Source organism: Anaerobacillus sp. QJM3NY_17 (assembly GCF_056173665.1).
In genome coordinates, this window is record NZ_CM149685.1 from 1955880 (window position 1) to 2011931 (window position 56052).

General features: G+C 40.3%; 67 protein-coding genes, 1 tRNA gene and 2 pseudogenes (2 of these 70 running past the window's edge). 54 read left to right on the top strand and 16 right to left on the bottom strand.

Annotated features, from left to right (window positions below):
- The 9 genes from AC0VYV_RS10390 to AC0VYV_RS10430 form a co-directional block, all read left to right on the top strand.
- On the top strand, window positions 1-86 hold the end of the coding sequence (locus AC0VYV_RS10390; RefSeq protein ID WP_475367315.1) for a YneB family resolvase-like protein. Its footprint begins 565 nt before the window's first position; 86 of the gene's 651 nt are visible here — the last part of the coding sequence; the start codon falls outside the window, past its left edge; the stop codon is at window positions 84-86.
- Window positions 87-152: 66 nt separating this feature from the next.
- On the top strand, window positions 153-389 hold the full coding sequence (locus AC0VYV_RS10395) for a DUF896 domain-containing protein (RefSeq protein WP_194221499.1): 237 nt from the start codon (window positions 153-155) through the stop codon (window positions 387-389).
- 117 nt (window positions 390-506) lie between these two features.
- Entirely contained in the window at window positions 507-794 is a 288-nt protein-coding gene (locus AC0VYV_RS10400) for a HesB/YadR/YfhF family protein (RefSeq protein WP_194221500.1), read from the top strand.
- Window positions 795-954: 160 nt separating this feature from the next.
- Window positions 955-1398, top strand: coding sequence for a sporulation inhibitor of replication protein SirA (gene sirA / locus AC0VYV_RS10405; RefSeq protein WP_475367316.1), 444 nt, complete (start codon window positions 955-957; stop codon window positions 1396-1398).
- 92 nt (window positions 1399-1490) lie between these two features.
- Window positions 1491-1718 (top strand): YneF family protein, encoded by a 228-nt coding sequence (locus AC0VYV_RS10410; RefSeq protein WP_098443499.1) that lies wholly within the window; start codon window positions 1491-1493, stop codon window positions 1716-1718.
- Between the two features lie 114 nt (window positions 1719-1832).
- Window positions 1833-2717 (top strand): M15 family metallopeptidase, encoded by an 885-nt coding sequence (locus tag AC0VYV_RS10415; protein WP_430242514.1) that lies wholly within the window; start codon window positions 1833-1835, stop codon window positions 2715-2717.
- 105 nt (window positions 2718-2822) lie between these two features.
- Window positions 2823-3533 carry a cytochrome c biogenesis protein CcdA gene (locus AC0VYV_RS10420; RefSeq protein ID WP_475374801.1) on the top strand — a complete coding sequence of 237 codons (711 nt, stop codon included), beginning with the start codon at window positions 2823-2825 and terminating at the stop codon, window positions 3531-3533.
- Window positions 3534-3553: 20 nt separating this feature from the next.
- On the top strand, window positions 3554-4009 hold the full coding sequence (locus AC0VYV_RS10425; protein ID WP_475374802.1) for a Na(+)/H(+) antiporter subunit B: 456 nt from the start codon (window positions 3554-3556) through the stop codon (window positions 4007-4009).
- Window positions 4010-4119: 110 nt separating this feature from the next.
- Complete coding sequence (locus tag AC0VYV_RS10430; protein WP_194221505.1) at window positions 4120-4608, top strand: CcdC family protein; 489 nt, start codon at window positions 4120-4122, stop codon at window positions 4606-4608.
- A gap of 34 nt (window positions 4609-4642) precedes the next feature.
- Here AC0VYV_RS10430 and AC0VYV_RS10435 read toward each other — a convergent pair whose 3' ends face one another.
- Both AC0VYV_RS10435 and AC0VYV_RS10440 read right to left on the bottom strand, forming a co-directional pair.
- On the bottom strand, window positions 4643-5068 hold the full coding sequence (locus tag AC0VYV_RS10435; protein ID WP_404682171.1) for a DUF2621 domain-containing protein: 426 nt from the start codon (window positions 5066-5068) through the stop codon (window positions 4643-4645).
- A 90-nt stretch (window positions 5069-5158) separates the two neighbouring features.
- Window positions 5159-5539: a DUF4183 domain-containing protein gene (locus AC0VYV_RS10440; protein ID WP_475374803.1), complete on the bottom strand. Its 381-nt coding sequence runs from the start codon at window positions 5537-5539 to the stop codon at window positions 5159-5161.
- Window positions 5540-5659: 120 nt separating this feature from the next.
- Between AC0VYV_RS10440 and AC0VYV_RS10445 the strand changes: the two genes are divergently transcribed.
- Window positions 5660-6001 (top strand): DUF4183 domain-containing protein, encoded by a 342-nt coding sequence (locus AC0VYV_RS10445; protein WP_475374804.1) that lies wholly within the window; start codon window positions 5660-5662, stop codon window positions 5999-6001.
- A 4-nt stretch (window positions 6002-6005) separates the two neighbouring features.
- Here the strand turns inward: AC0VYV_RS10445 and AC0VYV_RS10450 are convergent.
- A tRNA-Sec gene (locus AC0VYV_RS10450) sits at window positions 6006-6102 on the bottom strand.
- A 499-nt stretch (window positions 6103-6601) separates the two neighbouring features.
- On the opposite strand from AC0VYV_RS10450, the gene selB reads away from it, so the two are divergent.
- Genes selB through phnC form a run of 4 tightly spaced genes read left to right on the top strand, consistent with a single transcriptional unit; the run spans window position 6602 to window position 10917 of the window.
- Window positions 6602-8488, top strand: coding sequence for a selenocysteine-specific translation elongation factor (gene selB, locus AC0VYV_RS10455; protein ID WP_475374887.1), 1887 nt, complete (start codon window positions 6602-6604; stop codon window positions 8486-8488).
- Between the two features lie 24 nt (window positions 8489-8512).
- Complete coding sequence (gene phnD, locus AC0VYV_RS10460; protein WP_475374805.1) at window positions 8513-9418, top strand: phosphate/phosphite/phosphonate ABC transporter substrate-binding protein; 906 nt, start codon at window positions 8513-8515, stop codon at window positions 9416-9418.
- Between the two features lie 58 nt (window positions 9419-9476).
- Window positions 9477-10172: a phosphonate ABC transporter, permease protein PhnE gene (gene phnE, locus AC0VYV_RS10465; protein ID WP_322098510.1), complete on the top strand. Its 696-nt coding sequence runs from the start codon at window positions 9477-9479 to the stop codon at window positions 10170-10172.
- Window positions 10162-10917, top strand: a complete 756-nt coding sequence (phnC, locus tag AC0VYV_RS10470; RefSeq protein WP_430242499.1) for a phosphonate ABC transporter ATP-binding protein — start codon at window positions 10162-10164, stop codon at window positions 10915-10917. The genes phnE and phnC overlap by 11 nt, the downstream gene beginning before the upstream one ends.
- Before the next feature lie 35 nt (window positions 10918-10952).
- Here phnC and selD read toward each other — a convergent pair whose 3' ends face one another.
- The gene (gene selD, locus AC0VYV_RS10475; RefSeq protein ID WP_430242498.1) at window positions 10953-12002 is read right to left on the bottom strand and encodes a selenide, water dikinase SelD; all 1050 of its coding nucleotides are present in this window, start codon (window positions 12000-12002) and stop codon (window positions 10953-10955) included.
- Window positions 12003-12149: 147 nt separating this feature from the next.
- Between selD and AC0VYV_RS10480 the strand changes: the two are divergent.
- Both AC0VYV_RS10480 and selA read left to right on the top strand, forming a co-directional pair.
- Window positions 12150-12341, top strand: a pseudogene (locus AC0VYV_RS10480) (Rdx family protein); the annotation flags it as partial.
- Window positions 12342-12380: 39 nt separating this feature from the next.
- Window positions 12381-13781, top strand: coding sequence for an L-seryl-tRNA(Sec) selenium transferase (gene selA / locus AC0VYV_RS10485; RefSeq protein ID WP_475374806.1), 1401 nt, complete (start codon window positions 12381-12383; stop codon window positions 13779-13781).
- A gap of 36 nt (window positions 13782-13817) precedes the next feature.
- On the opposite strand, the gene AC0VYV_RS10490 is transcribed toward selA, so the two are convergent.
- Entirely contained in the window at window positions 13818-13955 is a 138-nt protein-coding gene (locus AC0VYV_RS10490; protein WP_098443510.1) for a small acid-soluble spore protein P, read from the bottom strand.
- Between the two features lie 115 nt (window positions 13956-14070).
- On the opposite strand from AC0VYV_RS10490, the gene AC0VYV_RS10495 reads away from it, so the two are divergent.
- The gene (locus tag AC0VYV_RS10495; RefSeq protein WP_194221513.1) at window positions 14071-14328 is read left to right on the top strand and encodes a hypothetical protein; all 258 of its coding nucleotides are present in this window, start codon (window positions 14071-14073) and stop codon (window positions 14326-14328) included.
- A gap of 39 nt (window positions 14329-14367) precedes the next feature.
- On the opposite strand, the gene sspO is transcribed toward AC0VYV_RS10495, so the two are convergent.
- A complete protein-coding gene (gene sspO / locus AC0VYV_RS10500) occupies window positions 14368-14517 on the bottom strand; it encodes a small acid-soluble spore protein O (RefSeq protein ID WP_194221514.1) in 150 nt (49 codons plus the stop codon).
- A gap of 190 nt (window positions 14518-14707) precedes the next feature.
- On the opposite strand from sspO, the gene acnA reads away from it, so the two are divergent.
- The 8 genes from acnA (at window position 14708) to AC0VYV_RS10540 (ending at window position 20310) form a co-directional block, all read left to right on the top strand.
- Window positions 14708-17419, top strand: a complete 2712-nt coding sequence (acnA, locus tag AC0VYV_RS10505) for an aconitate hydratase AcnA (protein WP_194221515.1) — start codon at window positions 14708-14710, stop codon at window positions 17417-17419.
- 216 nt (window positions 17420-17635) lie between these two features.
- Window positions 17636-17764 (top strand): FbpB family small basic protein, encoded by a 129-nt coding sequence (locus AC0VYV_RS10510; RefSeq protein WP_194221516.1) that lies wholly within the window; start codon window positions 17636-17638, stop codon window positions 17762-17764.
- A 57-nt stretch (window positions 17765-17821) separates the two neighbouring features.
- Complete coding sequence (gene sspN, locus AC0VYV_RS10515; protein WP_475374807.1) at window positions 17822-17965, top strand: small acid-soluble spore protein N; 144 nt, start codon at window positions 17822-17824, stop codon at window positions 17963-17965.
- 137 nt (window positions 17966-18102) lie between these two features.
- Window positions 18103-18627 carry a hypothetical protein gene (locus AC0VYV_RS10520; RefSeq protein ID WP_430242489.1) on the top strand — a complete coding sequence of 175 codons (525 nt, stop codon included), beginning with the start codon at window positions 18103-18105 and terminating at the stop codon, window positions 18625-18627.
- Between the two features lie 52 nt (window positions 18628-18679).
- Complete coding sequence (locus AC0VYV_RS10525; protein WP_430242487.1) at window positions 18680-19168, top strand: polysaccharide deacetylase family protein; 489 nt, start codon at window positions 18680-18682, stop codon at window positions 19166-19168.
- Between the two features lie 70 nt (window positions 19169-19238).
- Window positions 19239-19445, top strand: a complete 207-nt coding sequence (locus AC0VYV_RS10530; protein ID WP_430242485.1) for a small acid-soluble spore protein Tlp — start codon at window positions 19239-19241, stop codon at window positions 19443-19445.
- A 116-nt stretch (window positions 19446-19561) separates the two neighbouring features.
- On the top strand, window positions 19562-20002 hold the full coding sequence (locus tag AC0VYV_RS10535) for an acyl-CoA thioesterase (protein WP_283152181.1): 441 nt from the start codon (window positions 19562-19564) through the stop codon (window positions 20000-20002).
- Complete coding sequence (locus tag AC0VYV_RS10540) at window positions 20002-20310, top strand: hypothetical protein (protein ID WP_430242484.1); 309 nt, start codon at window positions 20002-20004, stop codon at window positions 20308-20310. Before AC0VYV_RS10535 ends, AC0VYV_RS10540 begins: the two co-directional genes overlap by 1 nt.
- Before the next feature lie 42 nt (window positions 20311-20352).
- On the opposite strand, the gene AC0VYV_RS10545 is transcribed toward AC0VYV_RS10540, so the two are convergent.
- On the bottom strand, window positions 20353-20643 hold the full coding sequence (locus AC0VYV_RS10545; protein ID WP_303531430.1) for a HesB/YadR/YfhF family protein: 291 nt from the start codon (window positions 20641-20643) through the stop codon (window positions 20353-20355).
- 193 nt (window positions 20644-20836) lie between these two features.
- On the opposite strand from AC0VYV_RS10545, the gene AC0VYV_RS10550 reads away from it, so the two are divergent.
- The 5 genes from AC0VYV_RS10550 (at window position 20837) to AC0VYV_RS10570 (ending at window position 23794) form a co-directional block, all read left to right on the top strand.
- A complete protein-coding gene (locus AC0VYV_RS10550) occupies window positions 20837-21763 on the top strand; it encodes an SGNH/GDSL hydrolase family protein (RefSeq protein ID WP_475373740.1) in 927 nt (308 codons plus the stop codon).
- A 68-nt stretch (window positions 21764-21831) separates the two neighbouring features.
- Window positions 21832-22659, top strand: coding sequence for an SGNH/GDSL hydrolase family protein (locus tag AC0VYV_RS10555; RefSeq protein ID WP_430242480.1), 828 nt, complete (start codon window positions 21832-21834; stop codon window positions 22657-22659).
- A gap of 16 nt (window positions 22660-22675) precedes the next feature.
- Window positions 22676-23329 (top strand): uracil-DNA glycosylase family protein, encoded by a 654-nt coding sequence (locus AC0VYV_RS10560; RefSeq protein WP_475374808.1) that lies wholly within the window; start codon window positions 22676-22678, stop codon window positions 23327-23329.
- 138 nt (window positions 23330-23467) lie between these two features.
- Entirely contained in the window at window positions 23468-23605 is a 138-nt protein-coding gene (locus AC0VYV_RS10565; RefSeq protein WP_194221526.1) for a hypothetical protein, read from the top strand.
- 93 nt (window positions 23606-23698) lie between these two features.
- Window positions 23699-23794, top strand: a complete 96-nt coding sequence (locus AC0VYV_RS10570) for a putative holin-like toxin (protein ID WP_425589651.1) — start codon at window positions 23699-23701, stop codon at window positions 23792-23794.
- Here the strand turns inward: AC0VYV_RS10570 and AC0VYV_RS10575 are convergent, their stop codons facing one another.
- Window positions 23795-24682: a helix-turn-helix domain-containing protein gene (locus AC0VYV_RS10575; protein ID WP_430242476.1), complete on the bottom strand. Its 888-nt coding sequence runs from the start codon at window positions 24680-24682 to the stop codon at window positions 23795-23797.
- A 132-nt stretch (window positions 24683-24814) separates the two neighbouring features.
- Between AC0VYV_RS10575 and AC0VYV_RS10580 the strand changes: the two are divergent.
- Window positions 24815-25009, top strand: a pseudogene (locus tag AC0VYV_RS10580) (SDR family oxidoreductase); the annotation flags it as partial.
- A gap of 93 nt (window positions 25010-25102) precedes the next feature.
- On the opposite strand, the gene AC0VYV_RS10585 reads toward AC0VYV_RS10580, so the two are convergent.
- A complete protein-coding gene (locus AC0VYV_RS10585) occupies window positions 25103-25654 on the bottom strand; it encodes a hypothetical protein (RefSeq protein WP_475373741.1) in 552 nt (183 codons plus the stop codon).
- A gap of 196 nt (window positions 25655-25850) precedes the next feature.
- On the opposite strand from AC0VYV_RS10585, the gene dat reads away from it, so the two are divergent.
- The 4 genes from dat (at window position 25851) to AC0VYV_RS10605 (ending at window position 33028) form a co-directional block, all read left to right on the top strand.
- Window positions 25851-26672 carry a D-amino-acid transaminase gene (gene dat, locus AC0VYV_RS10590; protein WP_408962610.1) on the top strand — a complete coding sequence of 274 codons (822 nt, stop codon included), beginning with the start codon at window positions 25851-25853 and terminating at the stop codon, window positions 26670-26672.
- Window positions 26673-26884: 212 nt separating this feature from the next.
- Window positions 26885-28372, top strand: coding sequence for a degradosome RNA helicase CshA (gene cshA, locus AC0VYV_RS10595; RefSeq protein WP_242057383.1), 1488 nt, complete (start codon window positions 26885-26887; stop codon window positions 28370-28372).
- 192 nt (window positions 28373-28564) lie between these two features.
- Complete coding sequence (locus AC0VYV_RS10600) at window positions 28565-32209, top strand: dynamin family protein (RefSeq protein WP_475374809.1); 3645 nt, start codon at window positions 28565-28567, stop codon at window positions 32207-32209.
- Window positions 32210-32212: 3 nt separating this feature from the next.
- Entirely contained in the window at window positions 32213-33028 is an 816-nt protein-coding gene (locus AC0VYV_RS10605; RefSeq protein WP_475374810.1) for a sulfurtransferase, read from the top strand.
- Window positions 33029-33134: 106 nt separating this feature from the next.
- Here the strand turns inward: AC0VYV_RS10605 and AC0VYV_RS10610 are convergent, their stop codons facing one another.
- The 3 genes from AC0VYV_RS10610 to AC0VYV_RS10620 all read right to left on the bottom strand — a co-directional run bounded on the left by AC0VYV_RS10610 (window position 33135) and on the right by AC0VYV_RS10620 (window position 37843).
- Window positions 33135-34709, bottom strand: coding sequence for an IS1182 family transposase (locus AC0VYV_RS10610; RefSeq protein WP_475366497.1), 1575 nt, complete (start codon window positions 34707-34709; stop codon window positions 33135-33137).
- 174 nt (window positions 34710-34883) lie between these two features.
- Window positions 34884-36041, bottom strand: a complete 1158-nt coding sequence (locus AC0VYV_RS10615) for an aminotransferase A (RefSeq protein ID WP_475374811.1) — start codon at window positions 36039-36041, stop codon at window positions 34884-34886.
- Window positions 36042-36391: 350 nt separating this feature from the next.
- Window positions 36392-37843, bottom strand: a complete 1452-nt coding sequence (locus AC0VYV_RS10620; RefSeq protein WP_475374812.1) for a PucR family transcriptional regulator — start codon at window positions 37841-37843, stop codon at window positions 36392-36394.
- A 132-nt stretch (window positions 37844-37975) separates the two neighbouring features.
- On the opposite strand from AC0VYV_RS10620, the gene AC0VYV_RS10625 reads away from it, so the two are divergent.
- From AC0VYV_RS10625 to AC0VYV_RS10675, 11 genes are all read left to right on the top strand, one after another.
- Entirely contained in the window at window positions 37976-39349 is a 1374-nt protein-coding gene (locus tag AC0VYV_RS10625) for an aspartate aminotransferase family protein (protein ID WP_475374813.1), read from the top strand.
- An 18-nt stretch (window positions 39350-39367) separates the two neighbouring features.
- Window positions 39368-40060: a CoA transferase subunit A gene (locus AC0VYV_RS10630; protein ID WP_475374814.1), complete on the top strand. Its 693-nt coding sequence runs from the start codon at window positions 39368-39370 to the stop codon at window positions 40058-40060.
- On the top strand, window positions 40030-40692 hold the full coding sequence (locus AC0VYV_RS10635; RefSeq protein WP_475368966.1) for a 3-oxoacid CoA-transferase subunit B: 663 nt from the start codon (window positions 40030-40032) through the stop codon (window positions 40690-40692). Before AC0VYV_RS10630 ends, AC0VYV_RS10635 begins: the two co-directional genes overlap by 31 nt.
- A complete protein-coding gene (locus AC0VYV_RS10640) occupies window positions 40689-41939 on the top strand; it encodes a peptidase (RefSeq protein ID WP_475374815.1) in 1251 nt (416 codons plus the stop codon). The genes AC0VYV_RS10635 and AC0VYV_RS10640 overlap by 4 nt, the downstream gene beginning before the upstream one ends.
- A gap of 127 nt (window positions 41940-42066) precedes the next feature.
- Entirely contained in the window at window positions 42067-42951 is an 885-nt protein-coding gene (ablB, locus tag AC0VYV_RS10645) for a putative beta-lysine N-acetyltransferase (protein WP_475374816.1), read from the top strand.
- Window positions 42952-42963: 12 nt separating this feature from the next.
- Entirely contained in the window at window positions 42964-44349 is a 1386-nt protein-coding gene (locus AC0VYV_RS10650; RefSeq protein WP_475374817.1) for a sigma-54 interaction domain-containing protein, read from the top strand.
- 196 nt (window positions 44350-44545) lie between these two features.
- Window positions 44546-45955 carry a lysine 2,3-aminomutase gene (kamA, locus tag AC0VYV_RS10655; RefSeq protein ID WP_475374818.1) on the top strand — a complete coding sequence of 470 codons (1410 nt, stop codon included), beginning with the start codon at window positions 44546-44548 and terminating at the stop codon, window positions 45953-45955.
- The gene (locus AC0VYV_RS10660) at window positions 45952-46239 is read left to right on the top strand and encodes a YokU family protein (protein ID WP_404682137.1); all 288 of its coding nucleotides are present in this window, start codon (window positions 45952-45954) and stop codon (window positions 46237-46239) included. Before kamA ends, AC0VYV_RS10660 begins: the two co-directional genes overlap by 4 nt.
- Window positions 46240-46375: 136 nt before the next feature.
- Window positions 46376-46633, top strand: coding sequence for an IDEAL domain-containing protein (locus AC0VYV_RS10665; RefSeq protein ID WP_430246248.1), 258 nt, complete (start codon window positions 46376-46378; stop codon window positions 46631-46633).
- 59 nt (window positions 46634-46692) lie between these two features.
- Window positions 46693-46818 (top strand): hypothetical protein, encoded by a 126-nt coding sequence (locus AC0VYV_RS10670; RefSeq protein ID WP_475374819.1) that lies wholly within the window; start codon window positions 46693-46695, stop codon window positions 46816-46818.
- 114 nt (window positions 46819-46932) lie between these two features.
- Window positions 46933-47811: a 5'-3' exonuclease gene (locus AC0VYV_RS10675; protein WP_430246250.1), complete on the top strand. Its 879-nt coding sequence runs from the start codon at window positions 46933-46935 to the stop codon at window positions 47809-47811.
- A 99-nt stretch (window positions 47812-47910) separates the two neighbouring features.
- Here AC0VYV_RS10675 and AC0VYV_RS10680 read toward each other — a convergent pair whose 3' ends face one another.
- The gene (locus AC0VYV_RS10680; protein ID WP_194221543.1) at window positions 47911-48300 is read right to left on the bottom strand and encodes a reverse transcriptase-like protein; all 390 of its coding nucleotides are present in this window, start codon (window positions 48298-48300) and stop codon (window positions 47911-47913) included.
- A 127-nt stretch (window positions 48301-48427) separates the two neighbouring features.
- On the opposite strand from AC0VYV_RS10680, the gene AC0VYV_RS10685 reads away from it, so the two are divergent.
- Together AC0VYV_RS10685 and AC0VYV_RS10690 are read left to right on the top strand one after the other, a co-directional pair.
- A complete protein-coding gene (locus tag AC0VYV_RS10685; protein WP_430246252.1) occupies window positions 48428-48604 on the top strand; it encodes a zinc-finger domain-containing protein in 177 nt (58 codons plus the stop codon).
- Window positions 48605-48617: 13 nt separating this feature from the next.
- Window positions 48618-49280, top strand: a complete 663-nt coding sequence (locus AC0VYV_RS10690; protein ID WP_194221545.1) for a DUF771 domain-containing protein — start codon at window positions 48618-48620, stop codon at window positions 49278-49280.
- Between the two features lie 25 nt (window positions 49281-49305).
- Here AC0VYV_RS10690 and AC0VYV_RS10695 read toward each other — a convergent pair whose 3' ends face one another.
- Together AC0VYV_RS10695 and cspD are read right to left on the bottom strand one after the other, a co-directional pair.
- On the bottom strand, window positions 49306-49554 hold the full coding sequence (locus tag AC0VYV_RS10695) for a DUF2564 family protein (RefSeq protein WP_194221546.1): 249 nt from the start codon (window positions 49552-49554) through the stop codon (window positions 49306-49308).
- Window positions 49555-49707: 153 nt separating this feature from the next.
- Window positions 49708-49908, bottom strand: a complete 201-nt coding sequence (cspD, locus tag AC0VYV_RS10700) for a cold-shock protein CspD (RefSeq protein ID WP_194221547.1) — start codon at window positions 49906-49908, stop codon at window positions 49708-49710.
- A 286-nt stretch (window positions 49909-50194) separates the two neighbouring features.
- On the opposite strand from cspD, the gene AC0VYV_RS10705 reads away from it, so the two are divergent.
- Window positions 50195-51883 (top strand): formate--tetrahydrofolate ligase, encoded by a 1689-nt coding sequence (locus tag AC0VYV_RS10705; protein ID WP_475374820.1) that lies wholly within the window; start codon window positions 50195-50197, stop codon window positions 51881-51883.
- A gap of 16 nt (window positions 51884-51899) precedes the next feature.
- Entirely contained in the window at window positions 51900-52418 is a 519-nt protein-coding gene (locus AC0VYV_RS10710; RefSeq protein ID WP_194221549.1) for an acyl-CoA thioesterase, read from the top strand.
- 125 nt (window positions 52419-52543) lie between these two features.
- Here AC0VYV_RS10710 and AC0VYV_RS10715 read toward each other — a convergent pair whose 3' ends face one another.
- Window positions 52544-52813, bottom strand: a complete 270-nt coding sequence (locus tag AC0VYV_RS10715; RefSeq protein ID WP_404682131.1) for a DUF2524 family protein — start codon at window positions 52811-52813, stop codon at window positions 52544-52546.
- Between the two features lie 131 nt (window positions 52814-52944).
- On the opposite strand from AC0VYV_RS10715, the gene AC0VYV_RS10720 reads away from it, so the two are divergent.
- The 4 genes from AC0VYV_RS10720 to glgB form a co-directional block, all read left to right on the top strand.
- Window positions 52945-53805 (top strand): CvfB family protein, encoded by an 861-nt coding sequence (locus AC0VYV_RS10720; RefSeq protein WP_475367335.1) that lies wholly within the window; start codon window positions 52945-52947, stop codon window positions 53803-53805.
- Between the two features lie 77 nt (window positions 53806-53882).
- The gene (locus AC0VYV_RS10725; protein WP_194221551.1) at window positions 53883-54140 is read left to right on the top strand and encodes a YhdB family protein; all 258 of its coding nucleotides are present in this window, start codon (window positions 53883-53885) and stop codon (window positions 54138-54140) included.
- Between the two features lie 99 nt (window positions 54141-54239).
- The gene (locus AC0VYV_RS10730) at window positions 54240-55250 is read left to right on the top strand and encodes a glycoside hydrolase family 15 protein (RefSeq protein ID WP_430246260.1); all 1011 of its coding nucleotides are present in this window, start codon (window positions 54240-54242) and stop codon (window positions 55248-55250) included.
- Between the two features lie 297 nt (window positions 55251-55547).
- Window positions 55548-56052 carry the 5' end (the start) of a 1,4-alpha-glucan branching protein GlgB gene (gene glgB, locus AC0VYV_RS10735; RefSeq protein ID WP_430246262.1) on the top strand. The gene runs 1403 nt beyond the window's last position, so 505 of the gene's 1908 nt are visible here — the first part of the coding sequence; its start codon is at window positions 55548-55550; its stop codon lies beyond the right edge, outside the window.

The window sequence follows — 56052 nt, forward strand, 5'->3', positions numbered from 1 at the left end:
TTAAAGGATTTGGACATCACGCTTCGAAAGCAACGGTACATAGACGTTATCAGGAATATGTTGACGAGCAGAACGAGAAGCACTAAACTTGTCTATGTTCAAAACATGCGTTAGCATGTGAGATACAAGTTTCAGTAAAGGAGCTATTTTACATGCCTTTTGAAGATAAACTCCAAAGAATTAACGAGCTATCTCGTAAAGCAAAAGAGTCATCATTAACAGAAGATGAGAAAAAAGAACAGAAAAAGCTACGTAAGGAATATTTAGCAAATTTCCGTTCTTCTTTCAAAAACCAACTTCATTCTATAAAAGTTGTGGATGAAGAAGGCACAGATGTAACACCTGAAAAGCTTAAGGAAAGCAAGAAAAACCGTCGCTTTCTTCAGTAGAAAATAGCCTAATTTTGCGAAAAGCAAAATTAGGCTATTTTTATGGTTGCAATTTTTCAAATATTCGTTATACTGTACTATAACAAGATGTACTAATACAAAACGGAGAGGGCGGATATGATGTTTGTTGTAACTGATTCTGCAGCTGAGTTTTACAAAAATGAAATGGAACTTGGTAACGGTGATTGCCTGAGGTTATTCGTACGCTACGCAGGGAGTGGAGACAGCGGAGGTTTTTCTCTTGGGGTCATGTCTGATAAGCCTTCATATGATGATTATAAGCAAGAAATTGGAGGAGTTACGTACTTCGTTCGACCGGACGATCAATGGTTTGTTGATCGAATGAAGCTTGATTATGATGAGAGATCCGGCGGTGTTCTTTGTGACTTGCCGAGTATGGCATAGCATTCTAAAGACCTGTACTATAACATATATGTTATAGTACAGGTCTTTTTGATTTCGACAAAACTAGTGAAGGCTAGCCTCCATGTATAGACAATCATTTTATGAGAACTCATTTATACTTTCTTTTATATGAGTGGATTCTTGGGCAGGGGGGAGTTATATGAGGCATTACGAAATGTACTTCGTTAAGCAGCACATTGCAGAACAATATGCTGGTAAGGAGCATCTGTTGTATCAACTTTTCCTCGAAAGGAAGCGGGCCATACAGGCTGATCAGAAAGAGCTTCTAGAAAAACAGGTAGCCTTTATTACAGAGCCTGTGGAAGAAGAAGAACTAAATACCTGTTTGGTCAATGAATTGGGTGGCTTTCGCACGTATGAATATAAAAATGAAGGGCATCGATTGTGTATTAAACAATCTAAAAGTGATGCATCTTTATTTGTAAGAAGCGAGAAGATAAATATATATGCTAGCGGATCAAACGAGGCTGAAACAGTCTTTTTTGAAGTGATACGAAAATTAACTCCTTCGTTCTTTGCGATTGACTTCCAATCCGGTCGATACGGGTGGCTTAACCCGATTAAACAACAGAAACTAGTTTGAATAAACTCCTACTATTTTAATAGACGTTATTGTATAATCATTAAGGGTTGTAGTACACTATTGGAAGAGAAAGAATAAGGAGGAAATCTAGAATGTGGTGGATGTACACGCTTGTGGGCGTGCTAGCGTTGATTGCTGGAGTAGCACTTGGCTTTTTTATTGCCCGCAAATATATGATGGACTATTTAAAGAAGAATCCCCCTATTAATGAAAATATGCTTCGTGTAATGATGATGCAAATGGGGCAAAAACCTTCTCAGAAGAAGATTAATCAGATGATGAAGGCTATGAATAGTCAAATGACAAACAACGATAAATAGCTTATTGAGCACTCTGGTAACAGAGTGCTTTTTGTATGGAGTAATTTTGGTTGACGGGTCTAATTGGTGTGATGGTATGATAGATTAGACTATAAAAAATCAGGAAGTGTTCACATGACAATGAAAAATTTAGTAGTAGCAACAGGTCTTTCGTTCGCGCTTTTAGCCGGATGCCAGGCGGGAGATGACGAGCAAACGTCTAACCAGACAGAGAATCAGTCACAGAATGATGGACAGACGAATAACGGCTCCTCGAATAGTATTGAAAATAATGATGGAAACCAAAACAATAACAAGCAAAATGATAGCAGCAAGAAAGAAGATGAAGAAAGCGATCAAAGCGATGAGGCCAAAAAGGATAAATCAGCAGCGTATCCAACGATGGCTGAAACAGTTGAGAAAAATGGAGAGAATTTAACTGTAACGAATCCAGACAGTATTTATGTTGTGGCAAATAAAGAGCGAAATCTACCTTCAGACTTTGTGCCCCAAAATCTTGTGGAACCGGATGTTTCTTCATACGCACCAAAAGATGATCCTAAAAGGTTAATGGTCAAGGAAGCGGCTACAGCGCTTGAAAAAATGTTTGCCGGTGCAAAGAAAGATGGATTTGAATTAAAAGCTGTCTCTGGCTACCGCTCCTATGAGCGACAGGAAGCTATTTTTGCTTATAATGCTGAACAGCGTGGCGAAGAAGTAGCGAACCAGGTTAGCGCTCAGGCGGGGCAGAGTGAACATCAGACGGGATTAACGATGGATATTAGCACGCCTTCTCTAGGAAGCTCTCTTACCGAAGAATTTGGCAATACGCCAGAAGGTAAGTGGGTAGCAGAGCATGCGCATGAATATGGCTTTGTTGTTCGTTACTTAAAAGGAAAAGAAGATATCACTGGCTATCAGTATGAGCCATGGCACGTTCGGTATGTGGGCAAGGAAGCGGCTTCTGATGTTCATGAAGCGGGCGTTACGCTTGAAGAATTTTTCTCTGAAGAAAAATAGTTATGGAATGTTCATAGTTTGAATAAGATAAATCGTTTACAATAGAGGTTGAAATGGTAACGACATGCACATGATAAGATCATGCATTAGACAGGGAGTAATTTAATGGCAGATTTGAACTTGTTTTTAGCGTTCGGAGCCGGCTTTTTATCGTTCATCTCACCGTGTGTGCTACCGCTTTATCCAGCGTTTATTTCTTATATCACTGGGGTATCCGTTGACGACTTGAAAGAAGAACGAGGAATGATGCAGAAAAGGGCAATTCTTCATACGATCTTCTTTTTAATAGGGTTTTCAATTATTTTCCTCGTATTAGGGATGTCAACATCGCTCGTTGGAAATTTATTTATTCAGTACAAAGAGCTGCTTCGTCAAGTTGGAGCCATTTTGATTGTGGTATTTGGACTTGTAGTAGTAGGTTTTTGGACACCGGACTTTCTAATGAAAGATCGCAGGTTAAAAATTCGAAACCGCCCATCTGGCTTTGTTGGATCGATTTTAATTGGGATGGGTTTTGCGGCAGGTTGGACACCTTGTACAGGGCCGATTTTAGCTGCGGTTATTGCGTTGGGTGTTTCAAACCCTGGAGCTGGCTTCATGTACATGGTAGCTTATACGCTTGGTTTTTCTGTTCCATTTTTCATTCTGTCCTTTTTTATCGGTCGAATGCACTGGATTAAGAAAAATAGCCGGTTCATCATGAAGGCTGGCGGGTACTTAATGATTGTAATGGGAATCTTGCTTTACTTTAACTTTATGACAATGTTTACATCGTTCCTTGTAAATAACCTGTTTGGTGGATTTCAAGGATTTTAATAAAGAAAGGGTGTAGAAGTGTGAAGGGGACAAATGACCTTATACTTAAAACGACGACTACGATTATCGTCTTTATTATTCTAGGATTTTCAATATACTTATTCTTCGCTGGTCATAATGCACCTGGTGGAGGTTTCATCGGAGGACTTATGTCGGCGGGTGCTCTGGTGCTTCTTTATATCGCTTATGGCTTTAAAACCATGAATAAGGTCATCCGCATTGATTTTAAGAACTTTATTCCGATCGGTCTTCTGATTGCTGTTCTCACTGGCGTCGGTTCCTTTCTTTTTGGACAGCCGTTCTTGAGTCAGACAGACGCGTACTTTGAGCTTCCGATTCTCGGTCATTCTCACCTCGCGACAGCAATGTTATTTGACCTAGGCGTTTATTTTACGGTTGTCGGTGTTACGATGACGATTATCCTAAGCATTGCGGCAGATGAAGGCGAAGAAGAACTTTCAAAAGTAAATGGTTAATGTGAAAAGAACGGTTGTGCACCGTTCTTTTTTTCATGCGCTTGTATTTTTTGTCTCTTCCACATACAATGGAAATGATGGGTAGTACGGTATAGGTGAGGGATGAGTATATGCTGATTTTAAGTACAGTTGTTGGAGCTATGATGGCTCTTGCGATGGTAGTAATCAGGTTGAAAGCTTCAAAGAAACCTGCAACAATAAGGAAAATAATACTTCCGCCCTTTTTTATGGCAACTGGTTTTTTGATGTTCGTTGTTCCGGATGCAAGGGTTCCGTGGTACGAAGCGATTGAAGCGCTATCAGTTGGAGCGGCTTTTTCGTTGTTATTGATTCGGACGTCTAAGTTTGAAATTAAAGATGATCAAATTTATTTAACACGTTCAAAAGCTTTTGCGTTTATTTTGATCGGCTTACTTCTAGTAAGAATCGTTTTTAAACTAATCATTGGCGAGTCAATCCCTGTGCTTCAAACAAGCTCGCTTTTCTTCGTATTAGCATTTGGTATGATCGTTCCATGGAGAATTTCGATGTATTATCAATTTAAGAAAACGGAACGAAGCCGAGGACACAGTGGTCGACTTCATCAAACATTACTTTAAAAAAACTCGTTTAGCATCTGCTAAACGAGTTTTTTTATTGAAGCAAATGATGATAGGGGCTCATATCAATTCGCTTTTCATTTAATTTTTTCACGAGCCATTTGTGATCTCGTTTTGGAGTAGCGATAATATACCCTCGAATTATTAAGTCTTGAGACATATCTTTCGCTTTTTCTTTTAACGCAAGCTCGCCAATTGTTCCTGCAATCTTATACTTAGCAATATCTCGAAACAATTCAGGCACAGGTGCGACTAGTTCGTCTAATAACTTTTTTTGATCACTGCTCCACATATGCTTCGTTTGTTCAATGTAGTGCTCTTGCCAGTCAAGAGTTGACTTGCCATCTTCTTTTGGAAGGCGCTTGAGAAACTTCCGAAACATAAAGAATCCACCAATTGCAATTAGTGAAATTAAGATCACTGTCCATCCAACGATAAACCATTGAAACCATCCTGCCAACGCACTCACCTCATGGCATCATAATATAAACTGTATGAATACGGTCACATTATACGCCGAAAGCGCTTTTTAATCAAGAGGGTAGGGGAGTTACGTTTCTATCGTAGACGATGATGAAGGTGTGAAGTTGACTACTTCGACGACGATAGGGGTGTTTAATAATAGGGACGTAGCGGCAGGAACGTTAAATGCTAACTCTCCGACACCTGTAGCTCCTGGTGTATAAGTTGAGAGGTCCTGCATTTGTAAGACACCATTTACATATACGTTAAAGTAGCTATTGTCTGTATTTAGTGTAGGTAAAGTTGTTACCGCGGCTCCTGTATCATCAAAGAAATCTGCCGCATCAATTGTTAGAGTGGTTGCGCCGATAATTAAGCTAGTTGTGTTATAGAAAAAACGTTGGGTATCAGGAGTGGTCGCAACAGTAGTCGTCACGTTAGCTACAATTTTCATGATTTGTAAGGCCATTCGTTCACCTCCTGTCGTTTTATAATATGCTCTTAACAATATTATGTAAGGGGACAAACATTAGTTTTAATTCGTTAGTAAAAAATTGTGCGTTGTGTAAAGAGAGGAGGGGGTCTAGTAATGAATAAGAGGAGCACCGATCGCTATAACAATCCAAAAATTATGCTACCTATTATAAATTCGAAACCATTCAGAGCGAAGCTTCCGGCGAAAGTGCGAGTTTACGAATACTTTGCTATTGCAAATGGATATCAAAAAACCTTTACAGACAAAGACGCCGTAAAAGGATATGGTAATCATCAAATTTTATCGTGTAAGGACGTTTCCTTCATGAATCTATTTATAAATGCAGTACTGCAACCTGAAATGAATTATAAAGTAGATGAGGGGATCTTAATACTTTTGACCGAAGATGCGCCGATTGAAGGAACGGCCATTATCTTGCAAATGATCAAAGTTTAAAGAATGGCGGGACTGTGTGGGAATCGAACCCACCGAAGACGGCACGCGCCTCCCAGGCGGTTTTGAAGACCGTGGCACTCACCAGACGTACAACCAGCCCCATATAAAAAGTATTACGCTAATATAGTAACGGAAAAAATTGATTAATTCAACACATGTGCTCAATAAGATTATTCTAAGAAAACTTTAAGTAAAACACCAAGTAAAGTTTTACTTAAATGTGTTTGTGCAGATTTTCATCAAAGACATTTGTCGAAAAAGGTCTAAACAATTTCGAAAGTATACATTAATACGGAAAAATCAGATGAATCGACAAAAAGCGTATCTTTTCCCATTATTCGTGATTTCGACAAATTGTTCAAATGAAACAGTTTTCTATAACGAACTATAACAGATGCTTGGGTGGTACAGTGGTGAAAAGCCGGTGTAACAGTTTTGTCTGTGGATAGCTGTGCATAACTTTTTAGCTATACATAGGTGAATATATATACATAAGTGAATGGAAAATGAAACGGTGATTTTAAGAAAGCAATGGTTTAAATTTGCATCCTGTTACGACATTTATTAAGGTTAATAAATGATGACAGTTGATTGGCGGGTGTGAAAGTGAACTATTATACAATTGGTCTAGCTGGACACATTGACCATGGAAAAACAACGTTGACTGGAGCGTTAACAGGAATCGATACAGATCGTTTGAAGGAGGAAAAAGAACGAAACATTTCAATTGAACCAGGTTTTGCTCCTTTTCATTTATCTGATGACATGAAAGTATCAATTATTGATGTTCCGGGCCATGAACGGTTCATTCGTCAAATGATTGCGGGTGTTGCAGGAATAGACCTTGTTGTTCCAGTCGTAGCGGCGGATGAAGGGGTTATGCCTCAGACGAGAGAGCATTTGGAAATTTTATCGTTGCTTGGGATTGAACGATCGATTATTGCGATTACTAAAGCAGACATGGTTGACGATGAGATGCTTCATCTTGTTAAGGAGGATATCCTTGAATACATAAAGGGCACTGGATTTGAAGGATCACCGCTTCATTTCGTCGATGGCAAGAGTGGGCGAGGTATTGAGGAGTTGAAAGAGAGTATTCGTGCCTTTTTAAAAGATGTTCCTTCGAGAAATAAAGGAGGAGCGCTAAGGTTACCGATTGATCAGATTTTCACGCTACAAGGTCACGGAACCATTGCGAGAGGCACGATCTTTGATGGGGAAATTCAAGAAGGAGAACTCGTTACACTGTTGCCAGACCGTGTAGCTGCTAGAGTAAGACAAGTCCAGACACACAGTCAGAAAGTGGAAAGGGCTTTTGCTGGCCAGAGGGTAGCAGTTAATCTAGCAGGACCTAATAAGCAAGAATTGACGAGAGGACAGGTGATTGTTAATTCTAATCACTATGCTGTTTCAACTACCATCGACCTTTCATTCACCAAAGCGCTCACGATGTCGTATGACTTGAAACAGCGATCAGAAGTAACGGTTCATATTGGTACTGCTGAAGTACGTGGGACGATTGTGTTTTTTGATCGAAACACTCTTGAGCCTGGAGACCGAGAAGATCTATTTTGTCAGCTCCGTTTACATGATCCCGTTACAGCAAAGAAAGGAGACCGCGTCATCCTTAGACGCCCTTCCCCGGTTGAGACGATTGGTGGAGGAAGCATCTTAAATGTTGCGGGAGAAAAATACAAATTTGGCTCAGAGACAATTGCGAAATTTGAGCAGATGGTGAAAGGAACGCCAGTCGAACAACTTGTTCAGATTCTTGAACAAGAGCACCTATTATCAAAAGAACAGGTGATGCAGCAAATTGGTTTAAATGAAAAATCCTTTCAACAGCTTATTGATGATTCGGAAATTGTAAGTATCGACAATGGCGTTACATCTAAAGACGTTTTAACTCGGATCGTTGAAGCCATTCACAACTTTGTACAGGGCTATCATGATCACTTTCCGATGCGAAAAGGACCACGCAAGGCGGAGGTCGTTCAAGATTTGAAAAAAACTTATCCTAAAAAAGTAATTGAAGTTGTCCTTCAAGCAGAGCTGAAAGAAGATATGTTGCAAACAGGGCCATTCTTATCAATGACTGGTTTTGAACCCACGATGCCTGATGCCTGGAAAACACGTATGACCCAAGTGTTCAAGAAGTTACTTGAACAGGGTGTGAATGTTTCACCGATCGATCGCTTGATCGAGGATCAACAAATCCCAAATTCCCATCAAGCTGAATTGAAGAAATTCTTATTAGAAGAGGAAATCGCGGTAAAATTAACAGATGACTTATATGTTCACAAAGAAAATTGGAGTCGCGTTGTGCGAGATTTAAAGGAAGGCACTGATAAATCCTTCACTCTTCAACAAGCTAAAGACATTCTGAATCTTAGCCGTAAATATCTGGTGCCGATTCTTGAGCGACTTGATGAAGAGAGCTACACAATAAGAAAAGGTCAGGAAAGATATTGGAGATTAGAGAAATAGATCGATGCTTAGGAGTGGAAAAAAATGAAAAGATTTATGATGTTTACACTGGTGCTTATGCTAGGAATACTTGCCGCATGTAGCTCAAATAATAGCGAAAATGCTTCAGAAGAGAAAAACAGTGAGTCAGAAGATAAGGCCTTTACAATTGGGGTTATTCCTGTTCAAACAGAAGGTGAGATTGAAGAAGCGATGACGAAACTTCAAGGTGAACTTTCCGAGAAGTTAGATCAAGAAGTAGAAATCACAACGTTTCCAGATTATAACGGTGTTGTAGAAGCGATGAATTATGATCAAATCGATATGGCCTATTTTGGCCCGCTTACTTACGTGATTGCTCATGAGAAGAGTGGTGCAAAAGCGATTGTTACACAGCTAATTGACGGTGAGCCGTTCTATCATTCTTATATCATCACAAATGCTGAGAACGAGTGGGATACGTTAGAAGACTACCTTGAAGATAGTGAAGCAAGAAGCTTTGCATTTGGTGATCCGAATTCTACTTCAGGATCCCTCATTCCATCAATCGAGCTTCAAGACAGAGGAGTTTTTGAGGATCAAGACAAGAACAAATTTGCTTCTGTAGCGTACACCGGATCACATGATGCAACGGCTTTATCTGTTCAAAATAAACAGGTTGACGCTGGTGCGATTGATAGTGCTATTTACAATCAGCTTCTTGAGTCAGGAAAAATTGATGGAGATCAATTAAAAGTCATTTGGGAGTCAGAAAAGCTATTCCAATATCCGTGGGCTGTTTCAAAAGGTACGGATGATGAGACGATTGATAAGCTTCAGAACGCATTTTTATCGATTGAAGATGAAACGATTTTGAATGCATTTGGTGCGTCCGGATTTACGAAGGCTAGTAATGACGATTATGAGAGTATTAGAAGCGCTGCTGACAAACAAGGGTTATTAGACGAGTAAAATGGCCTGGTTTAAATGGAAGCACCTTATCCTCTTCCTTGGGGTTATTCTATTGATTGTGTGGAGCATTGGGGTTACGGAATTCGACGTAAGGAAATTCAGTCAATTTAGCAACATGTTGGACTTTCTTTCCAATTGGTTTCCGCTAAATACTTCAGTGCTTCCGACAATGCTAAAAGCAAGTTTAGTGACGCTAGGTATGGCGTTTCTAGGAAGCTTTGCTGGTTTACTTATTGCACTACCTGTTAGCTTGTTGGCAGCAAAAAACACGGCTGGGCCCTTCTACGGAGCAGTTCGCATTGTGTTAAGTTTTGTACGATCTATTCCAGAAATTGTACTAGGCTTGATGTTCCTTACAGTTGTAGGGCCTGGCCCGTTTGCTGCAACGATTGCCATTATTGTTCATAATGCAAGCGTGCTTTCTAAATTAATTGCAGAGTTAATTGAAGCGGCTGATAAAGGCCCTCAGGAAGCGATGAAAGCGGTAGGAGCTCGTCCACTCACTGGTGCTCTTTTTTCTGTTTTTCCTCAAATCTGGCCAAACGTTTTATCCCATTATTTCTACCGTTTCGAAGTCGCTATCCGAACGTCGCTCATGCTTGGACTCGTCGGTGGCGGGGGAATTGGACAACAGCTGTTTGTTCATTTTAAAACATTTCAATACTCAACAGTTGCGGTTGATGTCATGTTGATTATGGTGATTGTCATCGTCGTCGATTTTCTCGGAAGCAGGGTGAGACAGTATGTTATGTGAAGAAGCGTTATTAACGATAGAAAATGGTTCAGTGCGTTATCGAAATGCCGATACTTCTGCACTAGACGACGTTACGCTCACTTTTCATAAAGGAGAGTTTGTCTGTATTCTTGGAAAAACTGGCGCTGGTAAGTCGACACTCATAAGGACATTGAATGGCCTCCAGGCTTTAACTGAAGGTGATATTCGATATAACGGTAGTACGTTCCGTCAACTGGATCGAGAGGGACTTAGAAGTAAAAGAAAGACTATGGGAATGATCTTTCAGCATCATCAGCTCATTCCGCGTTTAACGGTTCTGCAAAACGTATATACAGGATTATTTGGTTCTCGTTCAACTTTTCGTAACCTGGCAGGATTGTTTAATGAGGAAGAAAAGAAGTTAGCAGTGGACGTTATTGATCAGGTTGAATTACTTCCTCATCTAAATAAGCGCGTGGATTTACTGAGTGGGGGGCAGAGGCAGCGAGTTGGGATTGCGCGAGCTCTTGTTCAAACTCCCGATGTTTTTCTAGGAGATGAGCCTGTAGCAAGTCTTGATCCTGGTACCGCCAATCGGATTTTTCAGCTTATTCAACGGTTGCATCAAGAACACAACTTGCTAACGATTATTAATGTACATGATGTGAAGTTAGCAAAGAGGTACGCGACTAGAATTGTAGCTTTAAAAGAAGGTCGCGTTGTTTTCGATGATCAACCTGAAGCGCTCACTGAGGAGTTAGAAGATATGCTGTATGAAATATAAAAAAGGAAGTTGGGGACTCCCCAACTTCCTTTTTTTTATTTGCTTGCGGTGATCGCAAATGAGTCTTTTTCATTTACATGACCGACAATGTGAGCTGATTTCCCTTTACCATTCATACGTGATACATATTCGTTTGCTTCTTGCTCAGGCAGGCTAATTAATAGGCCGCCAGAAGTTACCGCATCACATAAAATGAATTGCTCAAGCTCTGTTAGGTTTTCGTATTTGACAGTTTCAGCTATCCAGCGGTGATTTGCTTTTGATCCACCCGGAATATAGCCTTGCTCCGCTAACTCGACCGTACCAGGTAATATAGGTACGGTGTTGTAATCAATCTGAATACTAACGTTGCTACCAGTTGCCATTTCATAAGCGTGTCCAAGTAAACCAAATCCAGTCACATCCGTAACAGCATTTGGAGTTAATCCCGATAGCTGTTCTGCTGCTGTTTTGTTTAGCTCAGCCATCGTTTCAGATACACGCTGAAGCTGTTCGGCAGTAAGCTTTTCGGGCTTGATCGCAGTCGTTTGAATTCCCACACCAATTGGCTTTGTTAGCACAATAGCGTCGCCAGGCTTAGCGCCGACATTCATTAGAATTTCATCAGGATGTACAAGTCCGGTTACGGATAATCCAAATTTCGGCTCTTGATCATCAATGGAATGTCCCCCAGCAGTGACGGCGCCGGCTTCATCTACTTTATCTGCAGCACCTTTTAGGATTTCTGCAAGTATAGAAGGATCTAAATTTTTAATAGGGAATCCTACAATGTTAAGAACGGTCTTAGGTACACCGCCCATTGCGTACACATCACTTAGTGAATTGGCTGCGGCAATTTGTCCAAACATATATGGATCATCAACGATAGGTGTAAAGAAGTCTACCGTTTGAATCATGGCGAGTTCATCAGTTAGGCGGTATACGCCTGCATCGTCAGAAGTTTCCACACCGACAAGTAAATTTGGATCTTTTTTCTTGTTAGGTAATTGACGCAAAACTTGCGTCAGGTCCTCAGGACCGATTTTGCATCCTCAACCACCTTTTGTCGAAAGAGACGTTAAACGGATTTTTTCTTGGTTCGACATATGACCACCTCCTCCCAAGAGTATAAATCTTTTCATCGCTTTTTTGAAATGATATAGTATGAACAACTTAAAATTAAGTAAGAGGAGGCTTTTTTTATGAAATACAATGTTACAATCGAATTCTGTATGCAGTGAAACTATGCACCTAAAGCCGCGAGTTTCGCGGAACAATTATTTAATCATTTCAGACACGAAATTGGTTCACTTGAGCTAATCCCTGGTTCAGGAGGCGTGTTTGAAATTACGGTGAATGACAAGCGAATGCATTCGAAAAAAGAAACTGGTCACTATCCTGATCTCGAAGCATTTATTATAGATATGGAAAATACAACGTTCTAGATGGGCACCTCCGGGGTGCCTTTCGTGTCGCTATAGGAGATGAGAGCTTTGAAATTACTGAGAGAACTTCCGCCGATTCATCAAATTCAAGAAGCATTACTTAATGAAAGCGTTGGAAGCGAGTTACCTCACAATGTGCTAAAACAACTGATTCAACAAGAAGTCAATGACTTGCGGGACTCTTTGTTGAGAGATACATATACGGGAGGCTCAGAGGGGAGAGAAGCCTTTCAATATGAAATCATGCAGAGCGTGAGGGCGAAAATTGGATCTTCCAAAGAGTTTAACTTAAAGCCCGTGATCAACGCCACTGGAGTCGTTCTGCATACAAATCTTGGCAGAGCGCGTTTAAGTGACGTGGCTATTGATCATTTGGTGCAAGTATCTAAAAGTTATTCGACGCTTGAATATAATCTGCAGCAAGGAAAGCGCGGATCCCGCCATACAATCGTCGAAGATGCTATTTGTAAAGCAACAGGTGCAGAGGCCGCTATGGTTGTGAATAACAATGCAGCTGCAGTCTTTCTTATATTAAGTGCCCTTGCGAAAGAAAGGGAAGTGGTCGTTTCTCGAGGAGAGCTTGTTGAAATTGGCGGATCTTTTCGCGTTTCATCAATTATGGAGGAAAGTGGTGCTAAGCTTAAAGAAGTAGGGACGACAAATAAAACACATCTGTTTGATTATGAAGCAGCAATCAACGAAGAAACGGCTATGCTGATGAAAGTGCATCGTAGCAATTTTTCAATCGTCGGGTTTACAGCTGAAGTAGAACGAGAAGAGTTAGCCTCCATAGCGACGAAAAACCAGGTTGTTTTTTATGAGGATTTAGGGAGTGGGGCGCTTTTTGATTATCGAGACTATGGGATTGGCGAAGAGCCTACGGTGCAAGAAACGCTTGCTTCGGGTGCTGATCTCGTTTCCTTTAGCGGGGATAAACTTTTGGGTGGACCACAGGCAGGAATGATTGCTGGGAGAAAAGATCTGATCAATCGGTTGAAGAAGCATCAGCTCGCTCGAGTATTGCGCGTCGATAAGTTCACGCTTGCTGCCCTTGAGGCAACGTTACAGCAACACACGTTTGAAGAGGCTGCTAACATACCAGCTATAAGAGACATTACAAAAAGTGCGGACGGGATTCGAGAGCGCTCAGAACTCTTTCAGCAAAGACTTGAAAGAAAAGCGTCTCATTATAGTGTTGAGGTAGTGGAGGGAACTTCACAAGTTGGGGGAGGTACTATGCCTTCAGTCGAGCTACCTACTTATGTCATCACCCTTCAAACCGATCAATACAGCGTAAATGAACTAGAAGAATCTCTTCGTCTTAGTAACACACCAATCATTACAAGAATTCAAGATGGAAAAATACTGATTGACCTTAGAACGGTAACAATCGAGGAAGAAGACGACATTTTGCATAGCTTGATTCAAATACCAAAATAAAAGACGGCCACTTCGGCCGTCTTTTCTAATTGAAGTTTAAAACCCTTCGCCATTCTTTTGCCTCGTGTGGTTTCTGTTTTTTACTTTATGGGAGCCTTTCATTGGCTCTGGTTGGCCAGTATGCCCTTTAGGAGCGTTTTTTCGAATGTCTTTGAACGTATTGCTCTCAGTCATATGAATCCCTCCTTACGCTTTAGTATGGTCAGAATGACAGTGCTTATTCCTGTCGAATAGGACGCTTTGTCCTGGTTACACTATGATGAAAGCTTAAGAAAAGGAGGTTGGTTAAATGCCTTACAATAAAGACAAACAACAGAGTTTCCAAGCAGCGCAACAAGGTTACGAACAAGCTGTTGACGCCAAGAAAGAAATTGTGGTGAGTAGTAGTGGATACGGTAAAGACCTGAAGCATTTGCAACAAGAAGTCGGTGAAGCGAAAGAGCAGATTGAGAGTGCATTAATGAGTGCAACAGAACATCAGCGTGCGCAATTACTTCAATTTCAGCAGGATTTGCAATCGATTGAAGCAGAAATGAATCAAGAATAAGAATGAAAACCCGTCATCACCTGATGACGGGTTTCAAGCCTATTGGCGTTTCTTTGTCTTTTTATTATATTGACGCTGCTCTTGTGTCATATGCTCGTTTGCATATTCATTGTCATAGCCTGCGCCGTTTCCTTGAGCATCGGCATCATTCATTCCTGGACGCACACCGTTTGCTTTTCGCTTACCCATATTCATCACCTCCCTTCATCTAATTTTTCCTATAAGGGAGAAAATATGTAGTGATAAGTTAGACTTATCAATAGCAATAACAATCTTGTTATTTACTTATGTTTAGAAATTTACTAAACTGGATAAAGGGTAGTTGAAAACGTTTTTTCGACATCCGCTTTGTTATGCAATTTGGAGGAGGGAACTACATATGGCAAATCATGAACTTTATAATTCCAAAGCAACATTCGATGCCAATGGTAAATCATACTCTTTCTATCGTCTTCAGGCGTTAGAAGAAGCAGGCATCGCTAAGGTAAGCAAGCTCCCTTACACGATCAAAATTTTACTTGAGTCTGTTTTACGTCAATATGACGGTAAAGTGATCAAAGAAGAGCACATCGAAAACCTCGCTAAATGGGGAACTAGCGAGCAGAACAAAGATATTGACGTACCATTTAAACCTTCACGTGTCATTCTTCAAGATTTTACAGGTGTACCTGCTGTTGTTGACCTTGCGTCACTTCGTAAAGCAATGGCTGATATCGGTGGCGACCCTGACAAAATCAACCCTGAAATCCCAGTGGATCTTGTTATTGACCACTCGGTACAGGTTGATAAATACGCATCTGAGGATGCGCTTGAATTTAATATGAATAAAGAATTTGAACGTAACCTTGAGCGTTATAAGTTCCTTAAATGGGCTCAAGATGCATTTGATAACTATCGCGCCGTTCCACCGGCAACTGGTATCGTTCACCAGGTAAACTTGGAGTACGTTGCGAACGTTGTTCAAGAAAATACAGTTGATGGCGAGAATGTTGCCTATCCAGATACATTATTCGGAACGGACTCACATACAACCATGATCAACGGTCTTGGCGTACTTGGATGGGGTGTAGGCGGTATTGAAGCTGAAGCTGGAATGCTTGGTCAGCCTTCTTACTTCCCGGTTCCTGAAGTAATCGGTGTGAAGCTTACTGGAGAACTTCCGAGCGGAACAACAGCAACGGATCTTGCGCTAAAAGTGACTCAGCTTCTTCGTGAGAAAAAAGTTGTTGGGAAATTTGTTGAGTTCTTCGGACCGGGTCTATCAGGCATGCCGCTTGCTGACCGTGCAACAATTTCCAATATGGCACCAGAACAAGGTTCTACATGTAGCTTTTTCCCAGTTGATGAAGAAGCCCTTGAATACATGCGCCTAACTGGTCGCTCTGAAGAGCATATTAACCTTGTGCGTGAATACTCAATTGCTAACGGATTGTTCTACACGCCAGAATCAGAAGATCCTGAATTCTCAAGCGTTGTTGAACTTGATCTTGGAACGGTAGAGCCAAGTCTTGCTGGTCCTAAGCGTCCACAAGATTTAATTCTTCTTTCCGATATGAAAAAAGAGTTCAATAAAGCAGTCGTTGCCCCTCAAGGTAACCAGGGTCTCGGTATGGATAAGAAAGAATTCGACAAGGAAGCTGTTGTTAAATTTAACGATGGAAAAGAAGTAACGATGAAAACAGGTGCAGTTGCGATCGCAGCGATTACAAGCTGTACAAATACTTCAAACCCTTCCGTTATGCTTGGTGCGGCTCTTCTTGCGAAGAAAGCTGTTGAAAAAGGACTACAAGTTCCTGAATACGTGAAAACAAGCCTTGCTCCAGGATCAAAAGTTGTAACAGACTATCTTGATAAGTCTGGACTTATGCCTTACCTTAGAGACCTTGGTTTCCACCTAGTTGGTTATGGCTGTACAACTTGTATCGGCAACTCTGGTCCACTTAAAGAAGAGATTGAAGATGCGATTGCGAAGAGCGATCTTACGGTGACTTCTGTACTTTCAGGTAACCGTAACTTTGAAGGACGTATCCATCCACTAGTAAAAGCAAACTATCTTGCTTCACCACCGCTTGTAGTTGCTTATGCTCTTGCTGGTACTGTAGATTTCGATCTTCATTCTGATTCATTCGGTAAAGACAAAGACGGCAACGATATATTCTTGAAAGATCTATGGCCTTCAGCAGAAGAAATCAAGCAAGCCGTTGCTGAAACAGTAACACCAGAAATGTTTAAGCGTCAGTACAAAACAGTATTCGACGAAAACAAACGCTGGAACGAATTAAGCACAAGTGAAGGAGATCTTTATAACTGGGACGATGAGTCTACTTATATTCAGAACCCTCCATTCTTCGAGAATCTTTCTAAAGATCCTGAAGACATTCACGAACTTAAAGACCTTAGAGCGATCGCGAAGTTTGGCGATTCCGTTACTACGGACCACATTTCACCAGCTGGTGCGATTGCGAAAGATATGCCTGCAGGGCAATATCTACAAAATAACGGCGTTCGTCCAATTGACTTTAACTCTTACGGATCACGTCGTGGTAACCACGAAGTTATGATGCGCGGTACGTTTGGTAACATTCGTATTCGTAACGAAGTAGCTCCTGGCACTGAAGGCGGCTGGACAACATTCTGGAACACGGATGAAGTTATGCCGATTTATGATGCAGCAATGAAATACAAAGAAGAAGGAACAGGTCTAGTTGTTCTTGCTGGTAAAGACTACGGCATGGGAAGCTCACGTGACTGGGCTGCCAAAGGAACAAACCTTCTTGGAATTAAAACGGTTATTGCAGAAAGCTACGAGAGAATTCACCGTAGTAACCTTGTGCTGATGGGTGTGCTTCCACTTCAATTTAGAGATGGTGAGACTGCAGATACGTATAACCTTACTGGTAAAGAAACGTTTGCTGTTGAAATCACAGAAAACGTGAAACCACGTGATGAAATTAACGTAACGGCAACATCTCCAGAAGGCGAAACGCAAACATTTAAAGTACTTGCTCGTTTCGATAGTGAAGTTGAAATCGACTACTATCGCCACGGCGGTATTCTTCAAATGGTTCTTCGCGACAAAATTGCAAATTAATTTAGAAAAGGATGGCTCTTGCCATCCTTTTTTATTGTGCTTTAATTTGTTGACAACATAGCTAGAAAGATGACGACATAGCTTAAATGTTCCAAGAATAGCAATGTTCATGGGCAGAACCCAATAAAATAAACAAAAAAATCGGATTTTTGTAATAAGTTTTGATCAATCGGGAATAATGGTTTTAAATACTGTTGAAGAGGAAAGGAGACTAACATGAGGAAATCTAAAAAAGTTTCTTTCAAAGAACTTGTTATGCAAAATAAGCTTGAATTAATGAATGATAAACAAGCGATTGAACGTATTGAAGACAAATTTGAACAAAAGCACGCAAAAAATTTGTAAGGGTATAGATATTTCTCTTTTAGTTGCACAGCCTATTACCTAAAGGAGGAGATACAAATGAGTAACCCAAAGAAATTCCCAAAATCTTTTAAGCCAAATCACCTCGCTTCTGTCAATCCAGAAGCTGAAGGGAACAAAGGAAAGCAAATGCAAACTAAAGGCAACGATGAACCTGACTACGCCCCTCCAAAAGGGAAATAGGCTGATGACGACCAGAAAGGAAAACTCTTTCTGGTTTATTTCAATTTTAACAACTTCTTTTCATTTCTTGTAAAGTTGTCCAAAAGTGTGGAGAGATGACGAAAGATTAGGAGACAAACGTTTTCGGGGGGAACATTATGACAATTACAGCAAGGATTGAACCCATTTCAGTGATGGGGTCTGAAGAAGAACCAAACAAAGAGCTTCTTGTAAAAGAGCTTGAAATCAAAATGCAGCAAATGGGCTATCTTGTGCCATATCGAGAAGAATTAAATTGGAATCGCACAATTGCAAGCCTTGAGTTAGGAGAAGCACAAACTCTTCAAAAATTAAAAAAAGCCGCTGCTAAAAACGATCGTGTACTTCTTATTTACGCACGTCTTTTCAAAGGGACGATTTTTCAGCATCTTATTCTTCACCCAAATCAATCTGGAATTTATCTTCCTTTTCGATTTGATGAGCCTTTTGTCATTCAAATAGAAGGTAGAAAGATCTGGATTGGTTCTTCTGTAAGGCTTCTTGAGGAATTATCATGGCTCCAAATTAGTTTTGATCAAGGAGATCATCAGGAAAGTGTGAAAGAGTACTGGCAAAATTTGATAGAGATCTCTAGAAAAAGCGTCAACTATATGAGTCCGATTATTTTTGAAGAAGCCATTTAGAAGATTTTAGTAAAGGAAGAAAGGGTATGGGCATATAAGAGGGGTGATAGTAGTGGATAAAAAAGATAGGTTAGGCAGTGATATATACCGCATGCTTGAGGAATCTGGACCACCTTATGGGTGTGGGACTGCATCCATTATAGGTGGTTTCGCTGCCAGGCTTGCTGTTATGAGTCTTACGATTTCTGATATTGACCACGAATTACATGACGTACCAGGTACTTTCTTTCTGATGTGTGATGAAGACGACCGTGAATTTCAATCGTTTTTAGATGAGGGAGGCAATCATTCACCAAACGATGTTCCGATACGATTATTAGAGTGTACGTATCGGCTTCTCGTCGAGCTGTCTTCCTATGAGGACCGAATTCAGAGCAATGTTGTCGTAGACTATCGAATGGGGATCAGAATGTTGAAACAGGTATTTACTGCGGCTGAGAACATTTTGCTTTCCAACGGATGTAGTGCAGAAGTGCGCAAGGATATGTTGTACTATGAAGGCAAGCTAGAAGGGGCGCTTCCCAAAAGCCTTCAATCTTAATTAAAATGAATACCTATTAAGATGATTAGTCATAATAAGCTCGTACCTACTTATTTCGGGAGGGCTTATAATGGTATCTAAACGAGATGATCGCAGCGATAATGCAGAGAAGTTATCTAAAATAATTCAGGATACGAAAGAGAATATTCATGATTCTGAAGCTTCGTTAGAATTTACGGATAGCGATTTGCAGAAAAAAGCTATTCAAGATAAAAACCAGCACCGAAAAGAGAGTATTCAGGCGCTGGAAAATGAAGTGAAAGACGAAACAAAGTAATACCCATTTAAAGAACTGAGTGACAATAAGTCACTCAGTTCTTCTCATTCATGCTTCATGGGTGGATTATGGTAAAATAACATAGACACCACGTTGAAGTTAGGAGAGGAAAGATTATGTACATAGCAACTACGTCTATTGATGTTCGATATGCAGAAACAGATCAAATGGGAGTCGTATATCATGCCAACTATCTCATCTGGTTTGAACTCGGACGAACGTCGCTAATCAATGATTTAGGATTCCGTTATGCTGATATGGAAAAAGAGGGGATTCTTTCTCCCGTTGTAGATATTAAAGCAAGCTACAAACGACCTGTCAGGTATGGGGATGAAGTAAATGTAAGAACCTGGGTCGAGCATTATGATGGGCTTCGTGTGAATTACGGCTATGAAGTCATAAACGGAGAGGGCGAGATTTGTGTTACGGGCGAATCGATGCATACGTGTGTAAAGCGAGATACGTTCCGTCCTGTCTCAATACGTAGAAAATTTCCGGAATGGCATCAGGCGTATGAACAAGCGAAGAAACAATCTGTTTCTACTGGAGCAGAATAATGGCCTTTGGTCTGTCGAAGCGAGAGCTAGCAGAATGGAAGGCAGCCGTTTCGAACGGAGAGGTCGCTTTATTGACTCATTTTTGGTATGATCCTCGCTTTCCACAGTATCACTCTGTGACGAAAGCAGGGTGTCGTAATAAAGAAAAGCTTGCCCGATGGGGAGAACAGTATGGTTTAAAAAGAGAGTGGATGCATGACCGTGAAGAATTTCCGCACTTTGACCTGTTAGGGGATGACCAGATCCGTATTCTTGAAGCAGAGGGTCTTGCAGCGCACATTCACCGATTTAGATTAACAAAAAAGTGAAATAAAAAACGCGAAAGCTTCTCGCTTTCGCGTTTTTCTCAATCAATTTCCGTGTACAAATTCTATTTCCTCTTTTTTTCGGCTGAATTTTACAGCGAAATCCTGATCCTCAAAGAACCAGATATCTTTTTGTTCTACAAAAAAGGTTATGCCTTCTTCTTCAACTGTAAGAGCAGGTTCCGTTGGTTCTTCCACAGTCATACCAAGGGAAAAGCCATCTTGAACAGTGCTGCAGCCACCTACACGTACAAAAAAGCGGAGGTTGTCACCTTTTTCAAGATCCATTTCTCGTTTAAACCAGTTCAATGCGGGTTTTGTAATTGTCATTTTCAAGTGTATTTCCTCCTTTGCCGTACGAGTCTTCTCGTACTATTATAAAGAAGTAGCGCCAACTTGCAAAAAGAAAAAGGTTATAAAGCGAAATAATGGCAATAAATCCACTTAAATATGTAAACCATCTCTTAATTCACGTTACATCAGCATAGAATAAGGGTATAAAAGGAAGTGTAATGAGGAGGTTTTTGGAATGAAAAAACAGAGAATATGGCTGTTTTTATTCCTCATTCTTGCTGCGGGTATTTTACTCAGTGTTAAACCAATTATGGAACACCGTAGTCAGCGTTTGAATGAAATAAAGCAAGCCGCATCCATGATGGTTATGAATGAAGCGCCGAATGAAACGGTCATCTCATCGATCGCGAATAAAAATGATCGAGAGAAAACGGATATAGTACCTGAAGTCTCTAAAGAAAAGTCAGATTCATCAGAACCTGAAGAAGTAACGCAGCCTGAAGATCCCGATATAAGAATGGTGGGATTAGGAGACTCACTGACGAAGGGTAGTGGTGACTCGACAGGGCAAGGGTACATTGGTCGACTTGCTGCGAATATAAAGAATGAAACAGATACGTCTGTACTTGTAGAGAACTACGCTGTTCATGGAAGGCAGACGCCAAAATTATATAAGATGTTAAACGAAGACGATGTGCAGGATTCCCTTTCAGAAGCAGATGTGATCGTCATGAGTATTGGTGGAAACGATCTAATGAAAGTTGTGAAAGAACATTTTCTAGATTTACAAATGGACGTTTTTCAACAAGAACAAACAAACTATGTAGAACGTCTAAGTGCCATTATGAAACGAATTAGAAGTATTAATTCCGACGCGCCGATTTTATTTATTGGTCTTTATAATCCTCTATTAGAGAATTTTCAATCGGTAACGGAAATTGATCAAATTGTGCAAAGGTGGAATGGAGCAAGTGAAGATACGGTCCTTAAAGATGGTAACACATCCTTTGTACCCGTGTATGAATTGTTTAATTCTGTAGATGAGAACTTGTTTTTTGATGATGGCTTTCATCCAAATGATCAAGGATACGAACTAATGGCGAGGCAGATTCAATATCGGTTGAAGCAGGATGAGTTATTAGAAGAAATCCCATTTGAATAGTTCATATACGAGTGAACGTCCGTTTGATAGAATAATAGGTACAATCGTTAGAGTAAAGGAAAATGACAATGAATCGATTTATGAAGCTAATCCTCATCTCGTTAACGCTCCTAGTATTTGTGGGAGCGAGCGCCTTAACCTATGTCTATTTTAAGGATGATCCAGAGCTAACGGACTCACTCCCTGTGAGTGATGAAATAAAGGAAACCTTTCAAGATGAAGAACCCATTCCTCAGAAAGTGCCAGATAATGTGCGGATTGTTGGTCTTGGTGATTCCTTAACAAAAGGCGTCGGTGACCAAGAAAAAAAGGGATATATCGGTTATGTAAGTGATTATTATTTTGAAGATGAACAGAATGCAAAGGTTACACTAGATAACTATGCGATAACTGGTAGTGAAACGGAAGATCTCATAAAAAGATTAGAAGAGAATGAAGTTCAAAGCGGTGTCAAAAAAGCGGATTATATCTTCTTAACGATCGGTGGAAATGATTTGTTTGGTGTTGTTAAAAATCATTTCATGAATCTTGATCAACAATATTTCTCTCTTCAAGAAAAGATTTATTTAGAAAATTTGACGACGATATTAGATAAGCTTAGAAGTTTAAATGGTGATGCACCAATTTATTTTACAGGTTTATTCAATCCGTTCTCAAAAGCTTTTGGGGATATTCCAGAAATGAATGAAATCGTAGACGATTGGAATGATGGTAGCCAATTAACTGTTTCAAATTATTCTGAAGTTACGTTTGTTCCAGTTGCCGATCTCTTCCTTGAGAGTGATGAGAACCTTCTATATGAAGATGCCTTTCATCCAAATGAAGATGGGTATCATTTAATGGGGGATCGGATTGTCTCTTATTTAGAAGAAAACAACGTAGCATTTAATCAATAAAGGTAGGGAACCATTTATGGATACGGTAGAAAAGTTTGAACAGCAATACGTAGCCCTCGCCCAACAGTATGAAGTGTCGGAAGTGATGACACCAAAATCAAAGCTCATCTTCATACTAGAGTCTCCTCACGTTTCTGAAGTGGAAAATGGTGTACCGGTCGCAGGACCTTCAGGAGCTACAATGTCAAAAAAGCTATTTGGTCCGGAGTATTCACATCCACTCGGCCTCTTGCTGAAGAAACATCAGGAAGAAAGTATAGAAAGACCATCGCTTGACATTGTGGGATTGCTTAACGTATGCAATATTCCGATGCAATCGAAACCATATGCTGAGAGTGATCGAAATGCTAACAGTGATTTACTTGAACACTTAAGTAAAATCCGAACATCTAATCAAAAGACCCCTTTTAAAGATAATGAATTACTAGCTGTGCAGCAGCTTATATTAGAGAAGTTTAGAAATCGACTGAAGGCGATTTCTGATCGGGAACTAACGATCATTCCTTGTGGACGATTTGCTCAAAAGTTCTTTCAGCTAGCTAATGTGTCAAGTGAAAAATGGACGGTCATAATGGATGTTCCTCATCCTTCGTATAATTCTTGGAGTCGCGAACGTTACCAGGATGCGATTAACAATGTATTAGATGAATTCAATCGTCATAAAATATAAGAATGTTTATTTGATTCCCCAAAAAGCCCCGTTCTCTTGAGAACGGGGCTTTTGCCATTTAGTAGAGAAGCACATATAGCAAATGCATAAATATTGGATGCGTTGTAATATAAATGTAATGAAGGGAGGGGTGACAAAATGAAGAAATGGGCAGCTTTACTTCTTCTATCTCTCGTTGTAGTGAGTGGGTACGCGATCGCACCAAATGACTCATCACAAATGGTACAGGCCTCTGCTTATGTGGTGCAAGATGAAGATTTACCTTATTGTCATTAATTAAAGAAAAGGGGTCTGAAGTGTGTTGGTATCTTTCCAAGTTATCATTTGTCGAATGAATAGCCCTTAACCTCTTTGAAAGGAGGACGTACAATGGAAGAACTCACATTGTTTATCACGGCTGGCCTGTTCTTCGTGTCTCTCTTCAATTTTATTGTTATCTTAATCGAGAAAACAAAGCACAAATAGTTAGGCTTCGTGGACAATACCTATTTTTTTAACATAATTTTCAACGTGAGTCTTAAAGTTATTATTTTGGTCTAGTTCAAAGATCGTAGATGCTGTCTTCAGATATTCAATTGCCAGCTCTTGATTCCCAAGCAAATAGTGGAGCTTACCGCACTGGTAACTAAGTTCGCCAAAAAGATAGAGGCGCTGCTTCTCCCTGCAAAGCAGAAATCCTTCCCTAGCAATCGAGAGAGCTTTCTCATAGTTTCTGCAGGTGGATAGCGCTTTTGAGTAATTATAATAAAGGCGAATTTCGATCGTTTCATCCTTAATAATGGGGAAAAAGCGAACGTGATAAAGAGCTTTATGAAATAACGGCAGAGCACATTCCCACTCTTTTTCCTCACTATGCAAAATGGCCATACTAATTAAAATTTCGATTTCACGTTCCGAGAAATTTTTAGACGTTGTCGTAGTAAGATGAAGGGCTTCATGGAGAAGTAGAAGGGCTGTAGAGGCATTATGTTCAAGATAATACGTACAAATAGCTTTATGCCAGAGATAAAACTGCTGGTTTTTGATTGTTCGGAAAAGGGGGTTCGATTCTTCTGCTTCAAGAATATCAGATACTTCATTATACTCACGTCGCTTAATGTGCCTTCTGACTTGGCGGATCACTTCATTGACGTAATCAAGTCGAGGGGTTTCCTTCATATGAAAAAAGTAATTAATATCAACACCGAGTCTGGAAGCAAGTTGGTACAGTAATTCTGCAGATGGTGAGACATCATTATTTTCAATTTGACTAATTAATGCCTGTGTACAAATGCCTTCCGATAAATCGGCCTGTGAGAGTCCAAGGTACAATCGAAGTTCACGCATCGCATATCCGAGTGTATCCTGACGCACCTGCAATCCCCCTTTTTTATCCAATTGTATCATGGATGTTTGTTTCCTATACATATTTTTCTAAATGACGTGAAAGATTACTATAATTTTATTATGTGAACCTATAAGATGCAGGAGTTTTCTTATTTTTAGAGAAACCTCTGTACAGAAAAATTATTAGAAAATAAACAATATCTTAAGGAGATCCTTGATCGAACGCCAATGAACAGAGTAGGTGAACTAAAAGATCTCGTAGGGGCAGCTGTGTTCTTATCCTCTGAAGCAGCAAACTACATAACAGGACAAACGTTGTTCGTAGACGGTGGAATGACGGTTTATGGATTCTAATTAGTAGTATTGTTCGTGAATAGTGGTTATATTTTGAATTTTTCTCGCACATAGCTAATAAAAAACCGTTACAATATGTAACGGTTTTTCCGATTAATCGACTAAGTCAGCTGAGAAACTAGGAGCTGTCAGTCCAGCATCTTCGTAGACAGTAGCCATTTTTTCTTCGAAAGAAGCGAATTGAGCGTCTGATTCTTCATACGTTGCTTCCGGGTCATCCGAAAGATTCGCAGCTCTTGTTTCATATGATTTTGCAAGCTCTTCTAAAGCAGCTTCGATATCACTTTTGTATGTTTCAAGTTCAGCAGGAATTTCCATGGCACGCACATCTTCAGCAACGGTCTTTGCAGCAGATTCTGCATCAGACTTCATCGTTGCAAGCTCTTCATCAGAAGGCTTTTCTTCAGCGACTTTAGCAGCTTCAAATTCATAAATTGGTGAATCGCTTTTGTTGACAGTTTGAATTAAGTTCAATTGAAAATCGAGCAGATCACTTTTTACATCTGATTCATTTGCACTGCTTGTTTCTTCTGAGTTTGCGGAATTAGTAGTAGCGTTAGAATCGTTCTCATTTGAAGCACCATTGTTACTACAAGCAGCTACAAATACAAACAGCAGCATCACGAGAGGTAAAAATCTTTTCATTCAAAACCCTCCTAATTTTTAGAAAAATCATCTTACGAGTACAAATTTTAGTTTATTAGGAAGGTTTTGTAAACTACTAAACTACTATTTGGCATAAAATGTAATAAGTAAAACTATTCAGATAAATGCGTTCATAGTCAGTACTTAAAATATGTTAAGGTAGAGAAGGAGAAAATAGAAGGTAGGAGTGAGCGTATTGATTTTATTTAATCAGGATTTGATTACAAGAGAGCAGGCAACCATTGATATTGAAGATCGTGGTTATCAATTTGGAGATGGTGTTTATGAAGTAATCCGTATTTATAACGGAAGCTTTTTTGAGTTGGATGCTCACCTGGAACGTTTAGAACGAAGCGCGAGCGAGATCAAGATTTCTTTACCGTTTACTCAAAAAGAAATCCAGGAGAAAATCGAGCAGCTTGTGGCTGCTAATCGCGTACATAGCGGGCACGTCTACATGCAAGTAACACGAGGCGTAGCTCCACGAAATCATCCCTTCCCAGCAAAATCAGAACCTGTGCTTGTCGCTTATACGAAAGAATATGAGAAAGAACCATCACGCGCACCAGGTCAAGCGATCTTTATGGAAGATATTAGATGGTTAAGATGTGATATTAAAAGCTTGAATTTACTTGGGAATGTATTGGCTAAACAATCTGCAACGGAGCAGAACGTTGACGAAGCGATTTTTCATCGTGGCGACTTGGTAACTGAAGGAAGTTCTACGAATGTGTTTATAGTGAAAAATAACATCCTTTATACTCATCCAGCAAACAACTTTATTTTAGATGGGATTACGAGACGAGTTATCCTTTCGGTTGCTTCTGAACTAGGTATTCAAATAAAGGAAGAAGCGTTTACAAAGCAGGAGCTGCTTGAAAGTGATGAAGTTTTCATTTCTAGTACAACCCAAGAAGCAAGACCAATTGTTGAGGTGGATGGCCGGCAGATTGGGAACGGAAAAGAAGGTGAGATAACCTCATCCCTTCATGCTAAGTTTGCTAGTCGTTTGTCATAACAAGAAGGTGTTGTTAAAATATTTTTAGTGTGCGCAGTTGAAATTTGCGCATATTAATGGTACTGTTATCTTTGGCTATATGTGAAAGAAGAGTTGCTTGTTCCGAGCGTTTTCCAACATTAGGGAAATGCTTTTTTTGAACACTATCAGGAGATTTTTCTCCCGTCTATAGCATTTAATGCATTTTAAAAGTAAAAAGGAGTTTTTAAAAGTTGAAAAAATTTCAAGATCTAGGTTTAAGTAATACGCTGCTAGAAGCAGTTAATCAAATGGGATTCGAAGAAACAACACCAATTCAAGCAGGTACGATTCCTCTAGCGCTTGAAGGCAAAGACGTTATCGGTCAGGCTCAAACTGGTACTGGTAAAACGGCTGCTTTTGGTATCCCAATGATTGAAAAGATCGACACTTCTCTATCTCATGTACAGGGAATCATTCTTGCGCCAACACGTGAGCTTGCTGTACAGGTTGCAGAAGAATTGAACCGTATTGGTCAAGCAAAAGGCGTGCGTGCCCTTCCTATATATGGTGGACAAAGCATCGTTCACCAAATCAAAGCACTTAAAAAGAGACCTCAACTAGTTGTTGCGACTCCAGGGCGTCTTATCGACCATATGGAACGTAAAACAATCCGTCTTCAAGAAGTATCTTTTGTTGTCCTTGATGAAGCAGATGAAATGCTTAACATGGGCTTCATTGAAGATATCGAGAAAATTCTTAAAGGTGTTCCAGACAAGCGTCAAACGCTTCTGTTCTCTGCTACAATGCCGAAACGTATCGCGATTCTTGCAGAGAAATTCATGAGCAACCCTGAAACAGTTAGAACGAAATCAAAAGAAATGACTGTTCCATCAATTGAACAGCATTACTATGAAGTTCGTGATTCTAAGAAATTCGATATTCTTTGTCGCCTTCTTGATACTCAGTCTCCTGAGCTTGCAATTGTATTTGCAAGAACTAAGAAACGCGTTGATGAAGTATCTGAAGGTCTTAAGAAACGTGGATATATGGCTGAAGGAATTCACGGTGACCTTCCACAGGGTAAACGTGATCAGGTTATTAAACAGTTTAAAGACAGCACAATCGATATCATGGTAGCGACAGACGTTGCTGCACGTGGTCTAGACATCAGTGGTGTTACACACGTTTATAACTTTGACATTCCTCAAGATCCTGAAAGCTACGTTCACAGAATCGGTCGTACTGGCCGTGCAGGTAAGTCAGGTCTTGCTTCGACGTTTATTACTCCACGTGAGTACGATCACCTTAAAGTGATTGAGAAAATTACGAAGAAGTCTATGCAAAAACGTACGATCCCAAGCTTTGCTGAAGCAATGGAAGGCCAGCAGCAAATGGCGATTCAACAGCTTCAAAGCACAATTGAAGAGCAGGATCACTCAGTATACCGTTCATCAGCTGAACAACTTCTCGATGATCACGATTCAGTAACGCTTCTTTCTGCAGCTCTTAAGTTGCTAACAAAAGAGCCGGATACAACTCCGGTTAAAATTACTGAAATTGCACCACTTCGTGCTAAAAAGGCTCATGGCCGTGGCGGCAGTGGCGGTGGAAACCGCAACCGTAACCGCAGTAATGATCGCGGAGGCCGTAAAGGTGGAAGCGGTGGCGGATATCGCGGAGACCGCAACAGCGGTGGCGCTAACAAGCGTCGTAAGTTCAACGACAAAGGAAATAAATAAGATATATGTAGAAGTCGGGAGAAATCCCGGCTTTTTTTATGCGGATTTTTGCTACTGCCCCACGGAAGCTAGGCTTTTGATATTAGCCATATATTCTTTTATTGATGGTTTTACCGTGTTCATCATGGAGTTTATTTTTTATAATGCTGGGAAAAATCTACTGAAAGCGTTATTCTAAGAGGGACACTATTTATGGAAAGGCAGCGGGATATTATGAAGCATGATCACCAGTCACACACAAAACTAAAAGAGGACGTGCTGTTTGAACGTCTTGCACTAATTGAAGAAGAATTAGAGGCTTCGGAAGCATCGAAAATCAAACAACTGATCGACAAGTTGTTGAGTGGTGAACAGCACTTCCTTTTCTCGGGCCATTTTTCTGCAGGGAAATCTTCATTAATAAACGCGTTATTTCAATCAAACCTCTTACCGTCAAGTCCCATACCGGCGAGTGCTAATACGGTTCGTATCCGTTCAGGTGAACCAGGCGCTTCCGTTCATTTCTTGAATGGAAAGAAAATGGTTTTTAAAGCGCCGTATGATATTGATCAAGTAAAAGGTTATTGTTTGAACGGAGAAGAGGTCGAACGCGTTGAATTGTCCGCTCCGTCTTCTTTAGAAGAGGACGTTATTTTCATTGATACTCCTGGTATTGATTCGACAGATGAAGCGCATAGGCTTTCAACGGAATCTTCGATGTATTTAGCTGATGTTGTTTTCTATGTGATGGATTACAATCATGTTCAATCTGAAGTGAATTACCAATTCATCCGAGAACTTTATCGTCAAAATAAAAAAATCATCTTAATTGTGAACCAAATTGATAAGCATCATGAATCTGAAATTTCATTCACATCATTTCAGAAATCAGTGGTCGAGTCTTTTGAAACGTGGGGGATGTCTCTTGAATCCTTTTTCTTTATCTCATTACGCGATTACGATCATCCCCATAACCAGTTTCATCAGTTGAAAACATACATTGACGGGCTTTCAAGGAAAACAGATGAAGACAAAGTGAAGCGAATTTTTAATGCAGCAAGAGAGCTTTTGGATGATCTTAATCACGTAGATGCTCATAACGACGAAGTAGAAGAAGCTTATGAGAAGATGAAAAACAAGCTTGCATTTTCAAAGGAACGCGTTGATTTAATTGATCAGGAATTTCAGACTGAAGCGGCGGCTATCCAAAAAAGTGCAATTTTAATGCCGTATGAAGTGAGAGAAGCAGGACGAGCGTATCTTGAATCTCTTCAACCAGACTTTAAAGTTGGATTTGTTTTTCGTGATAAGAAAACTCAGCAAGAACGAGCGGCGAGGTACGAAACTTTCGTTGCGGGTTTAAAAGAACAGGTTAAGTCACAACTAGAGTGGCATTATCAGCAGCTATTACAACAGCTAGTTTCGACAGCTGGATTAAAAGACGTATCATCTTCTCTCATTGATCAACCATATGAAGTTGATTTCTCAGTGATACAAGAAGAAGCTAACAAAGGAAATGGTGCAACAGGAGAAGCAGTTCTTCATTATACTGAGAATATCGCTTATCGCTTGAAGACACAGATCAAGCAGCAAGCAGAACAAAGGAAGGACAAGCTTGTTGATCAAGTCAATTTCGATCACGATAGACAGGCTGAGGAGCTTAAGCAGTCATTCAAATCTCAAATTGGAGAAGAGGATGCGGAGACTTTCTTATCAGAGCTGGAAGCTGCTAGTGAGAATACTGAAGAGCTTTGGTCTATTTTGGATGGGAGCCGTGATGAAGAGGCTCGTCGTGCGGGAGACGCATTTAAGAAAAGGTACACGCAAACGGAGGATGTTACTATCGTAGAGTCGACCAAAAGCGATAGTGGACAACAGCGTAAGCAACAGGAGCCTAAAGAGGTGGTTTCACCTGAAGGTCAAACTTCTCTTCCTGATCCCGAAGCGACTAGTATGGCCCTTCAAAGAATGGCAGATGAATTAGAGGATCTTCCTGGTTTTGACTATACGAGACAAAACTTGATCAAGCGTGCAAATAAATTATCAGAAAAGTCATTTACGGTCGCATTGTTTGGTGCCTTTAGCGCTGGGAAATCCTCTTTTGCCAATGCGCTCATTGGAGAAAAAATACTGCCTTCTTCTCCAAATCCAACAACGGCTACGCTTAATCGTATTTGCCCGGTAACAGAAGACCATGCGCATAAAACGGCGATGATTTATTATAAATCGGAAGGAGAACTTTTGGAGGATTTGAATCATTCCCTTTCTTATTTTGGTGAGCAAGCTTTTTCACTAAGGGATTGTCTGCAAATCATTTCACAGGGGAAATTGTTTAAGCGAGAGTCTTCTGCAACAAAACCTCATGCTCTTTTCCTAAGAGCTGTACTTGAAGGTGAAGCTGAGCTAGCATACCTCGGTAAGGAACGTGAAGTCACACTGGATGACTATGAAGATATGGTCGTAAATGAGTCAAAAGCGGCCTTTGTTGCTTCTATCTCGCTATACTATGATTGTACTTTAACACGAGAGGGAATAACGCTTGTAGACACTCCAGGAGCAGATTCCATTAACGCACGACATACGGGTGTAGCGTTTCAATATATGAAAGCAGCCGATGCTATTCTTTACGTCACCTATTACAATCATGCATTTTCAAAAGCAGATCGAGAGTTCCTCATTCAGCTTGGACGAGTGAAAGACGTGTTTGAGATGGATAAAATGTTCTTTCTTCTTAATGCATCTGATCTTGCTGCAGACGAAGGAGAGCTCGAAATCGTACTTGATCATGTCACAAATCAGTTACAGCAGTACGGTATTCGTTATCCTGCACTTTATCCTGTCTCAAGTCTTGCAGGAATGCTTGCTTCTGAAGAGAATGTAAGTGAAAAAGAGGCTAAGTTTCTTGCTGCGTTACCAGAAAAATTAAGACAAAAAGGCGGTCTTAAGCGGTTTGAATCACGCTTCTATCATTTTATTCGCAAGGATCTTTCAAAAATGGCAGTGGAGTCCAGCTTAACTGAATTAACAAGTGTGATGAGCGAAATCGAGCGCTGGATCGAGAACTTTGAATTAAACGCGAGTGAAAAAGAACAGCAGATCACAGAGCTTCGTAATCAGAGTGATGAAGCAAATCGGAAGGTTAATCAATATTCAAACACTTCATCTGAAAAGCTGATCAAACAGGAATTAACAGAACTTGTTCATTATATTCCTCAGCGTCTTTTTTATCGATTTAATGATTTCTTTAAGGAAGCCTTTAACCCATCGACTATTCAAGGGCGTGAAGGACTGCAACGTGCTTCAGAAACGCTGGTTGAGGATATTGAACAAGATTTATTACAGGAGCTCAGGGCAGCTTCTCTTCGAATCGATCGATTTATGAAGCGAGAAATTCAAAAGAGTGAGAAAGAAATACAAAAGCTTATTCGAGAAATGCTATCTGATTTTCATTACAGCAGTCTACCTGATCGGTACATGGAAACCCCGGAGTTTGATGAGTCTCTTACCGCATGGATAGCAGTTGACCATGTATTAAAGCAAGCTCGTAGCTCCTTTAAATCTTCGAAGCAATTTTTCGAACAGAGTGGAAGAGAGTCGCTTCATGATGAGTTGAAAAGTGAGTTTCAACTACCTGTTAATAATTATTTGAAAACAGAACATAAAGTGATTGAAGAGACGGCTACGAAGTTCTTTGATCAATTAACTGTAGAAGTAAAAGGCGAAATGATGAAAGAAGTTACGTCATATGTGAAGGCCAGAACAACGATGCTAACAAGCGATATTTCAAAAGATTTCCTTGAAACAAAGCGAAATAATGCTTTCGAAATTCAAACAAAGCTACTTTCGGAGGGAGAATAGGAAATGAAGAATCTTGTTTCAATTGAATGGCTATCAGATCATTTGTATGATGAGCAATTAGTGATTGTGGACTGTCAATTTGAACTTGGCAATCCAGAAAACGGTTATGCTTCCTATTTAAAAGGCCACATTCCAGGAGCGCAGTATGCTGATCTCGAAAAAGATTTATCTGGTGAAGTTGGAGAGCATGGTGGAAGACATCCTTTACCTGATCAAGAACAGCTCCAGACGCTCGTTGAAAGGCTAGGGATTGAGCAGGATTCGAAAGTGATCCTATACGACCATGAGTATGGTGCTATGGCAGCAAGATTATGGTTTCTACTCGGATTTGCTGGACATAAAGCGCGTGCTGTTCTTGATGGGGGTCTCCAAGCTTGGAGAGGGGAGGGGCATAAACTTGAGACGAAAGTTCGTCAAGTAACTCCTTCATCGTATCCTATTAGTCTTGATAAATCGATGATTGTTTCTATGAATGATGTGAAGCAGGCGCAGATAGAAGGGCGCACAATTATTGATTCGAGAGCAAGCGAGCGCTATTCTGGAGAGGTAGAACCTATTGATCCTAAAGCAGGTCATATACCAGGCGCTATCAATTACTTCTGGAAGAATAACCTTAATGAAAATAAAACATGGAAAGACCCTGAAGAGAGAGTAGGGGAGAAAGAGCATGGTCATGAACCAATTGTTTACTGTGGTTCTGGTGTGACTGCTTGTGTTAACCTGCTTGCTTTACAAGAGGCAGGGGTTCATGCAAAGCTTTATCCTGGAAGTTATAGTGACTGGATATCTTATGAAGAAAATCAAATTGAAACAAAATAAACGAAGAGGCTGGGACATAACTAGCTTGAAATAATGAAAAAAGGTTCCGTTCAGCGTTTTTGATGAACGGAACCTTTTTTGTTTGGTTATTCCTAAGATTATTGGATCACTCTGCACTCATGGCGGTGTACTTTCTCAAGTTCACCGCCATGAGCGCAAAGCCCATTTCATTTTTGACCTTCTCTTTGCCCCTTACGGACATCCGAGTGAAACCCAAAATAGCCTTCAGAAATCCAAAAACTGGCTCTACATCGATTTTCCGTTGACCGTAGATTTCACCTGTTTTTTCGTCCGAAAGCAGCTCTTTAACCTTATTCTTTTGTTGTTCCCACTTGGTATTGTAATAGATTCTCCGATTCGTGCCATCTTTGGTCTTTGTACATTGTTTACGTAAGGGACAACCGGTACAATCTTCGCATTCATAAACTTTAAATTCTCGTTTGAAGCCACTCCGGTCAGTGCGATGAGAGACGTAACGGAACGGCAACAGTTTCCCATTTGGGCATGTGAATAAATCTTCTTCTTCATTGTAGTCCCAGTTGGATACGCGAAACGTATCCTTCGTAAAGCTCTTCTTTTTCTCTTTGCGATAGGTATTGTACGTGATGAGAGGGATTCGCTTGCGATTCTCCAGGACATCGATGTAGTTTTCTTCGCTTCCATAACCGGCATCCGCGACGATGTAAGGTGGGAGTTTAAAGAAATCATTCTCCACACGATCTAGAAAGGGACGAAATGTGCGTGTATCCGTTGGATTCGGGAAGATATCATAAGCGAGCGTATATTGTCCCTCCGTCGCAATCTGGAGATTGTAACCGGCTTTGAGTTGCCCATTTTTCATATAGTCATCTTTCATGCGCATGAACGTGGCATCATGATCGGTTTTGGAATAACTGTTCCGTTCTTTGAAGATAGCCATATCGTTTTCGTATTTTGTTTTGCGCAATACGAAATCCTTCATTTGTTTAAGGAACTGCTTCGGTCCTTTTCGCTCTGAACGAAGCTTTTTTCGTTCGGTTACATCGGCACTGGTTTCAATCTTCTTATTGTATTCTCCGACTTTTTCTTCTAGCTTTTCTTCTATTTTAGAAAGTTCTTTAATGGAAAGTTGTTCTGGACTTTCCCGTTCGATTTCGGGGATCACTTCTTTTTCAATCAACTCATCGTACATCGCATTCGACTTTTCAATCAGACTCTCGCTGTACCTTTCAACAGCCTTGCGCCACACAAATGTAAACTTATTGGCATTCGCTTCAATCTTCGTACCATCAATAAAGATCGCTTCATCATCAATGAGGTCTTTTTGAACGAGCTGACAACGAAACTGTACGAAGCCCTGACGAAGAAGTTCTTTGACTTCTGGGTGGACACGGAACCGATTGATTGTGCGATAGCTGGGTTCATACCCTTGCGCTAACCACATCATCCGTACACTATCCTTGAGGAGACCTTCAATCTTTCTTCCTGAAAAAGCCGATTGGGTGTACGCACATAAAATAACTTTCATCATCATACGTGGGTGATAAGCAGGGCATCCCGTATCACGTAGGAACGCAGAAAAAGCTTCATCCGGAATCTGTTCGACCAACTCATGGACGGCATAGGCGATATCATTTTCTTGTAATTTCATTTCTAAATCTAAGGGCAAAATCACTTGATTCATGTTATAATCTTTAAACATAAGGGCACCTCCGATGGTTATTGTGTGGTAACTATAATTTTATCAGAGGTTGTCCTTATTTTATTGTTAAATTAAGATGAAAATATAGAAAGAGTGGCCCTGCGAACAAATTCTTTGTCCGCAGGGCCACTCTTATTTTAATTTACTGGGTTTTGTCCCAGCCTCTTATTCATTCTATCTAAGGGTGTGGATGAACTTTTCTAAGCGATCCATACCTTCTTTTAGTACATCAAGTTTATAAGCGAATGAAATTCTTACATAGCCTTCGCCAAGTGATGAAAAGGCGCTTCCTGGTACAACTGCTAAATTACCTTCTTTTGCGAGTTTCATTGCAAAGTCAAATGAAGATAAGCCGAACTCCTGAATGGAAGGCAAGATATAGAAAGCACCGTCAGGCTTGATTGGAGATAACCCCATACCAACTAATCGATCATAAACATAATTCATTCGTTCCTTGTAAGCAACTCGCATCTCAATCGAGTCTTGCAATCCATTCTGTAACGCTTCTAGAGCGGCGTACTGAGATACTGATGAAGCACAGGAGACATTATACTGATGAACTTTCAAGATATGCTGGCATAGTTCTACTGGGGCGAAGAGAAAGCCAATGCGCCATCCTGTCATAGCGTGAGATTTAGATAGTCCATTGATTACGATCGTTTTATCACGCATGCCATCAAATTGAGCGATCGAAGAATGATCACCTGAAAAGTTAAGCTCTGAATAAATTTCATCAGATAAAACAAAAATGTTTTTAGCTTTAAGTAAATCAGCAAGATCGGCTAATTCATCATAAGACATCGCAACACCAGTAGGGTTAGATGGGGAAGGTAGAATAATGCATTTTGTTCGCTCTGTTAGGGCATCTTCAATTAGGTCGCGCGTCATTTTAAATCCGTTTTTAGTCGTATCGACGTGTACTGGAGTTGCTCCACATAATGTAATGATTGGCCCATAACCTGGATACACAGGACCTGGCAAAATCACTTCGTCACCTTCAGTGAGAAGTGTTCGAAGTGTAACGTCAATTGCCTGGCTTGCTCCTGAAGTGGTAATGATCTCAGATTCCGCTTGGTAGTTAAGATTGTATTTTGATTGTAGAAAATTAGCTGCTGCCTTTCGGAGTTCTAGGATGCCGGCATTATGAGTATACGTTGTTTTGTTTTCACTAATAGCGGCTTGAGCTGCTTCCTTAATATGAGCTGGTGTCTCAAAATCAGGTTGGCCAATTGTCAATGAAATCATGTTCTCATAATCAGCTACCATATTAAAAAAAGTTCGAATCCCAGAAATCTCAATTTCCTTCACGCGAGGGTTTAATAAATGCTCCATAGGTCTGTCTTCCTTTCCGTCTCTTCTTCTCATAAACATCATTGTAGCATAATTTCTATATTATCGTCGAAATGAAGATGTTCTGTTTATAAAGACATGAAACCTCTGAAAATTCAAGTGTTGATAACTTTGGTAACTATTGATATTATGGGCTTTCTGACACTTATCAACAGATGATTTCGTATACCCACCCCTGGTATATTTTAAATACATGGGGGTATAGGTGCCGTAGATGGGTTACCCACAAAATTCTGTGGATAACCAATATTCAGATAATTTTCTTCTAAATTGGTCTTCGCTATCGTCTCAATAAAAAACAGATTCCCTATCATTGATAGGGAATCTGTTTTTTAAATAGCTGGAAGAATGCAATCGGTCCGATAAGCAAGTAGAGCAAATTGAAGCTGCATGCGCTGATCATATGCGTATATATCAATACCGGTGAGCTTTTCTAATTGTTTGATTCGATAGTTTAGTGTATGCCTATGAATAAATAATTTATCAGCTGTACGGTTAATGACAAGGTTGTTTTCTAGAAAAGATTCAAGTGTCTTCATTAGCTGAGCCTGGTGCTTTCGATCATAGTCAACTATTGGTGATAGAAGAGGTGAATAATAGGGTGAAAGATCTTCGCCATTTTCTTTTAATCGAATGAATAACTGATAAGCACCCAGGTCAGCGAAGGATAGACGATGTTCGTTTCGATATTTAGCAAATTGATGTGCAACCGTAGCTTCTTTAAGGGCTAGTTCAAGGTGTCGTATGCCTATTTTGGTCATGCTGAATCCAATGATAGAAGAGCTCGTTCCTTCCTTGAAGGGAATGGTGTCACCTAAGAGAAGCACAACAATATGATCCATCTTCCTCTTTATTATACCTTTCGTTCTTGTTTCGATTAATTGCTGCTGACAGTCTTCCTCAAGTTTTGTAAGGTTAGATGATGAAAGAACTGCGATTGTATTAGAACCGGTTAGATCATAGCCCATTTCTTTGCTCTTTTTTAATATCAATTTCTCGTCTTCGTAGGATTGGGAGAATAAAACATCAAGAAAATCAGCTTCGATCTGAGATCTAGTATCTTCAATGATACGTAGTTTTAGAAATTCAATCGCAAAAATATTAGCCGCATGTTTTAAAGCAAGGTGATCGAGTGCAGTGAGTGGTGTTGGTTTCTTGATATGAATTGTTCCAATTGCTTTTCCTTCGGTTTTGATCGGATAGAATTCATCGGTAGAATCATTTTGATTCGTGAGATAAGTCTCTGCTAAAAGAGCATTATCCGCATGATAAATTGAAACAGTGCAGTTTAGTAGTTTCGATAGTGCATCAGTGATAGCTGAAAAGCCAGCATTTTTAATAACAAGTGACGTTAAGTCATCCTGAATATGCTGAGCCTGTGTAAGAATGGACAGTTGTTTATTAACGAGCTGTTCCAAAATGCTTCTTGTAACCATTGAGAAATTCATCGTTCTCGGAATTTCAAGAAGCGGTAATCCGGTTCGGTTGGCTGCTTCGATGATCGCAATCGGAACCACGTCTAGATAAAATCCAGTATGAATGGCAAGAGCAGAGAGCTGTCTGTTCGAAAGGGCTTCAATGAGTTTCGTATAAGAATCGGATTTCTCGTGCCACCCGTATGCCGTCGTTATTAAAAACTCTCCTTCATGAAGCCGTGTCATATCTTCCATTACTTCCACGATTGTTAACCATTTAATATCTCGGTCAATTCCTTTTTTTCCAGCAATTAATTTAATTCCACTCATCTCAGGTAGCTGTAAGGCTTCTCGAACTGATAGTCCCATAGGCGTCCCTCCGTCTCTTCTTATCCAAAGCGTACAACAAAGTCAGAATTTTTTGTAGATGATGTGGGATAGAATTTTGATTCATTTCAACATAGGCTATACATATAGACAAAAAAGTGAGGTGTCGATTAGGTGATAAGTAAAAGAACCCACTTAATAAAACCTTTATTAGGAATGGATTATGCCTTTATTTCTCATGGAAAAGGGATCTATTTATATGATGAGGATGGTCATGCGTTTATTGATGGATGTTCAGGTGCTGTGACAGCAAATATCGGCCACGCCGTTCCTGAAATTAAGGAAGCGATGGTAAAGCAAGCCGATCAAGTATCGTTTGTTTATCGCTCTCAGTTTACGAGTTCGTCTGCAGAGCTTCTTGCTGAAAGACTATGTCGCAATGCTCCAGGTGATCTGGACTGGGTGTTTTTTGTGAACAGCGGATCAGAAGCATTAGAAACCGCTTTGAAAATAGCCGTTCAGTATTGGCAGGAACTGGGTCGACCAACGAAGAACAGAATCATATCGAGGTGGATGAGCTATCACGGGATTACGATGGGTGCCCTTTCAATGTCCGGTCATGTCATACGTCGGAGTCGCTTTAGCGCGATGTTAGAGCATTATCCAGAACTCTCTCCTCCTTATTGTTACAGATGTTCCTACAATGAGCACTGTCCGAATTGTTCAAAGCACTATGCGCTAGAATTTGAAAAAACGATTCAAAGACTTGGGGCAGAAACAATTGCGGCGTTTGTTTGTGAACCTATCATTGGTGCAGCTGGGGGTGCGGTTGTTCCACCTGATTCCTATTTTAAAGAAATGAAAGCCGTATGTGAGCGCTATGATATTTTGTTTATTGCAGATGAAGTTATGACAGGAGTCGGGAGAACAGGGAAAATGTATGCAATGGAACATTGGGGTGTCGCACCAGATATCTTAGCACTCGGAAAAGGAATGAGCGCAGGTTATACACCGATGGCAGCTACCCTTGTATCTGATCGGATCATACTGGAAATTGAACGCGGATCCAAAGTTGTGCTAAGCGGTCATACGTTTAGTGCAAACCCACTCTCATCTGCTATATGTCTCGCTGTTCTTGACTATATAGAAGAAAATAATCTTGTGAAAAATGCCGAAGAAAAAGGTGATCTTCTCTTAAAAGGATTAAAAGAGCTTCAATCGATTTATCCTTTTATTGGTGATGTAAGAGGTAAAGGGTTATTAACAGCTATTGAATTTGTTCAGGATCAACTGACGAAGGAACCGTTCTTGCTACAGAATGAAGTGACAAATCGTTTTATCAGAAAATGCTATGACTACGGTTTACTCGTTTACACGGCTGCTGGGGGATTGAATGGGATAGCGGGTGATGCAGTCATTGTGGCACCACCTCTAATCATTCAAGAAAATGAGGTTCATCTCCTTCTGAATAAGCTGAATCAAGCATTAGCTGAATTGGAGAAAGAGCTTACAATAGAAGGCCTCTATAGTAGACGATCGATAAGCTGACGAAAGGATGAGAAATCCGTGAGAAGTAAAAGATGCGCATTGTCAGAGCTCGATCTATTAAGAGATAACATGACGATAATGTGTGGTGGATTTGGTGGAGTAGGTTCACCTCCAACACTTATTCAATGGATTCTTGATTCTGGTATTAAGAATATAACGCTCATTTGTAACGATGCTGGCTTCCCGTGGATCGGACCTGGAAAGCTTGTCACCGAAAAAAGAGTTTCAACACTTATTGCATCTCATATTGGCTCAAATCCTGAAGCAGGAAAACAAATGCATAACGGAGAACTTACCGTTCAATTCTACCCGCAGGGAACGCTGGCAGAAAAGATTCGCGCTGGGGGGATGGGGCTTGGTGGTATTTTAGTAGACGTTGGGCTTGGGACATCTATTGAACACGGAAAGGAAAAGACAATCGTTCACGGTAAAGAATATATGATTGAACCTGCTCTTACGGCAGATTTATCTATTATTGCCTGCAAACGTGCTGATCCATATGGAAATCTAATCTACGATCAAAGTGCACGAAACACGAACCCACTTGTCGCCAAAGCAGGTGATGTTACTATCGCTGAATCTGTTGAAATCGTACAAACAGGTGAGCTAGGTCCAGAGGAAATTATCACTCAAGGTGTTTTCGTTGATCACGTCATTGAAAGCAAGGGAGTTGATTGGAAATGGGTATGGGAGCTGAAGCGAGAAAGTTAATTGCACAACGTGCTGCTCGTGAAGTCACGTACGGCATGATGGTTAATCTTGGGATCGGTATTCCTACGCTTGTAGCTGACTTTATTCCAAATTCCCTCGATGTCATGTTGCATACGGAAAATGGCATCTTAGGAATGGGGGGGAGTCCTGAGCAAGGTAAGGAAGATGGAAATCTATCTAACGCCGGGGGATATCCAGTTACCATTCAATCAGGTGCTTCATTTTTTGATAGTGCAGAAGCGTTTGGAATGGTTAGGAGGGGACATCTCGATTTAACGATTCTTGGCGCACTTGAAGTGAGTGGAAGAGGAGATATCGCAAATTGGATCGTACCTGGAAAACGAGTGCCTGGCATGGGTGGGGCTATTGATCTCGCTCAAAAAGCTAAAAAGGTGATTGTATTAATGAGTCATACAACAAAAGATGGGCAGCCCAAAATTGTCAAAGAATGTTCTCTCCCTTTGACGGTAAAAGAAGGTGCACACATGATTATTACAGAGAGAGCTGTTATGCGAATTGATCAGGGAGAGCTTTTTCTTCTCGAAGTGATGCCTGGTTATTCTGTTGAAGATGTGTTAGGCGCTACTGAAGCGGTTGTAAATGTTGATCATGTGGGGAGGCGGACCTCATGAAAGAAGAAATAAACAAATGGATGATGCTTCATCGGGACTATGGGATAGAAATGCTTCAACGCTTTGTTCGTTGTGATAGCGTGCAAGGAAACGAGGCAAATGTGCAAGACCTTGTTCAGTCAGAACTTCATCAACTCGGAATGAAAATAGATCGGTTTACTCCTGGAGACGAAACCCTTAATCATCGTGCATTTTGTGCGAATCGAACAGATTTTACACAAAGCCCTAATGTTGTAGGTGTGTGGAAAGGTAAGGGAGGTGGTCGTTCACTCATTTTGAACGGTCATATTGACGTTGTCCCCCCTGGAAATAGAAGTGACTGGGAGTTAGAACCTTATAGCGGGGAAGTAAAGAACGGCAGGCTGTACGGTAGAGGGGCAACCGATATGAAAGGCGGAAATACGGCGATGCTTCTTGCCTTAAAATGCCTTAAAGATTTGGAGCTTCCTCTAAATGGCGATCTGATCTTTGAAAGCGTAGTGGAAGAAGAAAGTGGGGGAACAGGTACACTTGCGGCAATTGAACGAGGTTACCGTGCTGATGCCGCTCTTATTCCAGAGCCGACGAAGATGAAAGTGTTCCCTAAGCAGCAGGGATCAATGTGGTTTCGTATCACCGTATCAGGGCGCGGTGCACACGGTGGTACGCGTTATGAAGGAGTATCTGCTCTCGAGAAAAGCCTTTCGGTGATTAAAGCCATCCAATTATTAGAGGAACAGCGCAATAATCGAATTACAGACTCTTTATATGAAAACATTCCGATCCCTGTTCCGATTAATATAGGAAAAATTTCAGGTGGAGATTGGCCATCCTCTGTTCCAGATCAAGTAGTTTTAGAGGGAAGAATGGGGGTGATTCCTGGAGAAGAGCTTGATGACGCAAAGCTTGACATGCGCCGTGCCCTAGAAGCTATTGAAGATGATTGGCTAAAGGATCATCCAGTAGAGATCGAGTGGTTTGGAGCAAGATGGCTGCCTGGAGAAGTTGGTGAAGATCATCCGCTAGTGGGCGTAATTCGCCGTCATTACGAAGAAGTCACAGGGAAAGATCTCGTTATCGAAGCTTCTCCTTGGGGGACAGATGGGGGATTGCTACAAGAAGAAGGGAATACGCCATCGATTATTTTCGGTCCAGGAGAGACAGCGGTAGCACATTTTGCAAATGAATACATTGAAATTGATCAAATGATGCTTGCAGCAGAACTTTTTGTGCACATCATTCTAGAATGGTGTGGCCAGCATAAGTAGGAGCGGCTATGCCGTTCTTTTTCATGTGGTTCTTTCACTTTGTTTTTCTAATATAGCTTACCTTTAGGAAGGAGTTTACAAAAGAAAGAAGAACTACTGATTTAAGACATGAATGAGGGGGAGGTTAATGGGAAATAAGCGAATTGAAGCGGTTGAGCATTTTTATAAAGGGAGCGATTATGTCTTTACCTGTACGTTTGATACATTTAATGAACGCATTCGTATTGATGTTTATGATGGAAGCGTCCAAGCAGTTATCGCTCATATTCAAGAAGTGTTTACGAGCGAATATTCAAAGTGCATTGTAAAAGTAAAAAGTGAAGATGTTTCCTCCTTTCTTTCAATTGGCTATACCTACGAAGGGAAGATTCGTTTCTATTTTTCTGGTAGTGATGCTCATCTCATGACGAAGTATCGAGCGAATTGGCGTCGAAATAGTGAGTCTTGGGTAGATGAAGACAAGTTATTAAAGGCTGTACAAAACAAACCTCTTACTTCTCTCAAAGGAAACCCTCCTCTGCGGATTGGAATTGAAAGTGATGCTGAAGCGCTAGCCAAATTATATCAAACTGTGTTTTCGGTCTACCCAACCCCAATGGATGATCCTAGTTACATTAAGAAAGCTATGAAGAGTGACACGATTTTTTATGTAATGGAAGATCAGGGAATAATCAAAAGTGCCGCCTCAGCTGAAGTGAATCGTACGTATAGAAATGCCGAGATGACGGATTGCGCAACCCTTCCTGAGTATAGGAAAGGTGGAACGATGCGTCACTTAATTCTTGCTTTAGAAACGGAGTTGTTAAAGCAAGAGGTGTACTACGCTTACTCGATCGCGAGGAGTCTTTCTTTTGGAATGAATGCTGTATTTCATCAGCTTCACTATGAATATGGTGGGCGTCTTGTAAACAATGTAAAGATCTATAAAGATTGGGAAAATATGAATCTATGGAGTAAAAAGCTTCTAGGTAGTGCCGGAAAATCAGCACAGATAGATGAAAATTCGGCATAAAGGAGGACGTCTATGAGAGAAACGATTCCACTTACGGATGGAATGTTTGAAGCGATCCTAGAAAGTATTGATGAAGGGATTCATGTCGTTGATAACAGAGGGATGACGATCTATTATAATGAAATTGCTGCTAAGCACGACGGATTGCAAGTAGGTGATGTGTTAGGAACGCACTACCTAGAAGCATTTCCATCACTCTCCAAAGAGACGAGCACACTATCTCATGTGTTAACGACAAGAAAGCCAATTTTTAATAAAGATCAAACTTACAGAAATATGAAGGGACACTTGATCTCGACGATTAATACGACACTGCCTATCGTTGTGAATGGGCACTTAGAAGGAGCTGTGGAAATTGCTCGAGATCTTTCGCGTATCAAAATATTGTCTGATAAGGTAATGGAATTACAATCTAAAATAAATCGAAAGACGGTCAAGGAGTTCGACAACGGCACTATCTATACATTTGAGCACATTCTAACGAACGATCCCGTTTTTATAAAGGTAAAGGACCGAGCCCAAAAAGCTGCCGTTCTTCATTCTCCAGTTCTTGTCTATGGTGAGACTGGCACTGGAAAAGAACTCCTTGTTCAAGCGATTCATAATGCTTCTAAGCGGGTGGGGCCATTTATTGCACAAAATTGCGCCGCCTTACCTGCATCGATTCTTGAGTCGATTCTTTTTGGTACGTCAAAAGGAAGCTTTACAGGTGCTGAGGAGCGTGAAGGATTATTCGAACTAGCTAATGGCGGTACTCTTTTTCTTGATGAGATTAATTCGATGCCCATTGATGTACAAGCAAAATTGCTTCGGGTTTTAGAGGATGGTGTCATCCGCCGAGTTGGAGCAGGAAAGACGAGAAAAGTGGATGTCCGAATCATAGCTGCAATGAATGAAGAACCGGAATCTGCTCTTGAGGCAAAGAGGCTTCGTGTTGATTTGTTTTACCGTTTGAATGTTATTTATCTTAGATTACCACCTCTTCGAGAACGAAAAGAGGATATTTCTAATCTCATTGCTCATTTTATTAAGAAATACAACGATAAATTTCATAAAAACATAAGAGGAGTCGATCAGAAGTCGGCAACGCTGCTCTCTTCGCGTCACTGGCATGGAAATGTTCGGGAGCTTGAGCATGTGATTCAATCGGCCATGAATTTCGCAGAAGGACATACATTAACCTTGAACGATTTTGAGGTGCTTCTTCCAGAAAATCAATCTCGTGTAACGGCACCACTCCGCGACGTTTTGTTAAAAACAGAATATGATTTAATAAAACAAGCCATGAATGTCAGCCAGGGTAATGTGAAAAAAGCTGCAGAGCAGTTAGGCATCCCCAGACAAACATTACAATATAAACTTTCTAAACACCCACTAAGCCAGAGTGCCGAATATTGAGCACAGCTGGCTTTTTATTGTGGAAATAAATGAAGGGAGTGGATAAGTAGGGATCTTAGTTGTAACCGTAATAGACTTATCTTATAAGCGTCTTGATCCCACGATAAACCAAAAAGTAGGCTTTTTTGAAGAATTAATGGAGCTGGCACGCTACTTGCATAGTATAGGAGTAGATTATCTGAAGGGGGAATGTATTGTGCTGATGCAACTGTATAAGCCAACTCGGAATTGGAAGGATATTGAACTTTGGAAGAATGTCACGGAAGACCAATGGAATGATTGGATTTGGCAGCTTACTAATACGATTCGAACGCTTGATGACTTGAAGAAAGTAGTGAACTTAACACCTGACGAGGAAGAAGGTGTGAAGATCGCAACGAAAACCATTCCACTTAACATCACGCCATACTATGCTTCCTTAATGAATCCGGATGATCCGCGCTGTCCGGTTCGCATGCAATCAGTCCCTATTTCGCAAGAGATGTATAAAACGAAATATGATCTCGAAGATCCTCTTCATGAAGATGAGGATTCCCCAGTGCCTGGATTAACGCATAGATATCCTGATCGCGTTCTTTTCCTAGTTACAAATCAGTGTTCGATGTACTGCAGGTATTGTACTAGGAGACGCTTTTCAGGGCAAATCGGAATGGGGGTTCCAAAAAAACAGCTTGATGAAGCCATAAGCTATATTTCAAGAACCCCTGAAGTGAGAGATGTCCTTATTTCTGGAGGAGATGGGCTACTGATCAATGATAAGATTCTTGAATATGTGCTCAAGAACTTACGAGCGATTCCACATGTTGAAATTATTCGAATCGGAACGAGAGCCCCGGTTGTGTTTCCTCAGCGAATTACAGAGGATTTATGTAACATTTTAAAGAAATACCATCCTGTCTGGCTGAACACGCACTTTAATACAAGTATTGAAATTACAGAAGAATCGAAGAAGGCATGTGAAATGCTGGCAGATGCCGGCGTTCCTGTTGGAAATCAAGCGGTTATTCTTGCAGGGATCAATGATAGCGTACCGATTATGAAGAAGCTGATGCATGACCTTGTGAAAATTAGGGTGAGGCCATATTACATTTATCAGTGTGATTTATCTGAGGGGATTGGGCATTTTCGTGCACCGGTTTCTAAAGGATTGGAAATCATTGAAGGATTAAGGGGACATACGTCAGGATATGCCGTACCGACTTTTGTAGTTGATGCCCCTGGAGGCGGTGGAAAAATAGCCCTTCAGCCAAATTACATGATTTCCCAAAGTGCAGATAAAGTTATTTTACGAAACTTTGAAGGGGTTATTACTTCTTACCCTGAGCCGGAAAATTATACTCCTGGTACGGCTGATACGTACTTTAACCAGGTTTATGAAATGGAGAAAAAACCTGCTATCGGCATTCATTCCTTAATGACAGATGAGCGGTTTAATCTTGTTCCAGAAGGCATTCAGCGGTTTAGTCGAAGATCTCAGTACGAAAAGGACGCAACACATAGCTCGCTAAAAGATAAGCGCGATAAAAGAGATGTTATGAAGGAAAAGAAATTTAACGCAGAGCAGGAGAAATACAAAGGTAATGATAAAGGAGAGGAAACCGTATGATCTGTAAATGGTGTGAACAGGAGGGAGCTTTTGAGACGCTTGATAAAGGTTACTGGGAATTACCTGATGGATCGAGAGCGGTCGAAATTAGTGATTTGCCCTCGGTTCAATGCGGTTATTGCGGGATGTGCTATCAGACAGATGAATTAGTTGGAGACGTGGAGGAGCAATTGATGCTAATCGATACGGCAAAACTACCCTCCTCCTTTTCGTATAAAGAATTAATGAGTCAAGAAAGACTCTTAAAGAAAAATTATTTTGATCTTGATCGTTACCCGCTCTAATCCTTGAGTTAATAGCATTTTCTCTTGAAAAGAAAACATGTAAAAAAAGTTATATCGGAATATTCTGAAAAATATTGATATTTTGACGATTCCCTCGTATAATAGAAAAAAGAGCTTCAGAGGGGGGAGAGCTAGCATGAACAATCATCATAAGTCGTATAAAGACAATATGAAACAACGTGCTATGAAAAAGAAACAGGAACAGGAAACGTTTGAGTTGGAATTGTACGCCCAATTGATCCTTGATGAAGCCGTGTTTATTTTCCAGGAAAAACGTTACCAACAATCCATTGATCAAGCTCTCGACAGAGGAGACAAAAAAGCATTTCAAGAAGCATCCAAGCAGTATGTAGCGTTTCTTCGTTCTTACAAACAGGAGCTTCATTTCGACTGAATAGAATGAGGCCAATCTGGCACAAACTAGAGAGGAAGTACTTCTAAAGGAGTGTCACGATGGGCAGACAGAAAAAAGGAAACCCCAATGCACAGCGTAATAATAATGCAAAACAACAAAAAGCAAAAGCGATGTCATCCTATGCAGAGATGGAAGCAGAAAAGCTGAAAAATCCGCAAGAATAAAAGAAGGAGCCTTCATTAAAAAGGCTCCTTCTTTTATTGTGATCATTTTGTTATTTCGTTTATGTTACCATAAGAAAAGAAAATGGTTTATAGGGTGAAAGGAAGATCAAATATATGGGCCGATTAGTATTAATTGATGGATTTAATTTATTAAGTAGAGGTTATTTTGCGACAGCCTATGGAAAGTCTGAAGACCAGCTTTCGCAAACGCCTGAAGGGTTATATACGAATGCTTTAAGGGTGAAGCTGCAAAAAATCATTTCTCTTGTAAAGGAGTATGAACCGACGCATTTTGTTGTTACATGGGATGTGAAACGGAATGAAGTAAAGCGTAAAGCGCTCTATGAAGAATATAAAGGAACGAGGGAAGATTTACCAGGTCCTCTTATTCAGCAATATGAAACGGCTGTGAATTTGTTTAAGGCAACAGGAATCCCGCAGATGAGTGTAGAAGGATTTGAAGCAGATGATGTAATGGGAACACTCTCCGACCGGTGGACAAAAGAAGGTCTGGGTGATTGTTACATTTATAGTAATGATCGGGATCTTCTTCAGCTTCTGAATCCTTCTGTTTCACAAATTATTGCGATTCGCAAAGAAGGCGATAGGGTATACACAGAAGAGCATTTCAAAACAGAGTATGGAATTACACCCGATCAGTGGATTGATGTGAAAGCATTACTTGGAGATAAGAGTGATAACATTCCAGGTGTTGCCGGAGTAGGGGACAAGGCTGCTTTACCGCTAATTCAGCAATATGGTTCCGTTCAAGGGGTATATGAGAACATTAGCGAACTAGACAGTAAATTTAATCGGTATCGTAAAAAGCTTATAGATGGCGAGGAGTTCGCGAAATTAAGTCTTGAACTTGTGACAATTGAGCGCGCGATTCCTGATCTTGATGATTATTCGTTTGCTAATTGCAGGTTAGATATGGATTTAGATCAGTTTAAAGATGAGCTGGATCATCTCGGATTGAGAATCCGCATGTAGAAATAATGGTTGGTTAACAAATCCTAAATAAAAAAAGCGCCTTGGATTGAAAAGGCGCTCATTTTAATTAGGATTTGATAGAAGATAAGGACGTTTTTATCATTTGTTTTGCTGAATCGCTTTTCGCGCTAGCTCGTCAGCCATTTTATTTTTTGAGCTTGGGATCCATTTAATGAAACAAAGGTCGAATTGATCAACTAACGCCAAGCATCGAATTAAGTAGGGTTGATAACCTTTGTTTTTGACATATCTGCCGTCGACTGCGCTACTGACTAGCTGTGAATCTGTCCGAACGGAGATTGTGCGGAACTGTTTATCTATACAAAGCGTAAGAGCGTGAATTAACGCTTCAAATTCTGCTTCATGGTTTGTGAGCGTGCCAAGCGGGAGAGAAGATCGAATGACACTTCCTTCTGCTTTAACGAAAACACCTGCTCCAGAGGGACCAGGGTTACCTGCGCTTGCTCCATCTACATACACTTCAATCATGTGCCTTTCCTCCCCTGTGGGCTGGTCTTGTTGTATTTTATCATAATCATGTTCGTAGAGAGAAGACATACATTTAAGGTAAAAGGAGAAAACTGTTAAGAAGGGACTGTGTGTAGGAGTGAAAAGTATGAAAAAGAAAGAAGTTATGATGGAAGTAGGGTTAATCCTAGATACATATTGTCAGGATTGCTTGCTCAAAAGAGTCAATCAACATGATTACGGTAAATGTCATGCCCAAAAGTTTTGTATTACCGAATGTACAGTTGGAGAAGAATTGAAGCAATTAGGTAAACATTTGACATAGGGAGGGCATAGTCATGGATGTTATAGTGAAATGGAAATACAAAACGCCAAGAGGCCTTTCCTCCTGGATGACGTCAGACGAAGTGCCATTTAATGAAGCGCTTCTTTTGGCACGTGATATTGCTAAAACTGGTCGATCCATCGACCTTTACTTTCTTGATAATAGGGGAACGAAATGGTCTGTTAAGGAATTGGAAACATACATGACCAAAAAACAAGAGCGACCAGCTTCAATTGAGGTTATTTTCGACGGTAGTTTTGATAAAGAAACAAAGAAGGCTGGATGCGGAGCGGTTATTTATTATTATGAGGGTAGGCAGAGAAAACGCATACGAATAAATAAAGCGATGGATTATCTTGAAAATAATAATGAGGCCGAATATGCATCGTTATGGTTAGGTCTTCAAGAAATAAAATCAATCGATGTTGAGGATACAGAGATCCTCATCAAAGGTGATTCCCAGGTGGTGATTAACCAGCTTGGAGGAGAATGGGCCGTGTATGAACCACTCTTAACGAGGTGGATGGATCGCATTGAAGATACGCTACGTGATCTTAGACTTCAACCTGTGTACAAGCATATTTCTCGCGAAGAGAATAAAGAGGCGCATCGTTTAGCCAAACAAGCGCTTAAGGGTACAGAAATTAGTAGTTCCATTGAAGTTGATAACGAATAAGAGAAGCAGCGCAATGCTGCTTCTCTTATTCGTTTGCTTCTCTTAACTGCGTTTCACATTTTTCGATTAATTCACTAGAAAATTCATAGAACTGTTCATTCGTTCCCGATTTATGTGAGAGCGCTTGTTGGAACTGTTCTTTCGCTTGATTTATCGCATCCTGTGCCGCTTGTAACTGGTTACCATTCATGCTTTTCGTTGCCTGGCCGACGAGATGCTGAGCTGATTTAATGGACATTTCAATTTGTTGCAAATCAGAATATGGTTCTGACATACTATCCCACCTTTACGATTCATTCAAGAATAGTATGACCATGAGTCTGCTTTTTAAACCAAAGGGTTTATCGTGATTTAGCGTCTATCTCATCGGAAAATGACATGAAAAAAGGAACTGATGATTTCATCAGTTCCTTTTGAAAATTATATTTTAGAGTTTGTTTACGTTAGCAGCTTGAGGTCCGCGATTTCCTTCAACGATTTCGAAAGAAACGTCTTGGCCTTCTTCAAGTGTTTTGAAACCTTCATCATTGATTGCTGAGAAGTGTACGAATACATCGTCAGCTCCGTCGATTTCAATGAAACCGAATCCTTTTTCTGCATTAAACCATTTTACTTTACCGTTTTGCATGTTTGTTCCTCCTAAAAGCTTAGCACAATCTTTGTGCACTTTAAAATTCAACCATTCACTGGAACATTGAATAAGAGATATTCGATGTGTACGAGATTAGTGCACGAAAAATCGAAATCAAAGTCTCAATCAAATATCCTATGTGATAAATGGTTAACTACAATATAACGTCTCATTAGAAAAATGTCAAGACTATCAACTGATTAAAACATAATCCTTAACGGGAAGAATAAAGTTGGGTAAGATGGAAATTGGAAAGATGCATTCTTACATATGGAGGGGTTCTATGAAGCCGGAAGTAAAATTTAAAAGTGATATTGATATTGCACAGGAATCTAAGATGACTCGCATCTCTACAATTGCCGAGCAGCTAGGATTATATGAGAATGAATGGGAACCTTATGGTCATTATAAAGCAAAGATTACATTAAATGCGATGAAACGTTTGAATGAAAAGCCCTCTGGAAAAGTCGTCCTTGTAACAGCGATCAATCCTACTCCTGCAGGGGAAGGGAAAAGCACTGTAACAGTTGGTTTAGCGCAGGCACTAAATCGAATCGGTGAAAAAGCCATCGTTGCCATGAGAGAACCTTCACTTGGTCCGAGTATGGGGATTAAAGGAGGTGCAGCTGGAGGTGGTTATTCACAAGTAATGCCGATGGAAGATATTAACCTCCATTTTACTGGAGATTTACATGCGATAACGTCTGCACATAATGCTTTATCTGCCCTTATCGATAACCATATTCATCAAGGAAATGAAATTGGTTTTGATACGAGGCGTGTCACTTGGAAGCGCGTTGTGGATTTAAATGACCGAGCATTACGTAATGTCATTGTTGGTCTAGGCGGCCCTACACAAGGTGTACCTCGTGAAGATGGGTTTGATATTACAGTAGCCTCTGAAATCATGGCGATTCTATGTCTAGCTTCAGACATAACTGATTTAAAGAAACGTCTTTCATCAATTGTAGTAGGATATAGCATGTCAAAAGAGCCGATTACTGTTGGGGATTTAGGTGTAGAGGGAGCGATTACACTTCTTTTAAAAGATGCGATGAATCCGAATCTTGTTCAAACGTTGGAGAATACTCCAGCCCTAATCCACGGTGGCCCTTTTGCTAATATTGCTCATGGATGTAACAGCGTGGCAGCAACCAAAATGGCGCAAAAGCTTTCTGACTATGTGATTACTGAAGCAGGATTTGGGGCTGATCTCGGAGCTGAAAAGTTTTTCGATATTAAAACTAGAGCTGGCGATATTGATCCTGCAGCAACCGTAATTGTAGCAACCATTCGAGCCCTTAAAATGCATGGCGGAGTACCAAAAGATAACCTAAAAAAAGAAGATGTTGGTGCGCTAAAAGCTGGACTATCAAATCTGGAACAGCATGTCTCTTCAATAAAAAAATTTGGTGTACCATATGTTGTTGCCATTAATCGGTTTCTAACAGACACGGATCTAGAAATGAATACTCTCTTAGAATGGTGTAAAGAAAATGATATCCCTGTAGCGCTAACAGATGTATGGGCACGAGGAGGAGAAGGCGGCGTAGAGCTCGCAGAAACGTTATTAAACGAAATGGAACGAACTGAAAATCAGTTTAAGCCTCTTTATGATCTTGATTGTTCAATGACTGAGAAAATCGAAACGATCGCTAAAGAAATTTACGGTGCTTCGGGGATAGAATTGTCCTCTAAAGCTAAGAAACAAATGAAAGAATTCGAAGAAAATGGTTGGGGGAAACTTCCTGTTTGTATGGCAAAAACACAATATTCTCTATCGGATGACCCTTCGTTACTCGGAAGACCTTCTGGCTTTACGATAACCATTCGCGAATTCCGTCCTTCCATTGGAGCCGGATTTATCGTAGCATTAACCGGGAACGTAATGACGATGCCGGGATTACCTAAAAAACCAGCGGCCCTTAACATGGATGTTTCTGAAGACGGAACAGCAATTGGGCTTTTCTAGAAAGAGTGGATATACGATGTCGAATACAGCTTTAACAAAAAAATTAATACGTGATTCAAGAACGACCAAATCAAGCTTCGTACTACCTTCTGACACAAATACACATGGAACCTTGTTTGGTGGAAAGCTAATGTCTTACATAGATGACATTGCTGCCATAGCTGCATCTAAGCACGCTAGATCAGCAGTAGTTACTGCATCAGCTGACTCAATTGATTTCCTTAGTCCTATTCGTGAAGGTGAAGTAGTCAGCTTAGAGGCCTATGTAAGTTGGACACACAATACTTCAATGGAAGTGTTTGTGAAAATATTTGCCGAAAATGTGTTAACAGGAAGAAAGAAAGTGTGCGCAACGTCCTTCTTAACTTTCGTTGCTCTAGATGAAGAGAGTATACCTGCAAGAGTGCCTGAAGCAATGCCTGAGACAGAAGAAGAAAGATTTGTGAATGATGGTGGACTAGAGCGTATGAAGGCAAGAAAAGCGAGAAGAAAACACTCGCAAACATTAGCCAGTGAATTTGGTTCATTTTCTTAAGAAATAAGCTGTTTTTACTTAAATTATCGATTGTTGTCTCATTCGACTGGTTATCAAAGAGCATGAATGAGCTAAAAATCAACTGCGTTAAACATAGCTAAAAAAGATCTGCAAATATGCAGATCTCATGTTTCAAACCCGAGAATAAAATTGTTTTGCCGATCCTGAATTTGCTGTTGCGCTCGATTAAGGGCGTCACGCTGTTCAGGATTTGCACTGTGAATCATTTTATCTAATTCTCCGGACATTCGCTCAAGTAATTGCTGTGTTTCAGTATAGCTATTATCAGTAATGGCTGATTGCTGTTTGGTAGCAAGCTGAAGCTGTTCATCGGCATATTCAACTAGCTCATGAGCGTTTTTTAACATTTCCTCTAGTTTTCGGTATGTGGACAATGTGCACATCTCCTTTTCGTAATTGGTCACGATTAGTATTGACAGGAAAGACACTTTTATGAGAAACAAGGGGAAATTCCGGGTGTGGAAGTGATATACTAAGACAAGCAAAAAGAAAGGCGTGAATCAAGTTGGCAAGTGAATTATATGCAGGAGAAATGGCGACGCTACGTGTCGCACGTATACAAGAATACGGATATTTTCTAACAAATGGATTCGAAGACGTTATGCTTCATAAAAAAGAAGCTAAAAATAACTATGAAGAAAATGATGAAGTTGAGGTGTTTTTGTACCATGATCATCAGGGGAGACTTTCAGCAACTGAAACAATACCAACTGTTACAGTTGATTCTTTTTCGATTCTAAAGGTCGTAGAAGTGAAAAGAAGCCTTGGGGTTTTTGTTGATATTGGTATTCAAAAGGACATGCTGTTATCAAAAGATGATTTACCTTATGATTGGGCAACTTGGCCAGCAATTGGTGATGAATTGTATTGCGGACTAAAGCTCGATAAAAAGCAGCGTCTATTTGCAGATTTAAGTAAATTTGAAGAAATACAGGAGCTTTCTAAATCAGCACCGGCAGAATGTAAAAATGATGAAGTAGAAGGCCTGGTTTTTCGCTTTCTAGAAGACGGTGTTTCAATTTTAACCAATGAAGGATATCTTGCTTATCTTCATAAGGATGAGATGAAGGATCAAGTGAGACTTGGCCAGCGTCTTACAGTGAGGATCACGTTTGTTAGAGAAGATGGACGTATAAATGTATCCACAAGACCACTTGTTAAAGAAGCAAGACTTGAGGACTCTGAACGTTTAGTTGCTTATATGCAAGAGCGTGACAATCGGATGCCATATACAGACAAAAGTGATCCAGAAGCCATAAAGAGTGAGTTTAACATCAGTAAAGCTGCTTTTAAGCGAGCTATGGGGAAACTTATTAAAGAAAAGAAAATTGAACAAAAAGACGGTGTAACGTTCCTTAGAACGTAATATGACATCTTTTTCTTCGTGTAATGGGTGCTTACGAGCGGATACTATATGTAAGCTCCTAGAAAGGGGGCATGTCATTGGACATTACTGACTATGACAAAGCTCTATATTACACACATCATTGTGCTTGCATTGAATTAAGTATCCTGATGATGAAGACAGAAGACGATATTCTTTCGAAGCGAATTGAGCATTTTGTTCATGCGTTTATACGTGAAACTGAATTTTTGAAGGTGAAAGAAGCGCGAGACACACTTCTTACCTATATAGACTATGTGTATCGAATGGAACCTGAAATGAGCGATATGACAGCAATAAATCAGACTTTTGACTGACCCTAAACTACCCGGGTCAGTTTTTTTTGTGGCATAAAAAGGTTTAAAATTGTCGAATAGGGTATAATTGTAGTAAAAAATAAGGAGCAGGTGAGAAATATGAATCAACAGCAGCTGCACAGTGTACTTGAAAGCATGCGATTACCCAATGGAGCTTATGTTGCAAGTACATCCGATGATTACGACTACGTTTGGATCAGAGATGTATGCTATGCGGTTATGCCATATTTAAATTCAAAGTGTTCACGATATGAAAAAGCTTATCATGCGCTGCTCACATTATTGAGAAAGTATGAATGGAAAATCGATATTCATACGGAGCAGAAACCACATTACTTACATGAATACATTCATGCCAGATACACAAGAGATCTTGAGGAAATTCCTGTTGAATGGGGTCATGCACAAAATGATGCAATAGGAATATTGCTGTTTGGTATAGGACAAGGAATTCAAAATGGAAAGCCTATGCTAAGGGACAAAGTCGATCATCGCATCGTTCAGAAGCTTGTCGACTACTTAGAATGTCTAGAATACTGGAAAAGCCCAGACAACGGCATGTGGGAAGAAAATGTAGAAGTTCATGCATCAAGTGTCGGAGCATGTGTTGCAGGATTAAAAGCAGTAAATACGCTCGTTAATGTTCCCTCTTATATGATTGAAAAGGGTCAGGAAGTCCTAAATGAACTTCTGCCTTGTGAGAGCGAAACGAAAGAAGCCGATTTAGCGCTATTATCCTTAATTTATCCTTTAAATGTTGTAACAAGAGAACAAGCCATTCAAATTGTAGATCGTATCACGGGACAACTCGAGCGAAAACGCGGAGTTATTCGTTATGAAAACGATGTTTATTATAATGAAGGTAGTGAAGCAGAGTGGTGCTTCGGATTTCCTTGGCTCGGTTTATGTTATGAGCAGCTGGGTGAACTAGATAAAATGAATGAATATTGGACGAAAACCATGAGTATTACACCTGAAAGTGGTAAAATTCCAGAACTTTATATTGGTGGTACTGATATTCCAAATAAAAACACTCCCCTTGCATGGTCTATTTCGATGGCATACCAGCTACAGGTTCGAATGAACGAAATGCAAGAGAATGTATCATAACTTAAAAAAGTTTTTTTCAAAAATGATATGTTCGCTTATATTGTTGCTCATTCGATTGAAACGTTCATTAATATAGCCATTCTAAAGGTTGCGGTTTATCCGCAACCTTTTTTCTATGAGATATGAATCAAAAAGCATTTTTTATGAAATATTATTCCGTTATTTGTCGAAAAAAGCATGTATTTTTCGACAAATATTTTTTTTGAAGGAATGACCATATTACATGTCGAATCTTTAGGATGTAGAGGATAACTATGGTGGAATCCCTATATTTATCAATGAGAGCGAGGTGCCGCAATGACTGTATCGATGCCGACAGATTACGATCGGTATTTATTTCATCAGGGAAATTTATTTCAGGCTTATCGTTCAATGGGCGCCCATTTAAGGGAAGAAGACGGACGATTTGGAGTCAGGTTTACAGTCTGGGCTCCTCACGCTGCAGCCGTATCTGTAACAGGGAATTTTAATCAATGGGATCCCACATCGCATCGAATGGAGAAAATCGAAGAGTCCGGTCTCTGGTCGTTATTTGTAGAAGATCTATCAGAAGACGAACTCTACAAGTATGCTGTCGAAACAGGTGCAGGCGAGATTCTAATGAAATCTGATCCGTATGCATTTTATTCAGAGTTAAAACCGAAGACAGCATCTATTGTTAAAAAAGTCGATGAGTATGATTGGCAAGATGCAAAATGGATGAACAAAAGAAAGAAAACGGCTCCTTATGACAGCCCGCTGTCGATTTATGAAGTTCATCCAGGGTCCTGGCGTAGAAAAGAGGACGGCTCTTATTATTCTT

Coding starts and splice junctions, on each gene's coding strand:
- AC0VYV_RS10430 (WP_194221505.1), top strand. CDS start 4,120: ATGCTGATTTTAAGTACAGTTGTTGGAGCTATGATGGCTCTTGCGATG.
- AC0VYV_RS10665 (WP_430246248.1), top strand. CDS start 46,376: ATGAACAATCATCATAAGTCGTATAAAGACAATATGAAACAACGTGCT.
- AC0VYV_RS10605 (WP_475374810.1), top strand. CDS start 32,213: ATGAAGAATCTTGTTTCAATTGAATGGCTATCAGATCATTTGTATGAT.
- AC0VYV_RS10615 (WP_475374811.1), bottom strand. CDS start 36,041: ATGGAGCATTTATTAAACCCTCGCGTGAAGGAAATTGAGATTTCTGGG.
- AC0VYV_RS10540 (WP_430242484.1), top strand. CDS start 20,002: ATGGCCTTTGGTCTGTCGAAGCGAGAGCTAGCAGAATGGAAGGCAGCC.
- AC0VYV_RS10560 (WP_475374808.1), top strand. CDS start 22,676: ATGGATACGGTAGAAAAGTTTGAACAGCAATACGTAGCCCTCGCCCAA.
- AC0VYV_RS10620 (WP_475374812.1), bottom strand. CDS start 37,843: ATGGGACTATCAGTTCGAGAAGCCTTACAGCTACCTGAGATGAGTGGA.
- AC0VYV_RS10395 (WP_194221499.1), top strand. CDS start 153: ATGCCTTTTGAAGATAAACTCCAAAGAATTAACGAGCTATCTCGTAAA.
- AC0VYV_RS10445 (WP_475374804.1), top strand. CDS start 5,660: ATGAATAAGAGGAGCACCGATCGCTATAACAATCCAAAAATTATGCTA.
- AC0VYV_RS10555 (WP_430242480.1), top strand. CDS start 21,832: ATGAATCGATTTATGAAGCTAATCCTCATCTCGTTAACGCTCCTAGTA.
- selA (WP_475374806.1), top strand. CDS start 12,381: ATGAGAGCTTTGAAATTACTGAGAGAACTTCCGCCGATTCATCAAATT.
- AC0VYV_RS10510 (WP_194221516.1), top strand. CDS start 17,636: ATGAGGAAATCTAAAAAAGTTTCTTTCAAAGAACTTGTTATGCAAAAT.
- AC0VYV_RS10600 (WP_475374809.1), top strand. CDS start 28,565: ATGGAAAGGCAGCGGGATATTATGAAGCATGATCACCAGTCACACACA.
- AC0VYV_RS10490 (WP_098443510.1), bottom strand. CDS start 13,955: ATGACTGAGAGCAATACGTTCAAAGACATTCGAAAAAACGCTCCTAAA.
- AC0VYV_RS10530 (WP_430242485.1), top strand. CDS start 19,239: ATGGTATCTAAACGAGATGATCGCAGCGATAATGCAGAGAAGTTATCT.
- AC0VYV_RS10495 (WP_194221513.1), top strand. CDS start 14,071: ATGCCTTACAATAAAGACAAACAACAGAGTTTCCAAGCAGCGCAACAA.
- AC0VYV_RS10585 (WP_475373741.1), bottom strand. CDS start 25,654: ATGAAAAGATTTTTACCTCTCGTGATGCTGCTGTTTGTATTTGTAGCT.
- cspD (WP_194221547.1), bottom strand. CDS start 49,908: ATGCAAAACGGTAAAGTAAAATGGTTTAATGCAGAAAAAGGATTCGGT.
- phnC (WP_430242499.1), top strand. CDS start 10,162: ATGTTATGTGAAGAAGCGTTATTAACGATAGAAAATGGTTCAGTGCGT.
- AC0VYV_RS10415 (WP_430242514.1), top strand. CDS start 1,833: ATGACAATGAAAAATTTAGTAGTAGCAACAGGTCTTTCGTTCGCGCTT.
- AC0VYV_RS10520 (WP_430242489.1), top strand. CDS start 18,103: ATGACAATTACAGCAAGGATTGAACCCATTTCAGTGATGGGGTCTGAA.
- AC0VYV_RS10610 (WP_475366497.1), bottom strand. CDS start 34,709: ATGTTTAAAGATTATAACATGAATCAAGTGATTTTGCCCTTAGATTTA.
- acnA (WP_194221515.1), top strand. CDS start 14,708: ATGGCAAATCATGAACTTTATAATTCCAAAGCAACATTCGATGCCAAT.
- AC0VYV_RS10705 (WP_475374820.1), top strand. CDS start 50,195: ATGAAGCCGGAAGTAAAATTTAAAAGTGATATTGATATTGCACAGGAA.
- AC0VYV_RS10680 (WP_194221543.1), bottom strand. CDS start 48,300: ATGATTGAAGTGTATGTAGATGGAGCAAGCGCAGGTAACCCTGGTCCC.
- AC0VYV_RS10570 (WP_425589651.1), top strand. CDS start 23,699: ATGGAAGAACTCACATTGTTTATCACGGCTGGCCTGTTCTTCGTGTCT.
- AC0VYV_RS10660 (WP_404682137.1), top strand. CDS start 45,952: ATGATCTGTAAATGGTGTGAACAGGAGGGAGCTTTTGAGACGCTTGAT.
- AC0VYV_RS10640 (WP_475374815.1), top strand. CDS start 40,689: ATGAAAGAAGAAATAAACAAATGGATGATGCTTCATCGGGACTATGGG.
- AC0VYV_RS10730 (WP_430246260.1), top strand. CDS start 54,240: ATGAATCAACAGCAGCTGCACAGTGTACTTGAAAGCATGCGATTACCC.
- AC0VYV_RS10695 (WP_194221546.1), bottom strand. CDS start 49,554: ATGTCAGAACCATATTCTGATTTGCAACAAATTGAAATGTCCATTAAA.
- AC0VYV_RS10440 (WP_475374803.1), bottom strand. CDS start 5,539: ATGGCCTTACAAATCATGAAAATTGTAGCTAACGTGACGACTACTGTT.
- AC0VYV_RS10550 (WP_475373740.1), top strand. CDS start 20,837: ATGAAAAAACAGAGAATATGGCTGTTTTTATTCCTCATTCTTGCTGCG.
- AC0VYV_RS10690 (WP_194221545.1), top strand. CDS start 48,618: ATGGATGTTATAGTGAAATGGAAATACAAAACGCCAAGAGGCCTTTCC.
- AC0VYV_RS10635 (WP_475368966.1), top strand. CDS start 40,030: ATGGGTATGGGAGCTGAAGCGAGAAAGTTAATTGCACAACGTGCTGCT.
- sspO (WP_194221514.1), bottom strand. CDS start 14,517: ATGGGTAAGCGAAAAGCAAACGGTGTGCGTCCAGGAATGAATGATGCC.
- AC0VYV_RS10710 (WP_194221549.1), top strand. CDS start 51,900: ATGTCGAATACAGCTTTAACAAAAAAATTAATACGTGATTCAAGAACG.
- AC0VYV_RS10565 (WP_194221526.1), top strand. CDS start 23,468: ATGAAGAAATGGGCAGCTTTACTTCTTCTATCTCTCGTTGTAGTGAGT.
- sirA (WP_475367316.1), top strand. CDS start 955: ATGAGGCATTACGAAATGTACTTCGTTAAGCAGCACATTGCAGAACAA.
- AC0VYV_RS10670 (WP_475374819.1), top strand. CDS start 46,693: ATGGGCAGACAGAAAAAAGGAAACCCCAATGCACAGCGTAATAATAAT.
- AC0VYV_RS10675 (WP_430246250.1), top strand. CDS start 46,933: ATGGGCCGATTAGTATTAATTGATGGATTTAATTTATTAAGTAGAGGT.
- AC0VYV_RS10400 (WP_194221500.1), top strand. CDS start 507: ATGATGTTTGTTGTAACTGATTCTGCAGCTGAGTTTTACAAAAATGAA.
- ablB (WP_475374816.1), top strand. CDS start 42,067: ATGGGAAATAAGCGAATTGAAGCGGTTGAGCATTTTTATAAAGGGAGC.
- AC0VYV_RS10410 (WP_098443499.1), top strand. CDS start 1,491: ATGTGGTGGATGTACACGCTTGTGGGCGTGCTAGCGTTGATTGCTGGA.
- phnD (WP_475374805.1), top strand. CDS start 8,513: ATGAAAAGATTTATGATGTTTACACTGGTGCTTATGCTAGGAATACTT.
- AC0VYV_RS10420 (WP_475374801.1), top strand. CDS start 2,823: ATGGCAGATTTGAACTTGTTTTTAGCGTTCGGAGCCGGCTTTTTATCG.
- AC0VYV_RS10650 (WP_475374817.1), top strand. CDS start 42,964: ATGAGAGAAACGATTCCACTTACGGATGGAATGTTTGAAGCGATCCTA.
- sspN (WP_475374807.1), top strand. CDS start 17,822: ATGAGTAACCCAAAGAAATTCCCAAAATCTTTTAAGCCAAATCACCTC.
- AC0VYV_RS10535 (WP_283152181.1), top strand. CDS start 19,562: ATGTACATAGCAACTACGTCTATTGATGTTCGATATGCAGAAACAGAT.
- AC0VYV_RS10685 (WP_430246252.1), top strand. CDS start 48,428: ATGAAAAAGAAAGAAGTTATGATGGAAGTAGGGTTAATCCTAGATACA.